The 57,231-nt window shown below is 58.5% G+C and carries 48 protein-coding genes and 6 pseudogenes (2 of these 54 running past the window's edge); 26 read left to right on the top strand and 28 right to left on the bottom strand.

All coding sequences use genetic code 11. The annotated features are described in order from the left end of the window. From NF78_RS14880 to NF78_RS14845, 8 genes are all read right to left on the bottom strand, one after another. On the bottom strand, positions 1 to 277 hold the 5' portion of the coding sequence (locus tag NF78_RS14880; RefSeq protein WP_081972636.1) for a YidH family protein. The gene continues 113 nt to the left of window position 1, outside the view; the window shows 277 of its 390 coding nt (coding positions 1-277); it begins with the start codon at positions 275 to 277; its stop codon lies beyond the left edge, outside the window. Next, the gene (locus NF78_RS14875; RefSeq protein WP_072016089.1) at positions 274 to 735 is read right to left on the bottom strand and encodes a DUF1622 domain-containing protein; all 462 of its coding nucleotides are present in this window, start codon (positions 733 to 735) and stop codon (positions 274 to 276) included. Before NF78_RS14875 ends, NF78_RS14880 begins: the two co-directional genes overlap by 4 nt. A gap of 3 nt (positions 736 to 738) precedes the next feature. Then, the gene (locus tag NF78_RS14870; RefSeq protein ID WP_156119844.1) at positions 739 to 2,196 is read right to left on the bottom strand and encodes an MFS transporter; all 1,458 of its coding nucleotides are present in this window, start codon (positions 2,194 to 2,196) and stop codon (positions 739 to 741) included. Then, entirely contained in the window at positions 2,196 to 2,732 is a 537-nt protein-coding gene (locus NF78_RS14865; RefSeq protein WP_072016088.1) for a YqhA family protein, read from the bottom strand. Before NF78_RS14865 ends, NF78_RS14870 begins: the two co-directional genes overlap by 1 nt. Positions 2,733 to 2,860: 128 nt before the next feature. Further along, on the bottom strand, positions 2,861 to 3,544 hold the full coding sequence (locus NF78_RS14860; protein WP_035989862.1) for a hypothetical protein: 684 nt from the start codon (positions 3,542 to 3,544) through the stop codon (positions 2,861 to 2,863). A 215-nt stretch (positions 3,545 to 3,759) separates the two neighbouring features. Further along, on the bottom strand, positions 3,760 to 5,445 hold the full coding sequence (locus NF78_RS14855; RefSeq protein ID WP_052050510.1) for an arylsulfatase: 1,686 nt from the start codon (positions 5,443 to 5,445) through the stop codon (positions 3,760 to 3,762). Between the two features lie 224 nt (positions 5,446 to 5,669). Next, positions 5,670 to 7,583 carry a bifunctional metallophosphatase/5'-nucleotidase gene (locus NF78_RS14850; RefSeq protein ID WP_052050507.1) on the bottom strand — a complete coding sequence of 638 codons (1,914 nt, stop codon included), beginning with the start codon at positions 7,581 to 7,583 and terminating at the stop codon, positions 5,670 to 5,672. Between the two features lie 146 nt (positions 7,584 to 7,729). Further along, positions 7,730 to 10,093, bottom strand: a complete 2,364-nt coding sequence (locus tag NF78_RS14845) for an arylsulfatase (protein WP_035987533.1) — start codon at positions 10,091 to 10,093, stop codon at positions 7,730 to 7,732. A 146-nt stretch (positions 10,094 to 10,239) separates the two neighbouring features. Between NF78_RS14845 and NF78_RS29535 the strand changes: the two genes are divergently transcribed. Further along, positions 10,240 to 10,797 carry a Uma2 family endonuclease gene (locus NF78_RS29535; protein ID WP_072016158.1) on the top strand — a complete coding sequence of 186 codons (558 nt, stop codon included), beginning with the start codon at positions 10,240 to 10,242 and terminating at the stop codon, positions 10,795 to 10,797. Positions 10,798 to 10,922: 125 nt separating this feature from the next. Next, positions 10,923 to 11,564, top strand: coding sequence for a Uma2 family endonuclease (locus NF78_RS14830; RefSeq protein WP_035987527.1), 642 nt, complete (start codon positions 10,923 to 10,925; stop codon positions 11,562 to 11,564). 49 nt (positions 11,565 to 11,613) lie between these two features. Here the strand turns inward: NF78_RS14830 and NF78_RS14825 are convergent, their stop codons facing one another. After that, positions 11,614 to 13,899, bottom strand: a complete 2,286-nt coding sequence (locus NF78_RS14825; protein WP_197064844.1) for an arylsulfatase — start codon at positions 13,897 to 13,899, stop codon at positions 11,614 to 11,616. Between the two features lie 799 nt (positions 13,900 to 14,698). Here NF78_RS14825 and NF78_RS28315 point away from each other — a divergent pair. From NF78_RS28315 to NF78_RS14810, 3 genes are all read left to right on the top strand, one after another. After that, a complete protein-coding gene (locus NF78_RS28315; protein ID WP_156119774.1) occupies positions 14,699 to 15,712 on the top strand; it encodes a helix-turn-helix domain-containing protein in 1,014 nt (337 codons plus the stop codon). A 113-nt stretch (positions 15,713 to 15,825) separates the two neighbouring features. Next, positions 15,826 to 16,377 carry a hypothetical protein gene (locus NF78_RS14815; RefSeq protein WP_156119773.1) on the top strand — a complete coding sequence of 184 codons (552 nt, stop codon included), beginning with the start codon at positions 15,826 to 15,828 and terminating at the stop codon, positions 16,375 to 16,377. Positions 16,378 to 16,444: 67 nt separating this feature from the next. Beyond that, the gene (locus NF78_RS14810) at positions 16,445 to 16,777 is read left to right on the top strand and encodes a hypothetical protein (RefSeq protein WP_156119772.1); all 333 of its coding nucleotides are present in this window, start codon (positions 16,445 to 16,447) and stop codon (positions 16,775 to 16,777) included. Positions 16,778 to 16,846: 69 nt separating this feature from the next. Here NF78_RS14810 and NF78_RS14805 read toward each other — a convergent pair whose 3' ends face one another. From NF78_RS14805 to NF78_RS14795, 3 genes are all read right to left on the bottom strand, one after another. Further along, positions 16,847 to 20,059 (bottom strand): DEAD/DEAH box helicase, encoded by a 3,213-nt coding sequence (locus NF78_RS14805; RefSeq protein ID WP_035987519.1) that lies wholly within the window; start codon positions 20,057 to 20,059, stop codon positions 16,847 to 16,849. Between the two features lie 81 nt (positions 20,060 to 20,140). Beyond that, complete coding sequence (locus NF78_RS14800; protein WP_035987517.1) at positions 20,141 to 21,535, bottom strand: efflux RND transporter periplasmic adaptor subunit; 1,395 nt, start codon at positions 21,533 to 21,535, stop codon at positions 20,141 to 20,143. A gap of 133 nt (positions 21,536 to 21,668) precedes the next feature. Further along, entirely contained in the window at positions 21,669 to 24,050 is a 2,382-nt protein-coding gene (locus NF78_RS14795) for an ABC transporter permease (RefSeq protein ID WP_263970607.1), read from the bottom strand. Between the two features lie 310 nt (positions 24,051 to 24,360). Here NF78_RS14795 and NF78_RS14790 point away from each other — a divergent pair, with 310 nt between their 5' ends. Then, complete coding sequence (locus NF78_RS14790) at positions 24,361 to 24,831, top strand: DUF29 domain-containing protein (protein WP_035987512.1); 471 nt, start codon at positions 24,361 to 24,363, stop codon at positions 24,829 to 24,831. A 2-nt stretch (positions 24,832 to 24,833) separates the two neighbouring features. After that, positions 24,834 to 25,463, top strand: a complete 630-nt coding sequence (locus NF78_RS14785) for a Uma2 family endonuclease (protein WP_035987509.1) — start codon at positions 24,834 to 24,836, stop codon at positions 25,461 to 25,463. A gap of 9 nt (positions 25,464 to 25,472) precedes the next feature. Here NF78_RS14785 and NF78_RS14780 read toward each other — a convergent pair whose 3' ends face one another. Then, the gene (locus NF78_RS14780) at positions 25,473 to 26,228 is read right to left on the bottom strand and encodes an ABC transporter ATP-binding protein (protein WP_052050502.1); all 756 of its coding nucleotides are present in this window, start codon (positions 26,226 to 26,228) and stop codon (positions 25,473 to 25,475) included. Between the two features lie 135 nt (positions 26,229 to 26,363). Between NF78_RS14780 and NF78_RS14775 the strand changes: the two genes are divergently transcribed. Beyond that, positions 26,364 to 26,903 (top strand): superoxide dismutase family protein, encoded by a 540-nt coding sequence (locus NF78_RS14775; protein WP_052050497.1) that lies wholly within the window; start codon positions 26,364 to 26,366, stop codon positions 26,901 to 26,903. Positions 26,904 to 27,073: 170 nt separating this feature from the next. Here NF78_RS14775 and katG read toward each other — a convergent pair whose 3' ends face one another. Both katG and NF78_RS14765 read right to left on the bottom strand, forming a co-directional pair. Continuing rightward, on the bottom strand, positions 27,074 to 29,269 hold the full coding sequence (gene katG / locus NF78_RS14770; RefSeq protein WP_035987507.1) for a catalase/peroxidase HPI: 2,196 nt from the start codon (positions 29,267 to 29,269) through the stop codon (positions 27,074 to 27,076). A 215-nt stretch (positions 29,270 to 29,484) separates the two neighbouring features. After that, on the bottom strand, positions 29,485 to 30,045 hold the full coding sequence (locus NF78_RS14765) for a peroxiredoxin (protein ID WP_035987505.1): 561 nt from the start codon (positions 30,043 to 30,045) through the stop codon (positions 29,485 to 29,487). A 633-nt stretch (positions 30,046 to 30,678) separates the two neighbouring features. Here NF78_RS14765 and NF78_RS14760 point away from each other — a divergent pair. The 5 genes from NF78_RS14760 to NF78_RS14745 all read left to right on the top strand — a co-directional run bounded on the left by NF78_RS14760 (position 30,679) and on the right by NF78_RS14745 (position 34,465). Beyond that, positions 30,679 to 32,100, top strand: a complete 1,422-nt coding sequence (locus NF78_RS14760) for a mechanosensitive ion channel family protein (RefSeq protein WP_081972633.1) — start codon at positions 30,679 to 30,681, stop codon at positions 32,098 to 32,100. 24 nt (positions 32,101 to 32,124) lie between these two features. Next, positions 32,125 to 32,436 carry a BrnT family toxin gene (locus NF78_RS33505; protein WP_412768531.1) on the top strand — a complete coding sequence of 104 codons (312 nt, stop codon included), beginning with the start codon at positions 32,125 to 32,127 and terminating at the stop codon, positions 32,434 to 32,436. Then, positions 32,384 to 32,677 (top strand): hypothetical protein, encoded by a 294-nt coding sequence (locus NF78_RS14755; protein ID WP_035987504.1) that lies wholly within the window; start codon positions 32,384 to 32,386, stop codon positions 32,675 to 32,677. Before NF78_RS33505 ends, NF78_RS14755 begins: the two co-directional genes overlap by 53 nt. Positions 32,678 to 32,800: 123 nt before the next feature. Further along, positions 32,801 to 34,147 carry a pentapeptide repeat-containing protein gene (locus NF78_RS29525; RefSeq protein WP_072016086.1) on the top strand — a complete coding sequence of 449 codons (1,347 nt, stop codon included), beginning with the start codon at positions 32,801 to 32,803 and terminating at the stop codon, positions 34,145 to 34,147. A gap of 36 nt (positions 34,148 to 34,183) precedes the next feature. Further along, positions 34,184 to 34,465 (top strand): hypothetical protein, encoded by a 282-nt coding sequence (locus NF78_RS14745; RefSeq protein WP_035987500.1) that lies wholly within the window; start codon positions 34,184 to 34,186, stop codon positions 34,463 to 34,465. Between the two features lie 173 nt (positions 34,466 to 34,638). Here the strand turns inward: NF78_RS14745 and NF78_RS14740 are convergent, their stop codons facing one another. Both NF78_RS14740 and NF78_RS14735 read right to left on the bottom strand, forming a co-directional pair. After that, a complete protein-coding gene (locus tag NF78_RS14740) occupies positions 34,639 to 35,283 on the bottom strand; it encodes a Uma2 family endonuclease (RefSeq protein ID WP_035987498.1) in 645 nt (214 codons plus the stop codon). A gap of 94 nt (positions 35,284 to 35,377) precedes the next feature. Continuing rightward, positions 35,378 to 36,073, bottom strand: a complete 696-nt coding sequence (locus tag NF78_RS14735) for a TspO/MBR family protein (RefSeq protein ID WP_225885300.1) — start codon at positions 36,071 to 36,073, stop codon at positions 35,378 to 35,380. A gap of 155 nt (positions 36,074 to 36,228) precedes the next feature. Here NF78_RS14735 and NF78_RS14730 point away from each other — a divergent pair, with 155 nt between their 5' ends. The 3 genes from NF78_RS14730 to NF78_RS14720 all read left to right on the top strand — a co-directional run bounded on the left by NF78_RS14730 (position 36,229) and on the right by NF78_RS14720 (position 39,174). Then, the gene (locus tag NF78_RS14730) at positions 36,229 to 37,731 is read left to right on the top strand and encodes an FAD-dependent oxidoreductase (RefSeq protein ID WP_035987493.1); all 1,503 of its coding nucleotides are present in this window, start codon (positions 36,229 to 36,231) and stop codon (positions 37,729 to 37,731) included. A 57-nt stretch (positions 37,732 to 37,788) separates the two neighbouring features. Next, positions 37,789 to 38,085 (top strand): hypothetical protein, encoded by a 297-nt coding sequence (locus tag NF78_RS14725; RefSeq protein WP_035987491.1) that lies wholly within the window; start codon positions 37,789 to 37,791, stop codon positions 38,083 to 38,085. A 99-nt stretch (positions 38,086 to 38,184) separates the two neighbouring features. Next, positions 38,185 to 39,174 (top strand): glutathione S-transferase family protein, encoded by a 990-nt coding sequence (locus NF78_RS14720; RefSeq protein WP_035987489.1) that lies wholly within the window; start codon positions 38,185 to 38,187, stop codon positions 39,172 to 39,174. 22 nt (positions 39,175 to 39,196) lie between these two features. On the opposite strand, the gene NF78_RS14715 is transcribed toward NF78_RS14720, so the two are convergent. The 5 genes from NF78_RS14715 to NF78_RS14695 form a co-directional block, all read right to left on the bottom strand. After that, positions 39,197 to 40,762, bottom strand: coding sequence for an endo-1,4-beta-xylanase (locus NF78_RS14715; protein WP_035987487.1), 1,566 nt, complete (start codon positions 40,760 to 40,762; stop codon positions 39,197 to 39,199). A 176-nt stretch (positions 40,763 to 40,938) separates the two neighbouring features. Next, entirely contained in the window at positions 40,939 to 41,358 is a 420-nt protein-coding gene (locus tag NF78_RS14710; RefSeq protein WP_035987485.1) for a putative toxin-antitoxin system toxin component, PIN family, read from the bottom strand. Continuing rightward, positions 41,355 to 41,606: a hypothetical protein gene (locus tag NF78_RS14705; protein ID WP_156119771.1), complete on the bottom strand. Its 252-nt coding sequence runs from the start codon at positions 41,604 to 41,606 to the stop codon at positions 41,355 to 41,357. Before NF78_RS14705 ends, NF78_RS14710 begins: the two co-directional genes overlap by 4 nt. Before the next feature lie 25 nt (positions 41,607 to 41,631). Then, complete coding sequence (locus NF78_RS14700) at positions 41,632 to 42,996, bottom strand: GH1 family beta-glucosidase (protein WP_035987480.1); 1,365 nt, start codon at positions 42,994 to 42,996, stop codon at positions 41,632 to 41,634. Positions 42,997 to 43,188: 192 nt separating this feature from the next. Beyond that, positions 43,189 to 43,425 carry a hypothetical protein gene (locus tag NF78_RS14695; protein WP_035987478.1) on the bottom strand — a complete coding sequence of 79 codons (237 nt, stop codon included), beginning with the start codon at positions 43,423 to 43,425 and terminating at the stop codon, positions 43,189 to 43,191. Between the two features lie 828 nt (positions 43,426 to 44,253). On the opposite strand from NF78_RS14695, the gene NF78_RS29520 reads away from it, so the two are divergent. From NF78_RS29520 to tnpC, 3 genes and pseudogenes are all read left to right on the top strand, one after another. Continuing rightward, positions 44,254 to 45,513, top strand: coding sequence for a DNA cytosine methyltransferase (locus tag NF78_RS29520; RefSeq protein WP_225885299.1), 1,260 nt, complete (start codon positions 44,254 to 44,256; stop codon positions 45,511 to 45,513). Further along, positions 45,506 to 46,078 (top strand): hypothetical protein, encoded by a 573-nt coding sequence (locus NF78_RS31185; RefSeq protein WP_156119770.1) that lies wholly within the window; start codon positions 45,506 to 45,508, stop codon positions 46,076 to 46,078. The genes NF78_RS29520 and NF78_RS31185 overlap by 8 nt, the downstream gene beginning before the upstream one ends. Before the next feature lie 35 nt (positions 46,079 to 46,113). Further along, positions 46,114 to 47,160, top strand: a pseudogene (gene tnpC / locus NF78_RS33500) (IS66 family transposase); the annotation flags it as partial. Here tnpC and NF78_RS28310 read toward each other — a convergent pair. Continuing rightward, positions 47,118 to 47,564 (bottom strand): annotated as a pseudogene (locus NF78_RS28310) (adenylyltransferase/cytidyltransferase family protein); the annotation flags it as partial. The pseudogenes tnpC and NF78_RS28310 sit on opposite strands and share 43 nt — an antisense overlap. A 153-nt stretch (positions 47,565 to 47,717) precedes the next feature. On the opposite strand from NF78_RS28310, the gene NF78_RS14680 reads away from it, so the two are divergent. Beyond that, entirely contained in the window at positions 47,718 to 48,134 is a 417-nt protein-coding gene (locus NF78_RS14680; protein ID WP_035987476.1) for a protein adenylyltransferase SelO family protein, read from the top strand. A gap of 94 nt (positions 48,135 to 48,228) precedes the next feature. Continuing rightward, a complete protein-coding gene (locus NF78_RS31180) occupies positions 48,229 to 48,837 on the top strand; it encodes a hypothetical protein (protein ID WP_156119769.1) in 609 nt (202 codons plus the stop codon). Between the two features lie 77 nt (positions 48,838 to 48,914). On the opposite strand, the gene NF78_RS14675 is transcribed toward NF78_RS31180, so the two are convergent. After that, positions 48,915 to 49,448 carry a group II intron maturase-specific domain-containing protein gene (locus tag NF78_RS14675; protein WP_052050490.1) on the bottom strand — a complete coding sequence of 178 codons (534 nt, stop codon included), beginning with the start codon at positions 49,446 to 49,448 and terminating at the stop codon, positions 48,915 to 48,917. Positions 49,449 to 49,451: 3 nt separating this feature from the next. Between NF78_RS14675 and folE the strand changes: the two are divergent. From folE to NF78_RS14660, 4 genes and pseudogenes are all read left to right on the top strand, one after another. Beyond that, positions 49,452 to 49,958 (top strand): annotated as a pseudogene (gene folE, locus NF78_RS14670) (GTP cyclohydrolase I FolE); the annotation flags it as partial. Beyond that, positions 49,954 to 50,064 (top strand): annotated as a pseudogene (locus tag NF78_RS29505) (triose-phosphate isomerase); the annotation flags it as partial. The pseudogenes folE and NF78_RS29505, both read left to right, overlap by 5 nt. Before the next feature lie 37 nt (positions 50,065 to 50,101). After that, positions 50,102 to 50,914 (top strand): annotated as a pseudogene (locus NF78_RS33260) (translation initiation factor IF-2); the annotation flags it as partial. Next, complete coding sequence (locus tag NF78_RS14660; protein ID WP_052049551.1) at positions 50,907 to 51,623, top strand: ArnT family glycosyltransferase; 717 nt, start codon at positions 50,907 to 50,909, stop codon at positions 51,621 to 51,623. The pseudogene NF78_RS33260 and the gene NF78_RS14660, both read left to right, overlap by 8 nt. Before the next feature lie 25 nt (positions 51,624 to 51,648). Here NF78_RS14660 and NF78_RS29495 read toward each other — a convergent pair. Next, positions 51,649 to 52,293: pseudogene (locus NF78_RS29495) on the bottom strand (reverse transcriptase domain-containing protein); the annotation flags it as partial. A 758-nt stretch (positions 52,294 to 53,051) separates the two neighbouring features. On the opposite strand from NF78_RS29495, the gene NF78_RS14655 reads away from it, so the two are divergent. Continuing rightward, a complete protein-coding gene (locus tag NF78_RS14655; RefSeq protein ID WP_035987472.1) occupies positions 53,052 to 54,962 on the top strand; it encodes a fumarate reductase/succinate dehydrogenase flavoprotein subunit in 1,911 nt (636 codons plus the stop codon). A 6-nt stretch (positions 54,963 to 54,968) separates the two neighbouring features. On the opposite strand, the gene NF78_RS14650 is transcribed toward NF78_RS14655, so the two are convergent. The 3 genes from NF78_RS14650 to NF78_RS14640 form a co-directional block, all read right to left on the bottom strand. Next, complete coding sequence (locus NF78_RS14650) at positions 54,969 to 55,553, bottom strand: Uma2 family endonuclease (protein ID WP_035987471.1); 585 nt, start codon at positions 55,551 to 55,553, stop codon at positions 54,969 to 54,971. Between the two features lie 96 nt (positions 55,554 to 55,649). Next, complete coding sequence (locus tag NF78_RS14645; protein WP_052050487.1) at positions 55,650 to 56,561, bottom strand: metal ABC transporter permease; 912 nt, start codon at positions 56,559 to 56,561, stop codon at positions 55,650 to 55,652. After that, positions 56,551 to 57,231: the 3' portion of a metal ABC transporter ATP-binding protein gene (locus NF78_RS14640; protein ID WP_035987469.1), read on the bottom strand. 60 nt of this gene lie beyond the right edge of the window; 681 of the gene's 741 nt are visible here — the last part of the coding sequence; the start codon falls outside the window, past its right edge; it ends in the stop codon at positions 56,551 to 56,553. The genes NF78_RS14645 and NF78_RS14640 overlap by 11 nt, the downstream gene beginning before the upstream one ends.

The following is a 57,231-nucleotide window of genomic DNA, read 5'->3' as shown; positions in this document are numbered from 1 at the left end:
CTTTTAGCCGTTGCATTTCGCCCTGGTGGTCACGGATGGCGAGGGCCAGGGTAACGACGCCCAAACCCAGCAGCAGCAGACTAAGGATGTAGGCCCAGATATCAATAAAACGTCCGCTGGGGGCGATGGCACTGACCACTTGATCCACCGCCACCCCAATACCGATCAAGGTGAGGCTGCTGCGCACAAAGGACAGCAGCGATCGATCGGCGGCTAGGTGGTTGCGCTCGCGGGCCAGTTCGTCTTGGGGGTTGAAATCGGTCATTGTAACAGTCATGGTTGGGGAGAGTGGGGCTTACTGTCATCCCGAGGAATTTCCATAAACTCCGTCGGGCTATCGATCAAAAATAGGGGTGGATGGTTGTGGGCGATCGCCCGTTCACGAAATTCCAGTTGAGCCTCAATTTCTTTATTCAAAAAGTAGTTTAGGAAGGTTCGGATGACCGCAATCACCGAGAGGCGAATCAGGGCGTCGTTGCTGGGGGCGATCGCAGTACTCAAGATATCGGCCCCCAGCTGAAATTCCAGCGCCAGGGCCAGCCACAGGCCAAACTTCAGTCGAATTTGCACAAAGGGCAGCACCACCCGTTTGCGGTGTCGCAGGATTTTGATCGCCAGCCGAGCGGTGGCAAAAATGCCCACAAAAATGCAGAGTATACCCAAGAATTCCAGCAGGCTTCCCCCTAGGGTGGCCAAGGTAACGGAAAGGGTTTCAAGGGGCTCTAACCAGGGCATGGTTTAACCTCCTGGGGGGGTAAAGGATAGCGATCGCTCCCAGTCCTGCACCGCCTCTAAGGATTGACCGGTGGTTTCAATGCGGAAGCGGTAGGTGAGCACCGCCGCCAGCCCACAAACCACCGCCAGTCCCGCCAGCAGGGGCGGCAGCCCCCAAGATTTACCTAAAACGGGCAGCACAAAGGTGCCCAGCACCGCCCCCGCCTTGGCAAAGGCCGCCGCAAACCCCGCCCCGGTAGCTCGCAGACGGGTGGGAAACACCTCCCCCGACAGCAGAAAGGTGGTGGCGTTGGGGCCAGCGTTCATCAACAGGTTGAACACCAGAAACCCGGCCAACACCAGCCCGATTTCCGCCCCGCTACCCGAAGTCACCAGCCCCGAGGCCGCCAGCAGCAACAGCCCCACGGCCATGCCCCCAAAGCCGATGATTTGCAAGCGGATCCGCCCCAGCCGTTCCACCAGAGCCACGGCGCAGAGAAAACCGACAATCAAAAACACATCCACCACAGCCGCCCCCTGGGCCGAGGCCATTTCCCTGGCCATGAAGTCGGTTTCCGTGGCCAGGGCCAGCAGGGCAATGATGGTGGGGGTAAAGATGCCGATGCCGTAGGTGGCGATGTCCTGCAAAAACCAGGGCAGCGAGGCCAATAGGGTGCTGCGCCGATGGAGGGGGGTAAACAGCGTGGCCAGGCTCGCCGGTTCGGTCTCGGGGGGTGGTTCATGCTCGGCGGTGATCACAACGGGTTCCCCCAAAAGCTGGCTGGCCGCGGCCGAAGCCTCGGCATACTCACCTCGGCTGATGTAGTAGCGGGGGCTTTCGAGCTGTACCGCCAGCCGCACCGCCGCGACGACAACCGCCAGGGCCACCCCCACCCCCAGCATCCAGCGCCAGGCATACTGCACCGCCAGCGGTTCTGGGTCGGCGTACAGCACCTGAAACAGGTGAATCACCACCACCCCCGTCAGCGCCCCCACCATGGCCCCCACCGCCTGAAAGGTAAAGGCCCCAATCACCAGGCGCCCCCGCCACCGGGCGGGCACGTTCTCGGTGATGTAGGCAACGCTGATCGGGTAATCGGCCCCGATCGCCACCCCCACCAAAAACCGAAAGGCGATCAGCGAAGCGGCATTCCAGGCCAGGGCCGTGCCCGCCGTGGCCACCACAAACAGCACCACATCGACGATCAGCATCGGCTTGCGCCCCACGCGATCGGTGATTGGCCCCAGGGTGAGCGACCCCACCAGCGACCCCACCACCGCTGCCGTGGCCACCGCCCCCACGGTCACCGCATCCAGGCCAAAATCCCGCTTGAGAAAGGGCAGGGCAACGCCGATGACGAAAAAGTCAAAGCCATCCAATGCAATCAGCCCCGCCGACAGCAGCCACAGCAGCCCCATGGCCCGGGTCAGGGGGGCATTGTCCAACCGCTGTTCAAAGGAACTGGGGGCAACGGTTGCCATCATTCGTCAGCCTCCTTTGTCTTCGCCGCCTCAGCGCCTTCAAATTGCAGCAGGCGGGTACTGGCAGCCAGGGCCAAAATCGAGAGGGGAATTACCATATACGTCCACTCCAGCCCCCGAAACGATAGCCGTTCTAGCAGGCCCTTCACAAAAACCACCGTTAGCAGCACAATCAGCACCTCCATCAAGGTCTTTTTTAGGGTGCTGATTCCCCCCAGCTTGGTCCAAGTACCCGAATCCGTATCAGATTTGCCAAGCTGAATAAACAGCGAGTAAATGCCATAGGCGAAGTATAAAAATGCAAGCCCTACCAGAAAGCTGTCCAGGCATTCCAATAGCTCCAGGGTGGCGAGTTCGGTGGTGGAAATGCGGCTCCCCTCTACCATCGATTCCTCGGCATTAATGACTAACAGAACGGCTTTTAGGGTGTTGACCGTGCCAATCCAAAACATCAGCAAGGCTCCAATCAAGGATGAGATCACCGCCAGCACGCTCATAAAACGAGTCCAGCGGATCGCCATGACCAAGCGGGGCATGGTGGTTATCGGGTGGGGAGATGGGGAAGGGTCGAGCATAGATGGATTGAGGTTAGTGATCTGTCGATCTGTAGGTTAGGTGAGCAAAGCGGAACCTAACAAAATCTACGGCCACCGATGGACTTGCTCTAACCCTGGGAAAAATTGTCGGAGCGATGGGTGTAGCTTTCCGTCAGAATGTGGAGGCTGACCAGCAGCACCCACAGGGGGAACAGCAGCATTACCCAGCCCAAGCTGTTGATGTAGCCAATTCTAAGCAGCATGATGGCGGCGAACCCAAAGCCCAACCAGGCCGTCCAGCGGGGAATAACCCCCGTGCGCAGAAACAGGGTGCAGCTAGAAATCATAAACACCCCGGCCATGCGAATACTGTAGGTGCTGAGGGTTTCGCGGGCGATGAGGCGGCCTAGGTCGTAGACCGTAAGCAGTTCTCCTTCGGAGAGTCGGCTGGTGAGCAAAAGCAGACTGCCGGTCACCGCTGAGCTGACAAACAGCATGGCCACAAATAGCAGGCCGCTGCCCAGAAACACCGTGGCAAAGAATTGGTCTTCCCGCTCCCCCAGCACGTCGCGCACCACCCCCATAAACCACAGGAAGGCAATGCCAGCAAAGGGCACCAGGTTTAGCGCCAGCAGCACGGCGGGCGTTTGGCTCAGCAGTCCGGTCTCAGTGCCCAGGGGTGTGGGTGGGGTCGCCAGCAAGATCAGAGCCGAACTGACGATCAGCAAAACCGAAAACAAAATCCCGGCAATGGCCGCAGCTTTGGGGGCTCTGAGGCGAGGGCGGGGGGGAAGCGGGGTATCGGATGTCATGGGGGGAGCGTCGGGGTGAAAGGCCATCATGGAGGTGGCTCAGATCCCAGGGTTCTTGGCCAAGCCATAAACCATGGCGTCATTATGCAGGAAGAACCCTGGGATCTCTCCTGGGGTGCCCAGATCCCAGGGTTCTTTGCCTAACCACAAACCATGGCGTCATTATGCAGGAAGAACCCTGGGATCTTTCCTGGGCCTGGGCTCTCTCTGGGCCATTAGCTGCTGCCGGGGGGAATGGATTGCAGTTGCTCTAGCACCTGATCCACCGTGAAGCTGGCGGCTTTTTGGCGGGGCGGATACTGCTTAAAGGTGGAGAGAAATTCTGCCACCTTGCCCTGGGCGGGCACCAGCAGGAAGATGTGATCCAAAATCCAGTCCCAGTAGGTGTTTGAGGTCAAGGTCGCCCGTTCGTAGGGATCTGTCCTCAGGTTAAAGATGTAGGGAAAGCGCAGGGGCCGAAAGTCCCGCTGCCAGACATCCAGGGTACCGGGGGCATCCTGCACTTTGAAATGCAGCTTCCAGTTGTCGTAGCGCATGGCCAGCAGATCGCCGTCGTCCGAGAAATAAAAGAACTCCTGGCGGGGGTTTTCGCGGGTTTGGCCGGTCAGGTAAGGCAACTGGTTATAGCCGTCTAAATGCACCTTGAAGTTGCGACCAGCGGCCTTGTACCCGTTGAGCAGCTTGTCCTTCACGTCTGGGGCTCCGGCGGCGGCCAGGAAGGTGGGCATCCAGTCCAGGTGAGACATGATGTCGTTCGACACGGTGCCCGGTTCGATGTGCCCCGGCCAGCGCACCATGGCAGGAATCCGAAACGCCCCTTCCCAGCCGGAGTTTTTCTCATTGCGGAAGGGGGTCATGGCGGCATCGGGCCAGGAGTTCATGTGGGGGCCGTTGTCGGTGCTGTAAAAGACAATGGTGTTTTCGGCCAGTCCCAGTTCATCTAACGCATCTAGGATCTGTCCAACGTTCTGATCGTGGTCCACCATCACATCGTGGTAGGGCGATTGCCAGCGTCCGGCCTGCCCCACGCTTTCGGCCTTGGGGTGGGTGCGGAAGTGCATGTGGGTGAAGTTCGTCCACATAAAGAAGGGTTGCCCCGCTGCCGCCTGCTTTTTCAGGTACTCCACAGAGCGATCGGCGATGTCGTCGTCGATGGTTTCCATCCGCTTTTTGGTCAGGGGGCCGGTGTCTTCTATGCGGCCATCGGCGAAGGTGTGCAGCACCCCCCGGGGGCCAAAGCGCTTGGCAAAGTTGGGAAAATCCTTGGAGCTGGGGTAGTCAGGCAGTTCCGGCTCTTCTTCGGCATTGAGGTGGTAGAGGTTGCCGTAGAATTCATCGAAGCCGTGGGCTGTGGGCAAAAATTCGTCCTTGTCGCCCAGGTGATTTTTGCCAAACTGGGCCGTGGCGTAGCCCTGGGCCTTCAGCAGTTCGGCAATGGTGGGGTCTTCGGAACGCAGCCCCAGATCGGCACCGGGTAGACCGACTTTGCTCAGCCCGGTGCGAAACACGCTCTGCCCGGTGATGAAGGCGGCGCGTCCGGCGGTGCAGCTTTGTTCACCGTAGTAGTCGGTAAAGAGCACCCCTTCCTCGGCGATGCGATCGATGTTGGGGGTATGGAAGCCCATTAGCCCTTTGGTGTAGGCGCTGAGGTCGCTCTGGCCGATGTCATCGCCCCAGATCACCACGATGTTGGGCTTGGTGGGGGCCGCTGTCGCCGCCGAGGCGGGGGCAGCACTGGTCGAAGAGAAGGGGGCTGCGATCGCCTCACCAGTCCCTAGTCCCAGCCAAGCGGAAGGGGCCAGTGCGATCGCGCCAACCAACGCTCCGGCAATCAATCGAGTCAAGAGGCGAGGGAGGCCAAATATCCCGCTGCGCCAGTCCTGAGAAGGGGGTTTTCTCATAGGGCTAGTAGCTCCATTTCAAGGTTCTTAAATCAACAAACATGCTCAAATCAAAGGTATTGGGAGGATTGTACGCTGACCGTTTCGGCCTCACTGTTCAAAAAACGCAAGTTTTTGCATCCCTCCAGAGACAGGGAGCCATCGCTTGCGGGGCGAGATTTAGCCTATAAAGGGCTGCGCCAACGAGCGTCACGATGGCTCCGGCAGCAGGTTGGGGGCATTTTTTAATAGAACTTAATGCCGCGTACCTCACGGGCACGGGCATCTTTGAGCAAGACGGAAATGCCATCTGGGTTTTTGTGGGGCAAGCTCATGAGGTAGTCCATAATCGCCTGCCACTCTTTAATTTCTCGGCTCGCTGCATTGATCGCAGCCAGGTCGGCATTGAGATGGGTTGTCGCCGGTAAGACATAGGGACTGGTCGATTCCCTGGGGTCAACGATCGCTTCAGCCTTGGTGGTCAGGGGGCTGCCATCGGCCTTTTTAGGCTGGAGGGGCAACGCACCTTTGCTGAGTTGGGGAATGTAAACCAGAATCGAGCCCACGTACAAACTGGTGGCAAAGCTATAGAGGGTAGGGGCGTCTAGATCGAGGGGTTGATAACCGTTGTCCAGATTGCCCAGCTCTAGGTTGGTAACCTGATCAAACCGGGGGCGGCTGGGGTCGTAGTAAAACCGCAGACCCGATGTCCTGGGGTAGTATTCGCCGGGATGGTTGGGGTCGTCCATCAGCAAAAATTCCAGGATGTTTTTGATTTCCGCCGCCGTGAAATAGCCTTTGACCAGAGCACTCCCGGCAGTGGGGTCCACAATGCCGTTGCCGAGGGGGGCCAGGGCAAAGATGTCGTACACCGTTTGCACCCCGGTTTTGCCCTGGGTCAGCCCGGCCCGGATGGCCCCATTGGCTGTAAAGGCAATCTGGCTGTTGGTGGCAAGGCGCAGGGCGTCCGTCACCACATTGGCCAGGGGTGTGCCCGACTCTATGTCGGCGTAGTCCATGGGCCAGTCTTCGGTGATCATTACCAGGGGTTGGGTGGTGGCGTAGCCGCGGGGGGCAAAGGTAACCTCTCCCGCCCGGCGCAAAAAGTGGTCTACCCGGTTCTGAAGGGCGCGATCGCCCTGAATTTGGTCATCTACAGGAATGAGCCGGTAAGACTCTACCTGCACCCGGCCATCCTCCAGACTGAGCACCAGTTCACCCAGGTGTTCGCCGTACTTGCCGGTCTGCACCACCGGGCGATGATCGACCAAGAGCGGCTCCCGCAATTCGCTGTGGGTATGGCCACCAATCACCACATCTAATTCTGGGATGGCATCGAGCAGGGCCAGGTCTTCCCCCTGGAACGACCCATCGGGCTGCTTGACCACGCCACCGTGGCTAAGGGCGATCGCCACATCGACCTGTTCTTCCCGCTTCAGCCGTTGCACCGCTGCCTTGGCCGTTGCGATCGGGTCGCCAAAGACAACCTCTCCGGGATCGGTTGAATACTTAAACGCATCGTAGCCAATGATGCCCACCAGGCCAAACCGTAGGCCACCCCGTTCAATCACCCGGTAGGGCTGAAGCACCCCCCGCTGGGCCAGCGCTTGCAGATCGGCGAGGCGATCGGAGTCGGCGCTGACATCGCTATTCGTCACCACAATGGCCGGGACAGGGCCGGCATTGGCCGCCTGCTTGATCGCCTGACCCAGGCCATCCGGCCCCAGGTCAAACTCGTGGTTGCCAAAGGTAGTGGCGTCGTAGCCCATGGCTGCCATCAGTTGCAGCTCGGCCCCCAGTTCGCGACAGGCGGCGGCCACGGCGGTGCCCATGCTAAAGTCCCCCGCATCCAGCACCAGGACGGGGCCGAGTTGTTCTAGTGCGGCTTTACGCTGAGCAATCAACGCTCCCAGGCGGGCATAGCCGCCCCTGGTCTGGTCATCCCCCAACCGCAAGGGCGTGTAGTCTCGCAACGGCCCCACCCCCACCACGTTAGAGTGCATGTCGTTGGTATGGAGGATGGTAAAAACTTGTTTATCAGAGGTAGATACCAGGGTGTCTTTTGGGGCATCTTTTGGGGCATTGAACGAAAGCATGGCAGGCGCTACAGCCAGAGACGTTTGCAAAAAGGTGCGGCGATCGAGTTCAAGACTTTCCATCGGGATCAACCCCCAATCACTCCAGTCCATGGGGCTAACAGCCAGCCAAATTATCTGCTGAGCGCTTCAGCTCCACTGTGTAAAACATGTGAGTTAACTGCGCCCCCAGACCAGGTTCCAGGACCAAACTGGGGACACAGTAAGAATTAATTCAGGTCAATGGCCACCTCATCGAGCTTGCCGGTAAAGGCAAAAGGTAGCTCGTAGGATTCCGTTACTGGCGTCCCCGTATCGAAGCCGATATCCAGAGTTTCATCCAGGGTGACGCGGTTGGGAATGCTTTTTTCAACCCGGCCCTGACCGATTTTTTTGTTGTTGGCATAGAGCGTTACCGTTGCTCCGGCATAGGGTTGGTTAGCATCGCTTTTGTACTCGGCCTTCAGCGCTACTTTCCCAGTAGGAATTCGCGTATCTGACTCGATGTTGTACCGCTCGACCCCGGCCAGGTTGTAGTGGTAAACAAGTTTGCCGTCCTTCACAAATAGGCCATACCCGGCGAATCGTCCGCCCAGGGTCATCAACATGCCTTCTGCACCCTGGGAAGGGATTTCCACATTGGCAGTAATGGTGTGGTTGATGTGCTTCAGGTCAGGAGACGAGCCTTCCGGGATGCGGATGCCCTGTGGATAGGCAAAGTGGGTGCGACCTGCCGTCAGACTGGGACGGTTGGCAACGTTGAGCCGAGCGGTTTTGCGACCATCCAGGGGCAGCACGTTGTATTTGGCAGCTTCGGCGTAGAACAGGTCTTTCATTTCCTGGAGCTTGGCGGGCATCTGATCCGCCAGATCCACCGCCTGGGTGAAGTCTTCGTCGATGTGGTACAGCTCCCAATCCAGGTTCAGAATGTCCTTACCCGGCGGCGGTTCCGGCACCCAGGGTTCGCTCCATAAAGCGCTGGCCATCCAGCCGTCGCTGTAAATGCCCTGGTTGCCCGCCATCTCGAAGTATTGGGTGGTGTGGCGGTTAGGGGCTTTGGCGTCATCAAAGGTATAGACCAGGCTGGTGCCTTCGATAGGTTTCTGAGTGATGCCGTTCACCTGCACGGGTTGGGCGATGCCTGCCGCCTCCAAAATCGTGGGGGCAATGTCGATCACATGGCTGAACTGAAAGCGCTTGCCGCCCTTGTCTTTGATGCCCGCCGGCCAGGCCATGGCCATGCCGTTGCGGGTACCGCCAAAGTGGGAGGCAATCTGCTTGGTCCACTGGAAGGGGGAATCCATCGCCCAGGCCCAGGCCGAGGGGAAGTGGTTGTAGTACATGGGGCCGCCCAGGTCATTGACCGCTGCCACCTTGTCTTCCAGGTTTTCGGGTAGACCGTTGAAGAAGGTCATTTCGTTCAGCAGACCGTTGAAGCCCCCCTCGGCGCTGGAGCCGTTGTCACCAGCGATATAGATAACCAGGGTGTTGTCCAGCTCGCCAATCTGGGCGATCGCATCCACCACGCGACCCACCTCATGATCCACATGGGCGGTGAATCCGGCGAACACCTCCATCATCCGGGCATAGACCCGCTGTTCTTCAGGGGAGAGGGAATCCCAGGCGGCCAGCGCTGTGGGTCGGGGGGTGAGCTTGGCGTCAGCGGGAATTACCCCCAGCTTCTTTTGTCGCTCGAAGGTGTCAATGCGGTACTGGTCCCAGCCCATGTCGAACTGGCCCTTGAATTTGTTGGTCCACTCCTGGGGAGCCTGGTGAGGGGCATGGGTTGCACCCGGCGATAAATACACAAAGAAGGGCTTTTCGGGAGAGACGGCATTCACCTGACGAATGTAGTTGATGGCGTGGTCGGCCAGGTCGGTGCTGAGGTGGTAGGGTGTGCCATCGGCATTGGTTTCTGGCGGCTCAATGCGGGTGGTGTTTTCCACCAGGGCGGGGTGGAACTGGTCGGTGTCGCCGCCGACAAACCCGTAGAAGTAGTCAAAGCCCAGACCGCGCGGCCAGCGATCGAAGGGACCAGCCATGCTGCTCTCCCAGTCGGGCACATTGTGGTTTTTGCCAAACCAGGCGGTGGCGTAGCCGTAGGCCTGCAAGATTTGGGCAAAGGTGGCGGTGTTGTCTGGAATTACCCCGGTGTATCCCGGAAAACCCGTCCCGGCTTCGGTAATCACGCCGTTACCGACGGAATGGTGGTTGCGCCCAGTGAGCAGGGCCGCGCGGGTGGGAGAACAGAGGGCGGTGGTGTGGAACTGGGTAAACTGCAACCCGTTTTTCACCACCCGATCCATGGTGGGGGTGGGAATGCTGCCGCCAAAGCTGCTGAACTGGCCAAAGCCCACATCGTCAATCAGCACCAGCAGCACGTTAGGGGCGTTTTCAATGCCGTAGGTGCTGGGCAGTTTGAGCTGGCTTTTGACCGGTTCGGATGTTTTATAGGTCAGCCCAATTTTGCCAGCAAAAGGCTTGTCGGGATGGGGCAAAATTTCCTGGGCCAGGGCCGGGGGTACGGCGGATTGAAGCACAAGGGCGGCGGTTAGCAACCCTACAAAAGCGCCCCGCAGCAGTCGTTTGAGCATAGTTACCTCTTAAAAGTTAGAAAATGTTGTGGGATACCCAATCCAAACCCTGTACTCCCGATGCCGTCCCCCCAACCCCGAGAAACCTGTTTGGGGAATTGCCCCCTTAGAATGGAGTCAACCCATTGCAGTGGCAGGCGAAGTCGATGATTGCCGTTCCCAACTACATCAGCGCCGAAGAGTACCTCAGCATTGAGCGACAGAGCCAGGTTCGCCATGAGTATCGTTATGGCCTGGTTTACGCCATGGCCGGGGGCACTGATAATCACGATCGCATTTCCTTTAACCTACTCAAACTTATTGACAATCACCTTGGTGACACGTCAGACTGTCGCTTCTACTCAGGCAATGTCAAAGTCAACCATCAAGAAGAGTTTTATTATTACCCTGATGCATTTGTGACTTGTGACTCGCGGGATAGACAGGATCGCTATGTAAAGCGTTATCCCAAACTTGTTGCTGAAGTACTGTCTGAAAGCACCCAGGTTTTTGATCTGGGAAAGAAATTTGAAGATTATTGCAAACTCTCCTCCCTGGAGGAATATGTTCTTGTCTTTCAAGACACTCAACAGGTCGAATGTCGTCGTCGCACCGCTGAAAATACCTGGGAAACCACTGTTTATAACGATGGAGAGACTGTGGTCCTGCAAAGCCTGGGGCTTGAATTCGATATGGCTGAGCTTTATCGAGGTCTAGATAGTTAATTAGTCGTCTAGAGCCATTTATGGAGGGTATGAGAGGATTCATCGGCACAACAGTTTTCTCTAAACAGGATGAATTTGATTAAGGCAATTTCAGGGCAATCAGAACATTGACGAGGTAGCGATTGATGATTCTCCTTAACGATTTGACGAACCGCATCACCCTGGATGACCCGGAAGAACGACGGGTGCTAAGTCGGGTGTCGTGGCCGCAGTACGAGGCGCTGCTGGCGGACATGGGGGATGGTTCTGCTTATCGGGTGCATTTTTTAGATGGGGTGTTAGAGATCTTGGCTCCTAGTCGTAATCACGAAAGCAGCAAGACGCGAATCGGCGATTTGCTCCTGATCTACTTTTTGGAAACCGGAACAGAATATTTCCCGATGGGTTCCACGACGCTGAAAAAGCCAGAAAACCAGGCGGGGGGCGAACCGGATGAAAGCTACTGCATCGGCACCGATAAAGAATTTCCCGATCTGGCGATTGAGGTGATTGTGACCAGCGGCAGCATCAATCGCCTGGAGCTGTACCGTCGTTTGGGGGTGCGGGAAGTGTGGTTCTGGCAAAAGAATCATCTTTACCTGTATCACCAGCGGGAAGAAACCCCTGGCCAGTTTGGCGAAACCGCTGGGTATGAACCCATTCAAAACAGCGAAGTCTTGCCCGATTTGGATCTGGCGTTGCTGACCCGCTGCTTGCAAAAACCGAACCCGTTAGCGGCGGCAAAAGCCTTTCGGCAAGAGCTGAAAGACCAGGGGAAGGAGGTCTGACGGCCAGATCCCAGGGTTCTTGAAGAACCCTGGGATCTTTGAGCTAGAGCTACTTGATATCAAGCACCACCTTTTCCACCACCCCGGTAAAGGCGAAGGGGGGCTGGTAGGACTGGCTTACCGGCGACTGCAAGTCTTTGCCAAAGTCCATCGCCTCGACCCCAAACCGGCCTGCCACGGTCTTAGGAATTTTGCCCTGGCCCACCTTGCGGTTGTTGATGTACAGGGTGCCGGTGCCACCCTTCCCAGGTCCGCCGCCGTCGTAGGCAAAGTCAAACCGCACATGCACCTTACCCGTGGGCAAGGGGGTGGCGGCGGCAATGGAGGTGCGTTCCAGGTCGAACCAGTTGTAGTCGTAGATGAGTTTGTTGTCTTTGACATAGAGGCTAAACCCGCTGGTTAAGCCCCCCTCCGAGACAATCACCCCCTCCGCGCCCTGGGGCGGCACCATCAGATCCACATCAATAGTGTGGGAGGCATTTTTGGTGCTGGGGGCGCTGCCTTCGGGAATCGATGGCATATTACCCGCAAACTCGATGTGCTTGCGCCCGGTGAAGAAGCCGGGACGGAGGTTTACATCGGCCCGTTCGGCAAAGCGATCGTCGAGGGGGAACACGTTGTACTTCTCGGCTTCGGCCAGGAACAAGTCCTGAAGCTCCTGGAGGGTTTCCGGTTGTGCCGCCGAGAGATCTTTGGCCTGGGTGAAGTCCTGGCTGAGGTCGAACAGTTCCCACTGATCGGTGTCAAAGGGTACGGTGCCTGCGGTAATCCAGGGTAGACGGTTGTGGAAGGCGGAGGCCATCATACCGTCTTTGTAGAGGGCGCGGTGGCCCAGCATCTCAAAGTATTGGATGGTGTGACGTTCCGGTGTTGTGGCCGCACCCCGCTCAAAGGTATAGACCAGGCTGGTGCCCTCCATGGGCTTTTGGGCAATGCCGTTGTAGATGTCCGGCTCAGGAATGCCAGCGGCTTCGAGGATGGTAGGGGCGATGTCGATGACATGGCTAAACTGCGATCGCAGTCCACCCTTCTCCTTAATTTTTTCAGGCCAAGAGATCACCATGCCGTTGCGAATACCCCCCAGGTAGGAGGCCACCTGCTTGGTCCATTGGAAGGGGCTATCCATCGCCCAGGCCCAGCTCACGGCGTAGTGGGGGGAGGTTTCGGGACTGCCCCAGATGTCGTAGCAGCGGCGATTGTCCGCCATCGTCAGGTTCAGCCCGTTCAGGTTCATTATTTCGTTGCAACTGCCGATCAAGCTGCCCTCGGCGCTGGCCCCGTTGTCGCCGTTGATGTAGATCACCAGGGTGTTGTCCAGTTCTCCCCGGTCGGCAATGGCGTCTACCACCCGGCCAATTTCGTAGTCGGTGTAGTCGAGGAACCCGGCGTAGGTTTCCATCTGGCGGGCCAGAATTTTTTGATCTTCGGGGCTGAAGCTGTCCCAGGCGGGCATTTGTTCGGGCCGGGGGGTGAGTTCGGCGTTGGCGGGAATCACGCCCAGCTTTTTCTGCCGCGCAAAGGTTTCCTCCCGCAGTTTGTCCCAGCCCTGATCAAACTGGCCTTGGTACTTGGCCACATACTCCGCCGGGGGCTGGTGGGGAGCATGGACAGCACCGGGGGCGAAGTAGGCGAAGAAGGGGCGATCGGGGGCTGTGGTTTGGGCCTGGTTGATCCAGGCGATCGCCCTGTCGGCCAGATCATGGGTGAGGTTGTAGCCCTCCTCAGGCAGGGGCAGGGTTTCGACCAATTTTTGGTTTTCGTACAGGGTGGGATACCACTGGTCGGTTTCGCCACCGATGAACCCATAGAAATAGTCAAAGCCCAGACCGTTGGGCCAGCGATCGAAGGGGCCGACGCTGGTGGTCTGGTTGTCGGGGACATTGTGGTTTTTGCCAAACCAGGCGGTGCTATAGCCGTTGCGCTGGAGGATTTGGCCGATGGTTGCCGTACTTTGGGGAATCAACCCCGTATAGCCCGGATAGGCCGTGGCCAGTTCTTGAATGGTGCCCGACCCCACCGAGTGGTGGTTACGCCCGGTGAGGATGGCGGCGCGGGTGGGCGAACACAGGGCCGTGGTGTGGAAGGTGTTGTAGCGCAGCCCGCTGGCCGCCAGGCGATCGAAGGTGGGGGTGGCAATGGGGCCGCCAAAGGTGCTGGCTGAACCAAAGCCCGCATCATCAATCAGCACCAGCAACACGTTGGGCGCACCCTCGGGGGCTTGGGTAGCCTGCAATAGGGCCGTATCCGGCTGAGACTCTTGGTAGGTGACGCCAATGCGGCCCTGGAAGGTGGGCTCGGGGCGAGGTAGGGTTGCTTGCGCCAGGGCCGGGGGCACGGCAACTTGAAAGACAAGGGCGACGATTATGGCCCAAGTTAGGATAAGCAGTCTAATCCGAGAACCCATGACTTACTTAACGAGTACAGCTAAAGTACAGAGAAAATGGCTGGAGCAAAGATATTTTTTCCTGAGAGGGGCAAAAAATGCTTCAGTACAAAGTTGTGTAGATCCTAGGTCTAACGTTCCGCTCTCACTATTCAAAAAACGCAAGTCTGGGCGAGTTGTAGGTTAAGTTTTCAGCGCCACTATTCAAAAAACGCAAGTTTCCCGGGTTCCGGCTTTACTTTTCCTCGGCAGCGTTTTATATGTTGAGTGAGTATATTCAACACACCACGTTGCGGCCATTCCTTACTGCGCAGTGCTTTGAGTGCGATCGCAGACTAAGCGGATGGCTGTTCTCTAATGTCTTGTCTGGGCCTAGATAGGTTGCACGGCTGGGGCTCAGCCTCCATACCCAGCATGCAAAAGGACCCCTATCTGACGCGATCGCGGCCTGAGCAAGTATTTGACCGCATAGTCAGAATCTCAACCGTCCAGTTACAGGCCACCCTTTTGTCAGAGATTTTGACTGAGGTGCCCAGCTTTTCGTGCTGCCTCTAGCTATACAGGCAGTACAGGCAATAGGCATTGAATAAACTCAATATATAAGTAAGTAGATTTGTTTTTCCATACGAGTTCCTTATATTTTTTGTGATACATGAAACGTATGACTCCAGGTAGCTAAACCATGGTTTTCGCATATTTCAGGGATGTTATCGCTAAGGAATCTATGGTCAGCATTGCTATGAGGTGAAGCGTGAATGTACTTGACCGAAATCGCGATGGCTCTGCTCAATTGGCCCCTGGCTTACCAGTGGGCGATCGCCTGCAATACCGGGAGGCTACCTTTAACGATGTGGATCACTTTGGCGAGGCGATCGCCCATGGCGGACTCCAGTTAACCCAGCTCAGCCGGGGCAGCTTTCAGGGGCGTTTGGCCTCCTGGGTGGTCAGCCCTGGCCTGACGGTGACCCGGCAGCAGGCCAGCCAGTCACTCCAGGTGATGGGCGACAAACGCCCCGACCACCTTATTTTTGTGGTGCAGCTCCAAGTGCAGTCCCACCCCGCCTTTGCCCACGATAAACGCCTGACGGCAAACGCCATCGCTGGCTTTGACAACCAGCGCCCCATCCATCTGATCACCTCCCCTGAAGGTCAGGATCAGTGCCAGATTGTGGTCGCCCAGCCGTTGTTTCAGCACTATGCCGCCCTGGCCCAGCGCTACGACCTGGACGAAGTCTTCCTCCAGCGCAACCTGGTCACGCCCCCAGCAGATCGCGTCTCTCCTCTCTGTGCCTACCTCCGCCAACTCTTTGACACTGAAGGCGATCGCACCTGGAGCCACGCCCCCCTGGCCGCTACCCTGCTGGAAGAGGACCTGATGCCGCTGCTGATCGACGCCCTGCCGCCGGTCCACCAGGCCGATGCTCCGCGATCCTACCGTCGGGCCGAGTTGGTAACCGCAGCCAAAGCCTACATCATGGACCACCTGGATCAACCCCTGACCCTGGCCCAGATCTGTCAGGCGGTCTGCACCAGCCAGCGATCGCTGCAATACGGGTTCCAGGAAATGCTGGGCATGGGGCCGATGGCCTTTGTCAAAGTGCAGCGGCTCCACGGCATCCGCCGGGCTTTGCTCAGCGCCGACCCCAAACCCGAAACCGTTGGCCAGCTAGCCCACCAGTGGGGATTTGTCAGCCTGGGTCATTTTGCCAGGGACTACAAACAGCTGTTTGGCGAGTCCCCCTCCCAGACGCTGCAGCGACGGTAGGGCCAGGCGGTCATACCATGCTCCCCACGGTCCCCGGCCCGGATAACCCCAGGCCCGGGCCATCAAGGCCCCAGGGGGCTTTGTGTCTTATGTCATCGATGGAGACTATGCGGATGAAGTCTAAGTTTTTTGTCTACGCTGCTTTAGCTTTTTGTCTGACGACCACAGCCATTCCTCTGTCGGCCAAAGCGATGCCAGCGGCTTCCCCCGGGAACCTGGCCCAGGCGGTGGCCCCGCTGACCGAAGCCAACGTTCAGACCGTCCTCGATCGGCTGCAAGCGGCCCGGGACAGCAGAGATGTGGAGGGAACCCTGTCGCTGATAGCCCCTTTTGCGGTAACGGTGGTCACCGTTGAGTCTGGGAACGGTCTTTCAACGGTGACCACCCGTCTGGAAGGGGTGGAGGCCCACAGGCAAATGCTGGAGCAGACGTTTGGTCAGGTTCAGAGGCGAGAAAGCCTGAGGAACTACGTCGCCATTGACATCATTGATGATAATTTTGGCATCGCTAAAATCTATCAGATGGAAAACTTTGAAACCTCAGCGGGGGAGATGTTGATAGCCGCCAGTCAGACCGTGCTGCGCTTGGGGCGAGTCAATGGTCAGGTACTGGTCACCTCCGCCACGGTAGACGGCTGGATTTCGCCAAGGCCTACCGGAAATTGATCCCCAGCCAGGTTTCAAAAATGCCGTTAGTTGGAACTGCAAAGTGTGCAATGACAAGGATGACATGATGAAAAGAACGACAGCTGTAGGGTTATCTATCTTTGCCGCGATCGCATCGCTGGCAACGATGACTAGCGTTGCCCAGGCTAGCTTTGGCAACTTTATGCTGGGGGTTGGGGCCGCTGCGGGCACCAGTGCGGTGATTAATTCCAATCGCCGAGCCAATGAAGCCGAGCAACGGGCCACCGAAGCTGAGCGCCAGCAAGCCGTAACCCCTGAAGAAGAATTCTTTCGCGGACTCCAGGATGCTCTAAACGGGTTACCCTACGACAACTTTCGCGCCACCATCGATTATGACCAGGGCTTCCAAGAAGGAGTACGACGGGTGCAGTCGCGGTAAAAGCCCTGGAAGCGGGTGCCCCAAATAGCGATGGCCTTTGCGCTGTGGTTATTGTGTATCTTTTCTTTACTACTCCATAATGGCGCTTTTGTTGAGGGCGATCAGTTGTTTAAAGGCGTCGTTGTCTAGCTGCGTCAGCCACGATTCATCGGCCCCGACGATCGCGCCCGCCAGCTTTTTCTTATCCTCAATCATCTGGTCGATGCGTTCTTCCAGCGTGCCCATGGCGACGAACTTGTGGACGAAGACATTTTTCTTTTGGCCAATGCGGAAGGCGCGATCGGTAGCCTGGTCTTCGACGGCGGGGTTCCACCAGCGATCGAAGTGAAAAACGTGGTTGGCCTGGGTGAGGGTGATGCCGACTCCAGCGGCTTTTAGCGACAGCACAAAGATGGCGGGCTCGGTGTCGGGGTCTTGAAACTCGGCGATCATCTGCTCGCGCTTTTGACGGTTAGTGCCGCCGTGGATGTAGTAGGTGTTGTAGCGGCAGGTGTGGCGCAGGTGGTGCTCTAGGGCATCGCCGATCTCGCGAAACTGGCTGAAGACCAGGGCGCTTTCGCCTTCGGCCACCACTTCGTCGAGCATGTCGAGCAGGCGGCTGAGTTTGTGCGATCGCTCCGGCGAGAACTCGCTTTCATCCTGCAAAAACTGGCGGGGGTGGTTGCAGATTTGCTTCAGCTTGGTCAGGGTGGCAAGAATTAGCCCCTGGCGCTGAATGCCCTCGCTGGTGTCGATCTGTTCGGTGACATCCTTGAGCACGGCTTCGTACAGCGATGCCTGCTCGGGGGTGAGGTTGCAGAACAGCTTTTGCTCCACCTTGTCGGGCAGGTCTTTGATGATGGCCTGGTCGGTTTTGAGCCGCCGCAGAATGAAGGGTTCCACCAGTTTTTTCAGGGTGGCGGAGCGGGTGGGGCTGTTTTCTTTTTGGATGGGCAGCTCGAACTGCTTGCGAAACTGGGTCTGGGTGCCCAGGTAGCCGGGGTTGAGAAAGTTGAAAATCGACCACAGATCCATCAGGCGGTTTTCGACTGGGGTGCCGGTGAGGGCGAGGCGGTGGTTGGCGTTGAGCTTGAGAATGGCCTTGGTCTGGGCGGTTTTGGGGTTTTTGATGTTTTGGGCTTCGTCGAGCACGATGCGGTGCCAGGTGACGCCCTCTAGCAGCTTGGCGTCTTTGCGGGCCAGGGTGAAGGAGGTGATGATTACATCGTGGTCGCGGCAGATTGCTTTGAAGGCTTTGCTGTCGGAGTTGCGTTCTGCGCCGTGGTGCACCACCGCCCGCAGGTGCGGCGCGAACTTCTGAACTTCGTGGTACCAGTTGCCGACGACGGATGTGGGGGCGATCAGCAGGGTGGGCAGCAGTTTGTGACCGCCATTCTGAGCCGCTTCTTCTCGCTCTTGAATCAGGCGAGCGATTACCTGCACCGTTTTACCCAGGCCCATGTCGTCGGCCAGGCACCCGTTCAGGCCGAGGTTCTCCAGGTAGTGCAGCCAGGAGAGGCCGCGCTTTTGGTAGTCGCGCAGGGAGCCCTGGAGCTGGTCGGGGTCGGGGGTGAGTTCGAGGCGGGTTTTGTCGCTGAGTTGGGTGAGCATGGCGGCCAGGGCGTCGTCGCGATCGAACTCCACCTCCAGGCTGTCGTCGGCCTCGCCGCTGGTCAGGCGCATGAAGTCGAGCAGGCTCATCTCGGGGTTGGTGGCCTGCTGCTGCTGCCAAAACTCCAGCATTTGCTGCATTTTGTCCTGGTCTAGCTCCATCCACTGGCCGCGAAACTTGACCAGGGGCGACTTGGCGTTGACCAGCTGCTGCCACTCGGCCTCGGTGACGGGCTGGTCGCCGATCGCCAGGTCGTACTGGTACTGCACCAGAGTGTCGTAGGAAAAGTAGCCCTTCGATTTGTCGCTGCCGCCGAGGGATTTGCCCTTGGCCCGCAGTCGCACCTTGGCCCGCTGGCGGCCCTTGGGCGTCCACCAGGCGGGGACGATCACTTTGTACCCGGCATCCTCCAGCACCCAGGCGGATTCTTTGAGGAAGGTGAAGGCGGTGTCGAGGTTGACCGGAATGCCGACAGGCTGGTCGGTTTCCAACCCGTCCCAAAATTTGGGGTAAATGCGGGCAGCGTAACCCAGGTTCATCAACAAGTACTGCTCGAAGTTGTCCCCCAGATGCTGGCGCAGCTGGGTTTGCTGCTTACCCCGCAACTGCCAGAACTCCTCCAGCGAAATTTGCAGCGAGGGATCGTCCTTAGGGGCGACGAGAAACTGGATGTGCCAGGGGGCGTCGGGGGTGACAGGTTCTTCCAATCGAAAGCCGATATGGAAGGGAGCGGCGGTTTCGGAACGGGTGATGCGATCGCGCCATCCCTGCCACTGCTGATACCGCTCCAGATCGGCCGCCGATTTGCCTGGAGCACTGTCCTGTAAGCAATCCTGAATTAGCGTATTCTCAACGGTTTTGAGATAGCTTTGGGGCATGGCCGTACCCCGCACCAGCTCATCGACAAAGCATTCTGAAAAGTGGCGGAGTAGGGTGGCGCGATCGTAGAAGGTAGGTGTTTTGGGAACGTCCTCAAACCCGGCGACGCAGAGCAGCGGCATGTAGTCGGTATAGGTTTGAATGTGCTCGTGGTAGCGATCGCCAATAATTTCCCAACCCAGATAGATTTCAAACCCTGACTCCGGCGCGGATTTAGATTTAGTCGTCTGGGACTTGCTCGCTGCCTTGCTTCCCGCTGCTTTGCGCCGGGTGGATGCCTTGGGAGCCGCCATCTGCCGATACTTGAGTGCCGGAATGTACTGATCGCGCAGAATCACCTGCTTGAACGCCTGGGTGTAGTGGTACCAAAACAGCAGATCGGCCCCCAGCTGCACCTCCGCCAGGTTGTAGACGGCCAGAAAGTGCAGGTTGTTCAGCAGGGCGATCGCGTCGGCCAGCTCGGGGATCTGGTAGCAATCCACCTGCCAGTACTGCCAGTCAAAGCGCTCTGGGGTTTCCACCTCCAGGTAGCGGGAAAGCTCCAGGGAGGGCAGCGGCTGACCGTCCACCGTGGGCAGCAGGAAGGTGCGGGGGGCGACGAAGGAGGCCAAGGAGCGGCGATCGGGAGACTTTAGCCCCAGCTCGTCGCTGAGCAGGGGTACCAGGTCAGGCTCGGGCAGGTGAAAGGGATGGGCCTGGGACGGCAGCTTGCGACGGCTCTTTTGCTCGGTTTCGCCCCACAGGCAAAACGTCCCCGTCTGCACAAAGTCGGTAGCGGGCTGAGGTATCCAGGTGCCGTGGAGGATCTGCATGGCTGTATCCTGGCTTCACGGATTTGGATGATCTTACCGGGTTGGCTCCTAAAAATCGAGAGCCTGGAGGCAGATGGGCGACTAACGCCCCCGAATTCTGACATCGGCTTCGATCTGGTCGCCGGGGTAGAGGATCACCTGCTCCCCCTCGGCCAGACCCGCCTCGACCACGGCGGCAAAGTCGCTGCGGGGGCCGATCGCCACCTCCCGCCGCTGGGCGCGACCGTCCTCGGCCACAAAGGCGCACCAAGCGATGTCGCAGCGAAACAGAGCGCTGATCGGCACCGTCAGCACATTGTCGCTCTGCCACACCACAATCTGAGCATCGACGCGAAAGCCATCCCCCAGGGGCACCGCCGGGTCGGTGAAGTCGGCGATCACATTCACCCGCTGCTCATCCACCCCCAGGGCCGACACCTCGGTAAAGGCCGCCGGTTCCACCTGGCGCACGATCGCCTGCAAGTTCTCCTCGCCGCCCCAGCGATCGATCTGCACTGCATCCCCCGGCGACACCCGCACCGCATCGGTGGAGAGAATGTCGATCACCAGCTCCAGGCCGTCGGGGTCGCCCAGGCTGAGCAGGGGGGTGCCCGCCGCCACAAACCGGGCGCTGGGCTCCAGCACTTGCAGCACCCGACCAGCGGCGGGGGCAGTGATGGTGGCGCGGCGGGCATCGTCAGTGAGGCTGGCCAGTTCAGCATCGAGGGCGGCCAGCTCCGCCTGATAGACATCCACCAGGTAGTCGGGATCCTGCTGCTCGGCGGTAAGCACCGCCAGGTTGGCCTGGGCCGATTGCACATCGGCCACCGCCACCGCTACCTGCTGGCGGGCGGTGGCCAGGGCCTGCTGGCGCTGGGTGACGGCCAGTTCCATGGCTTCGAGCTGTTGCCGAGGGATCGCCCCCTGGCTGTAGAGACTAGCCATGCGATCGCGATCCCGCTCGGCCTGCACCAGCCCTGCCTCCGCTTCCGTCACCTGGGCCTGGGCCTGCCCCTGGCCCGCCTGAGCCGCGCGAATCCGGGTTTCGGCCTGGCGCAGCGCCTCGGCCTTGGGCCGCTGGGTATCGACCCCGGCGATCTGGGCCTGCACCGCCCGACGGCGGGCCTGGGTGGCCTCCACCTGGCTGGTCAGGGGCAGCGGGTCAATGCGGGCCACAATCGCCCCATCCGCCACCGGATCCCCCGCGCGCAGGTCAATCCGCTGGAGTTCGCCATCTACTGGGGCGGCGACCACGAAGCGATCGCGCACCCGCGTCTGCCCCTCGGCCCCCACCGTCACCTGCAACGCTCCCCGCTCCACCGTCGCCAGATCGACCGCGATCGGCTGGGGCCGCACGGCGTAGGCGATCAGCGCCACCAGGCCGAGGCCGCCGAGGCCATAGAGCCAGGGCCGCCAGCGGCGACGTTTCGGCGGCGGGGCCGGGGCAGTGCCGTTGCCCAGGGTACGTTGATCGTTAGTGGGTTCTGTGCTGGTCATTGATTTACGTCTCTGATTGCAAAACTAAACCTCAGGGCGCAGTTTCCCTCATGGTGGGCAGTGCCCACCCTACTCATTCACCCATCCACCCATCCACCCGCCCACCCATCCACCCACCTACCCGCCCACACCCCTACTCCCTCGTCTTCAACACCGCAATCAAATCCAAACCCCCCAGCTGCCGGGCGATCAGCAGGCCGGAGGCGATCGCCGCCACACCCGTCACCACCGCCGCAAAGACAAAGCTGGCGGGCTGAATGATGAAGGGCACCCGAAACAGCTCGGTGTTCTGGGCTGGGGACTGGTTCAGGGTCCAGGCCAGGCCGTAGCCCAGGGCCCAGCCCACCGGAATTGCCGCCAGGGTCAGTACCCCCTGTTCGCCCAGGAGAATGAACGCGATCTCGCGCTGGGTGAAGCCGATGATGCGCAGGGTGGCCAGTTCGCGGCTGCGTTCGGAGAGGGCAATGCGGGCGGCGTTGTAGATCACCCCCACGGCGATGATGCAGGCAAACAGCAAAATCATGGCGTTCATCACCCCAGAGGTGGCGGCGATGGTATCTTCAAACTGGGCCAGGGCGGTTTCGCGCTGGGCCATGCTGGCCACCGCTGGAATTTGCTTGATCTGCTCGTACAGGGACGGCATCTGCAAGAGGTCCACGGTTAGGTAGGCACCGGAGTAGGTGGGGCCTTCCTGCATCAGCGTGTTCAGGGCGGTGACATCCATATACATGGCCAGTCCCACCAGCTCATCCACCAGACCCACCAGGGGCACCGAGAGCACTGGGCGCGCTCCCTCCAGCACCTCTACCGTGAGGCGATCGCCCACCTGGGCCTGCAAAATTTCCGCCAGTTTGGTAGTCAGCACCAGGCCATCGGCGGGCAGGGGCACAGATTGCAAGTCGCTGTCGATCAGCCGCCGCAGGGTGCTGGGCGACGAGAGGCCGACAATGCCCCCCAGGCGCGATCGCTGCTCGAACCGCAGCCGCACCGGCACATTTCGAAAGGGCTCCACCCGCAACACCCCCGGCAGCTGGGCCAGGTCGTGCTGCACCCGCCCCGGCAGCGGCTCGGTAAAGGTGAGGGTGACATCTTCGCGCTGCACGGTGCGAAACTGCACATCGATAATCGCGTCGATGCCGTCACTGAAGTAGCGGCCCACCACCAGCATCGCCACCGCCAGACCAATGCCCAGCACCGCCATCGCCGCCTGGGCGGGCCGCCGTTCCACATTGCGCAGAATGATCCGCCCGGCGGGGGAGAGCCACCGCTGCAACCCCAGGTGCTCGATCAGCGTCGGCTTGAAGCTGGCCGGGGGTTCGGGCCGCATGGCCTCGGCGGGGGGCAAGCTGACGGCTCCGGCCACGGCTTTGAAGGCTCCGGTGGCGGCGGCGATCGCGCTCACCCCCACCGCCCCCAGCATCAGCCCCAGCCCGGCCCGGTACTCAATCGAGGGAAACTGGTAAAACTGCGTGTAGAACTCGGTGAAATTGGCCCCCCACCAGCGCCCCACCCCAATGCCGAAGGCCGACCCCAGCCCCACCACCACCGCCACCAGCTTAAAAAAGTGCAGCCCCACCCCCCAGTTGCCGTAGCCAAAGGCCTTGAGCACCGCAATCTGGTCGCGCTGGGTGCTGACCAGCCGGGCCAGCACCAGATTCACCAAAAACGCCGCAATGCCTAAGAAAATCAGCGGCAAAATCAGCGCCATCACCTGCAACCCGGCCAGGTCGTCGGAGAGGAAGCGGTGGGAGAGCTGGTTCTCGCGCCCGTAGGCCCCCAGCCCGCCGTAGCGATCCAAAATTTGGTCGAGGCGAAAGATCACCGCCTGCTCGTTGGCCCCGGTGGTCAGGGTCAGAGCCACATCGTTAAAGGCCCCATCCAGGTCAAAGGCCGTGGCCAGGGCCTCGCGCCCCATCCAAAACACCCCAAAGCGGCGGTTGTCGGGCAGCAGCTCGGTGCCGCTAATCTCGTAGATGTACTCCGGCGACAGCGCCGTGCCCACAATCCGCAGCGGCTGCCAGCGCCCATTGATCACCGCGCTGATGGTGTCCCCCAGAGCCAGCTGGTTCGCCTCCACAAAGGCCACGCTGGCGATCACCTCGTCGGCCCGCCCCGGCTGAATGTAGCGCCCCGATCGCAGCACCAGGTCGTTCAGCATCGGCTGCCGCTGCTCGGGAATCGAGATCAGCCACCCGCTGGCCGGATCCTCCAGCCCCGGCACATCCAGGGTCACCGTGGCCACCACCCGCGCCTGCCCCTGGCCCACCCCCGGAATCTCCAAAATCCGCTCCATCACGCCGTTAGGGGCGCGCTTGAGCTGCCCAAACACATCGGCAAAGCGGTACTGGCTGTAGTAGCGCTCCTGGGACAGCAGCAGCGACTGGTAGGTGCTCACCATCGTCACCAGGCTGGCAATGCCGCAGGCCACAATCACCACGATCGCAATCACCTGGCCCCGCAGGCCCTTGAGATCGCGAAATAGCTTCAGATCGAGGGTTTGCATGATGGAAGGCAACGCCCACTCCAACCATCGGCACAGGTTGCAAGCGTACCGTAGATCGGGTTTGTTCCCAGTCTAGATAGCGGAATGGGCGGGGGAGCGCGATCGCAATAAAAGGATGATTTTCTTAGGGTTACCTGCTCAGAAATCAGGGTTACGGGTTGGGGGATGCTTGTGGAATAGCCGTCTCGGCTGTCCCCGCCCAGATGGTCAGGCAGAATGCCCAACCGACAAGACGCAGATTTCAACGCTCGATTACCCTGGGGTTGTAGGTGCTACGGTAAGAGCAGGCCTATGGAAATCTCGTGGACAAAACACCGACGCCATGACGCCCCCCATCGCCCCTGCCACCCCAACGCTCTACGATCGCGACCTAGCCCTGTGGTATGCCGATACCCTGGCTAAGCTCAAGGCTGGAGAATTGCACGGCCTCGATATTGACCATTTAATTGAGGAGATTGAAAGCTTGGCGGCCCGCGATCGCAGAGAGCTAAAAAATCGGCTCAAAGTTCTCTTAGCCCACCTACTCAAACGAATATATATAGCGAGTCCCGAATACTATCGCAGCTGGGAAAACACCATTGATGAGCAGCGAGAGCAACTGCAAGACATCCTCAGCCAATCCCCTAGTCTGCACGCCTACTTTGGATCTGTCTTTGATGAGGTCTGGCAGCGCGCCCTCAAACAGGTGCGCAACGACTATCCCCAGGTCAGTTTCCCCGACCAATGGCCCTTTAGCCAAGAGCCAGAGGCGCTTCTTACTCAAACATTCTGGCTAACTGACCCAAGAGACTGACCATGACTACTCTAGTGACCTCGCGGCAACCTCAGGTGGTCTTGTATGGCGTCAGCTGGCTGACCTACCAGGGGTTAATTCGCGATTTAGAGGCGGCCCCCGGCAACCGCCTCACCTACGACCAGGGAACCCTCGAAATTAGGGTGCCGCTGCCACCCCACGAAGCCTATAAAAAACTCATGGGCCGCCTGGTGGAAGTGATCACTGAGGAGACAGACACCGAAATCCGCAGTTTGGGGTCTACCACCTGGAATCGGGAGGATTTGCAAAAAGGGCTAGAGGCCGACCAGTGCTACTACATCCAGCATGAGCAAGCGGTGCGGGGCAAAGATGACATTGACCTCACCATCGACCCACCGCCCGATTTGGCCATCGAGGTAGACCACACCAGCAGTTCCCTAAATCGAATGGCGATCTATGCCGCGCTGGGGGTACCTGAAATCTGGCGCTTTGACGGAGAAACCCTGACTATCTACGCCCTAACCAACGGAGAATACCGCCCCCAGGAAACCTCACAGGTTCTACCCATGCTGAGCCAGGCAGATCTGCTGCACTTTTTGCAAACCAGCCAAACCATGGGTGAAACCAGCTGGGTCAAAGCCTTTCGCACCTGGCTGAGGAAAAAGCTATAGATGATTACCTTACCACTCCAGTTCGTCGGGGGAGGCGCGGCGGGGGTTGGTATCGATGGTGTGGATCTGACCGTCGCGCATGGTGATGACGCGATCGCCCATGGCCCCAATCCCCGCATTGTGGGTGATCACCACCACCGTGGTGCCCAGCTCCTGGTTCACCTGGGCCAGCACCTCCAGCACCCGCTTGCCGGTGCTAAAGTCCAGCGCTCCTGTGGGTTCGTCGCAGAACAGCACCTCGGGTCGCTTGGCGATCGCCCGGGCGATCGCTACCCGCTGCTGCTGCCCACCTGAGAGCTGGGAGGGGAAGTGGTCGAGGCGATCGCCCAATCCCACCATCTCCAGGGCCTGCGCTGGGGCCATAGGCCGGGGGGCAATGTCGGTGACCAGGGCCACGTTTTCCTTCGCCGTCAGGCTGGGGATCAGGTTGTAGAACTGAAAGATAAAGCCGATGGACTCGCGGCGGAAGCGGGTGAGAGTGCGATCGCCCCCCGCCGTCAGGTTCTGGCCTTTGAAAAATACCTCGCCGCTGGTGGGCACATCCAGCCCGCCCAGGATATTCAGCAGGGTTGATTTGCCGCTGCCCGATGGCCCCAGCAGCACCACAAACTCGCCCTCGTAGAGGTCCAGATCCACCGATCGCAGCGCCTGCACCTGCACCTCACCCATGGTGTAGGTCTTGGTCAGCTGACGGGCCGAGAAGATCACCGGCGGGGCGGTGGGGCGCGGCTGGGTGGGTAAATTGGGGCTGGGTTGACGGGTCATGGCGATGCTCACGCTCTGTACCAGCCTAATCAATCGCGATCGCCGCTTTGTCAAACCTCAACGTTTCTTTAGGGCCACCCCGACCCCCGGGCGATCGCGACTATGATCTAACCGCAAACCCCAGGAGATTGCCCCATGTCAGCTCTGCTCAACTCAATCCAGCGCCTTGGTCTGGCCCTTTGCCTGATCGGCCTGGCCCTGATGGCCTGCCCTGCCGCCGCGATCGCCCTCACCACCCAGACTGAGCTGATCGACAACAGCGGCAACGCGATCGGCACCGTGGAGGTCGAGCAGGGGCACAAAGGGGTGCTGATCACCCTCAAGGCCCGCGGCCTGCCCCCCGGCTACCACGGCATGCACTTCCACGCCGTGGGCGACTGCTCGGATCTGGCGGCGTTCAAATCGGCGGGGGGCCACGTCAATCCCTTCGATACGCCCCACGGGTTTCGCAACCCCGACGGTCCCCATGAGGGCAACCTGCCCAACCTGGTGGTGGCCGCCGATGGCACGGTGGAGGTGGAGCTATACAGCGACCTGGTGGCACTCGATGCCGGAGCGGCCAAACTGCTCGATGACGATGGCACCGCCCTGATCATCCACACCGACAAAGACGACCACTATTCGCAGCCCATTGGCGGCTCCGGCGGGCGGATTGCCTGTGCGGTAATCCAGTAATTGATGAATAGATTTGGATAGTGCAGCAGTCAGTTGGTAGGGGCATTGTACTGCAATGCCCTTACGCCGAACATGTCCTTTTCCCACAAATGCACGCAGCCTCAGCCCTAATCACGGGCTGAGGCTGCGCTTCTCAGGCACACGTCTTTCTCAGGCACACGTCTAACGTTCTAGAAGCTCCTGGCAGCGCTGGTCGCCTGGACGGCCTTGAGGTCGTAGCGATCGAGGTTCATCACCTTGTCCCAGGCGGCGACAAAGTCCCGCACAAACTTCGGCTGCGAGTCTGAGGCCCCGTAGACTTCCGCCAGGGCGCGGAGCTGGGAGTTGGAGCCAAAGATCAGGTCCACGCGGGTGGCGGTCCATTTTTTGGCGCCGGTTTTGCGATCGCTGCCCTCGAACTCATACTCCTCCTCAGAGGTCGCCTTCCAGGTGGTGCCCAGATCCAGCAGGTTGACGAAGAAGTCGTTGGTCAGCGTTTCGGGGCGATCGGTGAAGACGCCGTGCTGGTAGCCGCCAAAGTTCGCCCCCAGCACTCGCAGGCCGCCCACCAGTGCCGTCATCTGCGGAGCCGACAGCGACAGCAGCTGGGCCCGATCGATCAGCAGCTCTTCGAGCGACTCGGTATGTCTGCCGCTGGTGTAGTTGCGGAACCCATCGGCGGTGGGCTCCAGGGGTGCGAAGGACTCCACATCGGTTTTGTCCTGGGTGGCGTCGGTGCGGCCTGGGGTGAAGGGCACTGTCACATCGTGGCCCGCGTTCTTCGCCGCCTGCTCAATCCCGGCACAGCCGCCCAGCACGATCAGGTCGGCCATGGACACCCGCTTGCCGCCCGACTGGGAATTGTTGAACTCCTGCTGAATGCCCTCCAGGGTTTGCAGCACCGTGGCCAGCTGATCGGGCTGGTTGACCTCCCAGTTTTTCTGCGGTTCCAGGCGAATGCGGGCTCCGTTCGCGCCACCGCGCATGTCGGAGCAGCGGAAGGTGGAGGCCGAGGCCCAGGCGGTCGACACCAGCTGCGAAACCGACAGCCCTGATTCCAGAATCTTGGCCTTCAGAGATGCAATATCCTGCTCGTCAATCAGCTCGTGATCGACAGCGGGAATCGGGTCTTGCCACAGGAACTCTTCCTGGGGAACCTCGGGGCCAAGGTAGCGCGATCGCGGCCCCATGTCGCGGTGGGTGAGCTTAAACCAGGCCTTGGCAAACTGCTCGGCGAACTCGTCGGGGTTGTCGCGGTAGCGCTGGGCGATTTTGTTGTAGACGGGGTCCATCTTCATCGACATATCCGCCGTAGTCATCATCGGGGCGTGCCGCTTCGACGGATCGTGGGCGTCGGGGACGGTGCCAGCCCCGGCGTCGCCCTTGGGCTTCCACTGCCACGCGCCCGCCGGGCTCTTGGTCAGCTCCCAGTCGTACTTAAACAGGGTTTCGAGGTAGCTGTTGTCCCACTGGGTGGGGGTGGGGGTCCAGGCTCCTTCGATGCCGCTGGTGATCGCATCGACGCCAACCCCGGTGTTGAATTTGCTCTTCCAGCCCAGGCCCTGATCGACGATGGTGGCGCCCCCCGGCTCAGGCCCCACGTGGGCCGCATCGCCTGCCCCGTGGCACTTGCCAAAGGTGTGTCCACCCGCCGTTAGCGCGACGGTTTCCTCGTCGTTCATCGCCATTCGAGCAAAGGTCTCGCGAATGTCGCGCCCTGAGCCCAGGGGGTCAGGTTCGCCGTCTGGTCCTTCCGGGTTGACGTAGATCAGGCCCATCTGCACGGCGGCAAGGGGGTTCAGCAGCACGCGATCGCCCTCGTAGCGCTGATTGCCGAGCCATTCTTTTTCGTTGCCCCAGTAGATATCCACCTCGGGCTCCCACACATCCACACGCCCGCCCGCAAACCCGAGGGTCTTAAAGCCCATCGACTCCAGGGCGCAGTTGCCCGCAAAGATCATCAGGTCGGCCCAGGAGATCTTGTTGCCGTATTTTTGTTTGACGGGCCACAGCAACATGCGCGCCTTGTCGAGGTTGGCGTTGTCAGGCCAGCTGTTGAGCGGCTCAAACCGCTGGCTCCCCGAGCCCGCCCCGCCGCGACCGTCGCCAATCCGGTAGGTGCCCGCACTGTGCCACGCCATCCGAATGAATAACGGCCCATAGTGGCCGTAGTCGGCGGGCCACCAGTCCTGGGAGGTGGTCATCAGCTCATAGATGTCTGCCCTCAGGGCGGCCAAATCCAGGCTCTGGAACGCCTCCGCGTAGTTAAATGACTCGTCCATGGGGTTGGCCTTGGCGGAGTGCTGGTGGAGCATGTTGAGATTTAGCGCATCCGGCCACCAGTCGCGGTTGGCTGTCCCCATCCGAGTTTGAGGTCCAGCCAGCACCGGGCATTTGCTGACACTGCTGCCCCCGTTAGAAGTTGCAGCCTGGGGCGCACTGGTGCCAACATTTTCTGCGCTGCTTGACTTCAGAACAGATGATAGGGCCCGCCAGATGTCCATTATCTTGCTACTCATGGGGAACGGGCATCTCATTTGGCTACTCGTCATAATTTGTGGTCCTATTGTGGTTAAATTTTTTCTCTACGCGACGGTTTTTGCTAAGTGGAAAGCATGGCCCGCCACATTTGCATTTGCACGGCAATCCGCTCCGGCTTCCTAGCCTTGGGATTGATATAATTCAACATAGCTTCGGCGTTAGAAACAACGGGCATCGCTTCAAAACCCTCCGGCTCGACAAACATTTTTTCAATCACGCCGTCTTTCACCAGCATGGAATAGCGCCGAGAACGGTACCCCATGCCTCGCTCAGACAGGTTTACCAGCATCCCCATCGCGCGGGTGAAACTGCCCGCTACGTCAGGAATAAAGCTGACCTGGTCGGCACCTTCGTCTCGGGCCCAGGCCGCCAGCGAAAAGGGATCATTGACCGAAATACAAAGAATGTCATCAACGCCATTGTCCCGAAACACCTGGGCGTATTCGTTATAGCCCAACAATTGAATAGGCGAGTGGGGACAGGTAAACGCTCCTGGCACCGAAAACACCACTACAGTTTTGTGATCAAAGAGATCCGCCGTCGAGAGGTCATACTCACCCACCTCTGCAACTATTCTAAACGTCACCTGAGGAACAGAATCGCCCTCACGATTGAGCAACATTGGCCCACCTCCTTACTCGCATTTACTATTAGCTAAAACCGTCTTAACTGCGAGATTGATGAGTAGAAAACCTACCCAAATACAGTGACCCACCCTTATACCTGCTGGAATAGTTGCAGATCACCCTGCTTAAACAACCGTTACGACCGTTGTCCGAGAACGAAAACTCATAGCCCGAACTTGTAGCCCAAACTTGACTGTGGCACTGCCACTGCGGCCAGGCCAATTCGGGTTATGTCGGTAAATTTGCGAATTTACCACATTGAATAATGGGCTCAAGCCGGCTTAAGTCATACTCACTACGAGTTTGCATGTTGTCAGCTTAAAACAATCGAGCCCGGCTTGGGTAACTGCGATAAAAGTGTTTTGCAACATGTAATATCTCTACAAAAATGTATTTTCTCTACCGCTGGATATAGCCCGAAAGCCCTGAGTCAGGGCATGGTACAAAGGGCGACCAAAACGGTATCGCGGTCATTCATGTCAACAAAAGTTCCTTTTTCAACCCATTGGGGGTTGTGGCAGACAAAGGACCTATGCGGTGAATAGGAGAAGTTTAGGGGCGACGATGTCGTGAGGATTGCAGGCCTTAAGGGCTACGGTGGCGAGGGGGGGAAGACAAGGGTTATTGGGATGGTGTGGCGAGACGGGTTAAACCAGGGAAAGGTCAGCGGTTTTCAGCGGATTTGGCGGGCGTGGGCCGCCGTGATTCTGGTTCTGGTTCTATTTGCCCCCGGTACCAGGCTTAGGGCCCAGGAGGAGGCTGAACCTGGCCCCGAAGAACCAGCCCCAGCCCCAGCCCCAGCGCTATCGGCCCCGCCTGGGAACACCGTGCCCAGGCCGACTGAAGATGGGGTGTTCTTTGCCGATGTGCTGGTGCGGGGGCAGCCGGTGTTTCAGGTGGGCAGTCTGACGGGGCTGAGTGCCAGCGATCGCGCCGCCATCATCAACCGCCGTATTGCCGGACTGCTGAGCCAGGTGCAGGAGCTTGGTACCGTCACCGTGCAGCTGGATGACGATCGCCCAATTGCGCTGCTGACGGTGAATAACCGGGTGTTGATGACCGTCACCCAGCAGGATGCCGACGATTTTGGCCTCACCGTGGCAGAACTGGCCCAGCAGTGGGCCGATCGCCTCAACCAGGTGCTGGCCCAGCCCAACCTGGCCATCGATGTCTTGCAGCGGCTAGACAGCACCACGCGCCAGCTCCTGGATGACACTATTGTGCTGCTGCCGTCGCTGCTGGGGGCGATCGTGCTGGTGGGCCTGACCTGGATCGTGGCCAAGGGGGTGCGACGGTTGGGCCTGCTGTGGGCCGAGCAAACCGAGGGCGATCGCAGCACCGAGATTTTGATTGGTCGCCTGTGCTATGGCGGCGTGTGGGTGGTGGGCAGCATTGTGGCTCTGGGGGTGCTGGGCCTCGACTTTGCCGCCCTGCTGGGCACCCTGGGGCTGACCAGTGTGGCGATCGGCTTTAGCCTACGCGACGTGCTCAGCAACTACATTTCGGGGGTAATTTTGCTGGCGGCCCGCCCCTTTCGCATTAGCGACCAGGTGGTGATCGGCAACTACGAGGGCACCGTGGTGCAGATTCAGCTGCGGGCCACCACCATGCGTACCTACGACGGGCGGCTGGTGTACATCCCCAACCAGCAGGTGTTTCAAAAGAGCGTGGTCAACAATACCGACTCCCCCGTACGCCGCAGCGATGTGTTTGTGGGCATTGACTACGATGCCGATATCAACGTCGCTCGCCAGGTGATTATTGAGGCGGTTACGTCGGTTAAAGGGGTTGAATCAGAGCCACCACCGCTTATTTTGGTGCAAGACCTGGCTCCCAGCACCGTCCAGCTGGAGGTGCGGTTTTGGGTGAATTCTCGCCGTCAGTCGTTTTTGCAGGTAACCTCAGAAGCGTCTCAAGCCATTAAAGAGGGGCTACAAGCGGCGGGTATCGAAATGCCTACCGAGATCTACACGCTGAGCTTTCGCCAAGGGGCGATCGACACGATTAGCGCGATCGTCACCGAGGGAGGAGAGCAGCAAGAGCGAGGATGATGTTCATACCAAGCTCCTCTAGGCATACAAGCGGTTTTAACTATACAGTTTGAGTGGGATGAGCGAAAAAATGCAGCCAATATCGCCAAGCATGGCTTTGACTTTGCCGATGCCGATCGCATCTTCAACGCGCCACTGCTGGTTGACCCAGACGAACCGACTGATTACGGTGAAGATCGCTGGATTGGCATTGGGCTGCTAGATGGTCGCGTTATCGTTGTTGTATTCATAGAGCCAGCCGACAATACCATTCGCGTCATTTCTCTAAGAAAGGCACTCTCCCATGAACGAAGGCGCTACGAACATTACCTCCAAAACCGATTGGGCCAGAATTGACGCGATGACGGATGACGATATCGATACGTCAGATATTCCGCCTCTGGGCGAGGATTTTTTTGCCAAAGCAACACTGCGGATGCCTCGGTCTACGGTTTCTGTGGTGGCAGTGCCTGTGGATGCTGAAACCTTAGGCTGGTTTCAGGCCCAAGGAGAAGGTGCAGAACGACACATGACGGCGGCTCTGAAAATCTATGCCGAAGCCCAAAAGCAAGCAGCCACCCTGCATTCAGCATCTTGACGTTGCCCAAGACAACTTCAGATCAAACGAGCAAGGATTTAGCCCTCGGCCACAAAAACGATACGGAACAGATGAGCAATCGTGCGTAGTCTAGGGTGAGGTGACGATGCAGGCCCAACAGCGATGGCAAATGAAGGACAAGTTGCTTTGCTTAAGCAAGGGAGTGAGGTCTGGAACGCATGGAGAAAGAGAAATCCTAAAACTGAGATAGACCTTAGTAAGGCCAATCTTAGCGGAGCAAATCTTAGCTTTGCTAACCTAAGTAACGCGACGCTAAGTTACGGCAAATTGATCGGTACAGACCTTAGCAACGCCGACCTCAGAAATACTGACGTTAACAGCGCTGACCTTAGCGAATCCGACCTCAGCTACTCAAACCTCAGCTATGCTGATCTCACGGGTGCTGACTTCTTCCTCGCCCACCTCAGCTACTCAAACCTCAGCTATGCTGATCTCAGCTATGCTGACCTCTTTGACGCTAACCTCAGCTTTGCTAACCTAAGCAACGCAAACCTATATGGCTCTCAAGTACTCAATGCTAATCTCACGCAGGCAATACTCACAGGAGCCTGCATAGCTGACTGGCAAATCGGTAGCTCAACCATTCTAAAGGACATCAAATGCGATTATGTTTTTCGTACCTATGACTACAGAAAGGAAAAATTCTCAGGCCGCCTTCCTGTGGATTCTGAGAGCACGTTTGCCCCAGGTGAGTTTACTCAGCGATTTCAGATCATCGCCAGCGCCCTAGAAACTATCGACATTACCTTCACCGAAGGGATCGACTGGCAAGCCTTTTTCCAATCCTTTCAAGACCTGCGGGACAGTCGCCCCAACGAAGCCATCTCCATTCAAGGCATGGAGCGCAAGGGCGATGCCTTTATCGTGCGGTTAGAGGTCGAGGCCGAGGCCGATAAAGCTGCCATTGAGACAGAGGTAAAGCAGCGCTACGCCCACCAACTCGCAGCCCTCGAAGCCCAGTATCAAGAGCAGCTACGATTACAATCGGATGAAATAGCTCACTATCGGCAAACGCAATCCTCGCTCCTTCACATCGTGCAAACTATGGCTGAAAAAGACTCCATTTCTCAAACCTTCCATGGCCCGGTGGGCAATGTGGCAGGTACCAACCAGGGGCAAATGACCGCCTACATCAACCAAAACAATGAGGCCATCAGCCAGCTCATCGCCGCGCTGCGGGCCTCGGCTCAAACCTTTCCCCCAGAGCAAAAAGACGACGTGCTCATGGAGCTAGACGATCTGGAAGGCGATCTCAGCAAGCCCGAAAAGCAAGAGCCAAAGCGCATTGGCAAACGCCTTCAACGACTGATCGCGGCAGGGACGGCAGCCGCGACTCTGGCAGGGGGAGCCGCTACCTTTGCAGGCGATGTCAACGACTTCACCGCAAACGTGCTGGAGCTAGGAGAAAAGATCGGTTTGTCCAAAGACGCGATCCAGGGCAATCCGTAGTTTAGATAGGATTAGATTGTCTACACTTCAATTCCCATGACCCTAACCCTCAACCTACCTCCAGAGCTGGAGCAATACCTTATCCAAGAAGCCCAGCAGCAGGGACTTTCGGTTGAGGCCATGACCTTGCGCCTATTAGCAAAATCCATTGCCGTTGAGCAAAAACAATCCGAAGCGGCGGATGTGCTTCAGTCCTGGATTGATGAGGATGTTGAAGACCAGCAAGCAACGGGTCAATACCTGCTCCAGGCGCTTGATGAAGATCGACTCTCCGACCGTCAGCTATTCCCCCCAGAGCTGAAAGGAATCACTTGGTGAGCCGAGTCATCGTCTTGGATACAGGCCACATTAGCCTGATTACAAAACCTAAGTGATGTAGGGTGCATTCGCAGAGCAATGCACCATTGCTACCGATGCCGTAATCGGTGCATTTCGTCCCCCAAAGCGGATTATTTGACGATCTGCTGGGATTTTTAGGCCGCGAATGCACCCTACGATTGGCCTTTTACCCACTCTCTAACCGATCGCCGCAAAGCCAGTCGCCCCGCCGATCGCTGCGATTCAACTAGCTGCGGCAGGGCGCGAATATCCAGCGTGGGAAACACTCGGCTTTGTTCTGATGTCGCGTAGCGATCGCCCTCCAATAGATAAATCGTCAGCACACCGCTGTCATAGCACCAAATTTCTGGCACGCCTAGCCGGGCGTAGATCGGGAAGCGATCGAGGGATTTGCTAGTGAGATCGACTTCAAGAGCCAGATCGGGGGGCGGGTCGCGGTCTAGATCAAACTCCAGCTTGCCCCGCACCAGCGCCTCGTTTTGAAAGTAGAAGCAGTTGTCAGGTTCGATGCCCGCCTGCTGAGCCTCGCGTCGCCAAGTGGTGGAGCCGTAGCACTCATAATCTTGCTCTAGTACCTCGGCCACATCTTCAATAGCGGTGCTAATCGTCTGTTTAAAGTATTCGTGCTCTGGCAGGGGGGCCATGATTTCTAAAAATCCGTCGTCGTAGGCGATGCGGGTGCTGCGGTGGTTGCCTAACTCGGCAAGGATGGCCTCGAACTCAGCCCAGCTCACGTCGCGCAGCACCAGGCTCTTGCCCAGGGGTACCTCAATTTGGCGTAGCTCAAGGGTGACCATGGATGCTTTTACCAATAGAGAAAAACAAGATACTCGGCATCGCTAACATCCATTATGGCGACTGTCAGAGGGTGCGTCGCTGTGCGGATTCGCCCTACGGCTCGGCTTTGGCGATGACCGGATACAACGGCTCTTGACCGTTCAAGCGCCAGAGGCTGATGCAGAGGGCGGTGGCGATCGCAAGCCACACCAGCGACGGCAAAATTACCCACCCCGCCAGCGGCACCACCTGAAAATAGCCGAGCGTAACCACCGCCACCGAAAGCAGCGGCCCCACAATCACCATCGGCACCGCGGCCCCCAGGCGACCTTCCACCGTAAAAATCGTATTCCAGGTGTCGCCCAGGCTGAGGTGCACCACGTAGAGAATCAGCGGCCAGATCAAAAACGTTTGTCCCATTGCCGACCACACCAAGTAGGCCGACACCACCCGCAGCACGGCAATGCTCATCCACACAATGGGAAAGGCCAGCGGCGGCGGTGCCCAGCCCGGACGCTGGAGCGACTTGTAGCGTCCGCTGTTGCGCGTGTTGTCGAGCAGAGAGAAGAGGCGCGATCGCAGCGTTACAGCGGCAAAAAAGGCGCAGGCAATGGCAGTCGTTGCCCACGGAGCCAGGGCACCCAGGTTGAAGTACCCAAATGCCCCATCCATACCCCACAGTAGCGCGGTCATGGCCGCCACCTGGGCGATCGTTGCCCCCAGATAGACCAGCGTGGCTTTCTTGTCCCAGCGGGGATTGGCCAGATCGGTCTGGATGGTGGTGTCGCGGGTGGCTTCGTTGACTCCCATCACTGTATGAACGCCGCTTTTCACAAATTTCTTACTGCTCATTTGCCTAAAAGGAGTGGTTTATAAAATGGCTCGGCTTCCCTCTACCCCTGATCCTAAACCCTACCGGGCGCTGTACCGATAGAGTAAAGAAGGTCTATGGCGGGGCAAACACAATGGAAAACACAGCACAAAAGCGGGTGGTGGTGGTTGGCGCAGGCTGGGCGGGACTGGGTTCGGCCTACCACCTGGCGCGTCAGGGGTACGCCGTCACGCTGCTTGAAGCCGGAGCCTACCCCGGTGGGCTGGTAGCGGGCTGGCAAACGCCCCAGGGCCGCGCCGTCGAGGCGGGGATTCACGGGTTTTGGTACCCCTACCGCAACATTTTTGCCCTCACCGACCATCTCGGCATTCAGCCCTTTACCGAGTGGACGCGATCGGCCCAGTATTCGCCCCAGGGACTGGAGGTGGAGTCGCCGCTGTTTCAGGCCCAGCCCTACCTGCCCACGCCCCTGGGCACCTTTCTCTACACCGACTTCAAGCGGCTGCCGCTGATCGATCGCCTCTCGGCCCTGCCCCTGCTGCAAGCGCTGATCGACTTCGACAACTCCGACGAGGCCTGGCAAAAGTACGATCGCATTACCGCCCGCGAGCTGTTTCGCCAGTACGGCGTGTCTTCGCGGCTCTACCACGAGTCGTTTGAGCCGATGCTGCTGGTGGGGCTGTTTGCCCCTGGCGAACAGTGCTCAGCGGCGGCGGCACTGGGCATGCTCTACTACTTCATCCTCGCCCACCAGCCCGACTTTGACGTGCGCTGGTGCCGGGGCACGGTGGGGGCACAGATCTTTCGGCCCTGGACGGAGGCGATCGAGCGAGTTGGCGGCACAATTCTCGCCAACCACCGGGTGTCGGATGTGCGGGTAGAGAACAACCGGGTGACGGCGGTAGTTTGCGGTGATGGGGTATTTGAGGCCGATGCGGTGGTGTTTGCCGTGGGCATCAGCGGGCTGAAGAAAATTGTGGAGCAGTCGGCGGCGCTGCGCGATCGCCAGGAGTTCCGGGATATTCGCAACCTGGGGGCGATCGATGTGCTGGCGGCCCGCCTCTGGCTCGATCGCAAGGTCAACATTCCCCGCCCCTCCAACGCCTGCTTTGGCTTTCACCCCACCACCGGCTGGACGTTCTTTGACCTCAATGCCCTCCACGACGAGTACCGCGACGAACCGGGCACCGTGGTCGAGGCCGACTACTACCACGCCAACCAGCTATTGCCGCTGGATGACGACCAGGTAGTGGCCCAGGTGCAGCAAGACCTGGCCGGGTGCCTTCCCGCCTTTGGCGAGGCCAAGATTATCGACCACGCCGTAGTACGCATTCCCCAGGGGGTGACGCACTTTGCCCCCGGCAGCTACCGCTACCTGCTGCCCGCCACCACCAGCTTCGCCAATCTGTTCATGGCGGGCGACTGGATTGTGACGCGCCACGGCTCGTGGTCGCAGGAGAAGGCCTACGTGACGGGGCTAGAGGCGGCGAACCGGGTGATTGCGGCGCTGGGCCAGGGGCAGCCTGCGGAGATTTTGCCCGTGATTCCCGATGAGCCGCATATTCAGGCGCTGCGGGCCGCCAACCGCTGGGTACGGCAGGGGCTCAAGGGGTTGCCTCAGTTCTGGCTACCGTAGGGGGGGTGGGGCGATCGCCGTTATGATTGAGGCAGTACTCGCCGGGCGCAGCCTGCCATGACCGCAACGCCAGAACCCAGAGACTTTCAAAGCGAGGTGCTTGAGCGCCTAGAACGGCTTGAGCAACGGCTAGATAGCAGCGTTCAGCGCCTGGAGCAAAAGCTCGACACCGATATTCAGCGTCTGGACGAGCGCACCGACAAATGGGAAGAGCGGTTTTTGCAACTTTCAAAAGATAACCTGGCCATCTCCCGTACCGGGATCATTGCGGCGGCGACAGTGGTTATTTTTGGGAGTCTGCTGGACAAGGCCGAGATTTTAGTTGAAGGCGCAACCCGGCTATTTAGCAAATAGCGATCGCGGCGGCGTGTAAGCTACTGCCGCTGGGGATTCATTCCCCAGCCAGAGGACAGCTTGGGCGGAAAACATGTGAAGAAACATAAAGGAGATCCCATGGGACTGGGTTTACTCGTCAACGGCCAGTGGCAGCAAAAGCGCGACCAGGAAGATGAGCAGGGGCGCTTTGTGCGGCCCGAAACCGACTTTCACCAATGGACGAAGGTCGACGGCAGCAGCGACTTCAAGCCCGAGGCGGGGCGCTACCACCTCTACGTCTCCCTGGCCTGCCCCTGGGCCAACCGCACGCTGATTATGCGCGAGCTAAAGGGCCTCACCGAGGCGATTTCGATCTCGGTTGTGGACCCCTACATGGGCGACGACGGCTGGTTCTTCAGCGACTATCCCGACGCGATTCCTGACCAGGTGAACGGGGCGAAGTACCTGCGAGACCTCTACACCAAGGCCAAGCCCGACATTTCAGGCCGGGTGACGGTGCCGATTCTGTGGGACAAGCAGACCGGCACCATCGTCAACAACGAGTCGCGCGAGATCATTCGCATGCTCGACACCGAGTGGAACGACATTGCCACCACCGACGTCGACCTATATCCCAAATCGCTTCAGGCCAAAATTGACGAGGCCATCGACGCCATCTATCAGCCGATCAACAATGGTGTGTACCGGGCCGGGTTTGCCACCAAACAGGGGGCCTACGAAGAAGCGGTGAGCGAACTGTTCGACGCCCTGGACCACTGGGAGGAGGTGCTGGGCAAGCAGCGCTACCTGTGCGGCGATCGCCTCACCGAAGCCGACATCTGCATGTTCACCACCCTCTATCGTTTCGATGCGGTCTACTACGTGCACTTCAAGTGCAACCTGCGCCGCATTGTGGACTACCCCAACCTGTGGGGCTACCTGCGGGATCTGTACCAGCAGCCCGCTTTCAAAAACACCTGCAACATGGACCACATCAAGCGCCACTACTACATGAGCCACCCCGGCGTGAACCCGCACCAGATTGTGCCAATGGGGCCGGTGATTGACTTTGACGAGCCGAGCAATCGCGCCCAGCGCTTCAGCCTCACCGCTGGCAGCGCCCGCTAGGGTAGGTTCGCCTGGGGTATGCCTAAATACCCCAGGCTTTTTTCAGTCCCTGGAGGCGGTAGTAGGCGGCCTTGGGCTGGTTCTGGCGATTCAGCAGGCCGCCAAAGGGCCAGAATACGGCCTGGTCTGACAAATCCCACCAGCCGACGGTCTCGATTTCGGGCTTGCTGTAGGCCAGGGTGTAGATCTGCTCCACCCAGTCGGCCTGCACCGCCTCACTCCAGGGGGCATGCCAGAGGCCCAGGGCATCGCCCAAAATCGAATTTTCGTCGATGCCGGTGTCCGATGAGCAGCCCATTTCGGTAATGTGGACGGGCTTGCCCAGGCCGGTAAAGCGATCGAGCAGGCGATCGCACTCAAACATATCCTGGTCGGGGTAGTAGAGCTGCAATCCAATCACCTCAAACTCAATCCCCGCCGCCAGGCAAGCCTTGAGGTATTGCAGCGGGCTGCGCTGGGGCGGGCCGTGGATCGCCACATTGCGGGCCCACAGACAGCAGCTATTCACCACCCGCTGCACCGTGGGGTGGCCCTGGCGGGCGGCCTCGCAGGCCATCCGGGTGAGGTCGAGGAACTGGTCCTGGTCGTAGCCCAGTTCGTTGGCCCAGGGCACATCGTGGGCTTCGTTAATGACGTCGTAGGCGGGGAGGCGATCGCCATAGCGCCCGGTAATTTCTACAATTCGCTGGCGCAGGGCCGCCTTCACCTGGGCGTAGGGCAGGGGCCGCACCCAGTCGGGCACGCTGGCCTCGTGGAACCACACCAGGGGGTGCCCCTTGGGGCGAATACCCGATCGCTGCAACCAGTCCACCTGGGTATCGACCTCGGCGTAGTTGGGCTGGCCCCGCTCGGGCTCGAAGTAGCGCCAGTAGAAGGGCACGGTGGCAGTGGTGAAGAGGGCCTCAAAGTGGCGATCGTAGTCGGGCCCCAGGCTGGGGTGGCCAAAGGCATTGCAACCGAGCTGAAAGCCCTGGCGAGGTGGAGTGCGGGCAATGCGCTGGCCAGCCCGGCTGAGGGCAGCCTCTTCCCCGGCCCACAGGCTTTCCACCAGAGATTGGTTCCACAGGGGAATCTGGGCTTGCAGCTCGGGGGCAGCTTCGGCCTGGGTCAGGTAGACCCGGGCCCGCTCAAGGCGATCGCGCACCCGCTGGGGTATGCCGTAGCCCTGGCGCTGCCAGCGATCGCAGGCGGTGGTAACCCGGTGAATGCGATCGCGGGCAAAGGCCCCATTCAGCACCAGGGGAAAATCCCTCGGCGTGAACCCCCGCCCCCGGTTGTCGGCGTACAGCGTAATATCGCCAAAGCCCTCCACCAGCAGTTGCAGACCAATGGAGAATGGGCCCGGGGGCGGTGCGCTGGTGAGAACGCCAGCCTCTACGGTGCGATCGGGGTGGGGGATGGGTTCGTCGTTGAGGTCGAGGAAGTAGAGGCGGTTGAGCTCAAACCGGGGCAGGGGGTCACCGTTGGGCAGGTAGGCCTGCAGTACCAGGGGTGGCGGACTGGCCAAAAGCGGGCCAGAGGTACTACCCAGGCTAGCGGCGGTCAGGGCTGCGATCGGGGCGTAGCGCAGCAGGGAGCGACGGTTCATGGAGTGCTTTTTCAATCAGCCAAATACTTTGGATACGGTTGTTTTTGTCATTATGACTTGATGAGTTGGGTAGCAATGGCCGGTGTGATCAATATGAGCAGCACCGCATCTATTTTGGCTGGTCAGAACAAGGAGCTATTGGGGTTAAATTTTTGACTACCACTAGCGTGAGGGCGTTATGAGAGTGCCACCCCATCAACAAATTGACTGGGTGTCACGATGAAAATGTTTTGGATTGCCCTAAGTACAAGTAGATCTTGATCGCCCGTGATGAGGTGAGTTGCCCGAGCAGCAATCGCCGTCGCCGCAATTTTCAGATCTGCTGGATCGCGTAATTCAGGAACACTGATTGCCGTAAGTTCAGCGGTTTCGGAGACTGCTTGGACGATTGCTACAGCTTTGGCTGATGTGAGATTGCGGAGTCGCAAGCGATCGCTAAATTTTTCGCGTTCCAGAGTAATTTTCAACTCCAACAACAGCTCCTCAGACACACAGCTAGTAATTTGCTGAGTATAGGCCATGGTCAAGACTCGTCCCGGTACGCCACCCCACAGTAGACCAGACACCCAAACATTGACATCAATAACGACCCTCATTCCGCTGGCCAGAGATCGCGGCGTACATCTTTGACGATGTCACTAATAGCCTCAAGGGAGGGCTGTTCCGGGTCAAGGGGCAGTGTACCCAGGGTTTGAAAAAACTGCTCTAGCTCAAACTGACTGGGCTGCTGAGTCTCGCCACCTAGATGCCTGAGCTTACGCCCTAGCAAACGCTGCTCTTCGGCACTTAAAGCCAAAATGACTTGGGCTAGAGAATCAATCAGCTTGGTATTGATCGTGGCCATGGGTTTGTTGATCACTCTCTATAGGCTACACCACCCGATTTTCGGCTATGCAGCGGGCGTACCAGTGGTAGCTGGCCTTGGGGATGCGCTGCTGGGTGGCGTAGTCGATGTAGGTGAGGCCGAAGCGGCGATCGCGCCCGTAGGCCCACTCAAAGTTGTCCAGAAAGCTCCACAGAAAGTAGCCCCCCAGGGGGTAACCCTCCTGCGCCGCCCGGTGGGCCGATCGCAGGTACTGTTGCAGGTACTGAATCCGGTCCAGGTCCAGCACCTCGCCCGTGGGGGTCAGTGCGTCCTGGGCAGCGCAGCCGTTTTCGGTGATAAAGACCCGCAGTTCGGGGCGCTGGAGGGTATCGCTGATGTGGCGCACGCCCCAGTAGAGGCTGTCGGGCAACAGGTGCAGCCAGGGCATGTGCAGGCGCGGGTAGCCCTGGGGAAAGGGCAGCATTTCAAAGCCCCGGTTAGTCTCAGCGGCCCGTACGTAGACACCCGTGTAGACATTAAAGCCCAGGGAGTCCAGCGGCTGATGGATCAGCTCCAGGTCACCGGGCTGAATCTCCGGGGCCTGATCGCCCAGGTCCTCTAACAGTTGGGGGCTGTACTCCCCCGTCAGCGCCGGGTAGAGGATGCCGCCGTTGGTGCCCGCCAGCGGGAAAGCAGCCTGGGCAGCGGCAATGTCTGCCGGAGTATCGGTGAGGGGGACGGTGGCCAGGTAGTTGTCCACCAGGGCCACCTGGCAGGGCTGAGGCGAGTGGGCGCGAATCGCCTGGCAGCCCAGGCCGTGGGCCAGCAGGGCGTGGTGGGAGGTCTGCCAGACCTCTTTGGCGGTTTGAACGACCGTGCCGGGGGCCATTTCGGGCACCTGGCCAACGCCGTAGCCCAGGTGGGTAAAGCAAAAAATCTCGTTCAGGGTCATCCAGTGGGTGACGCGATCGCCCAGTGCCCTCACCACCACCGCCCCATAGTCGGCAAAGTCCTGCGCTATCTGCCGACTGCGCCAGGAGCCGTACTCGTCTTCTAGCGCCTGGGGGCTATCCCAGTGGAACAGGGTGGCGTGGGGGGTGATGCCAAACTCCAGCAGGGTATCCACCAGTTCACTGTAGAAGGCCAGTCCGGCCTCATTCACCGCGCCGCGCCCCTGGGGCAAAATGCGGGGCCAGGAAATGCTAAAGCGGTAGTGGCGCACCCCCAGGTCCGCCATCAGGGCAATGTCGTCGCGGTAGCGGTGCAGGTGGTCGCAGGCAACGGCCCCCGTATCCCCATGCAGCACCCGCCCCGGCGTCTGGCTAAAGGTGTCCCACACACTGGGGCCGCGCGAGTCGGCGGCCCCCTCAATTTGATAGGCGGAGGTGGCCACCCCCCACTGAAACCCCGATGGAAATGCGTAGACCATAGCCTCGTCCTACAATGTCGTCTGCCCGTGTCGTCTGCTGCACGCACCTCCACGCCAGCGGAAGATGCGTACTGGACAGCCTACACCAGGCATCTCATCGTTTGATGAAGCCCTGTCGCCGGACCACTCAACTCAAGCCGTTAGCACTGCCCTACCCCAGTAGGTTGGGTCGGGGTAGGGCATCCGGGGCTGCTACAATCGCACCCCTCGGCGGCGGGTCATCACGGCGATGTACTCGCCGCTGCGCCCGGTGGGAATGGGGGCCGACCAGGCCGCTTTGTCGCTGTAGCCCAGCGCCACCAGTTGGCCAATGGCGTCGGTGACTGCGCCGTAGTCGCCCAGCAGAATGTGCCGCAGGGTCTCCTGACGGTAGGCGGGTAGGTTGAATGGTACAGGGGAGTCATCCCCTGGGGTGGGTTCTAAAAACATACGGGTCTCCGTTTTCGCTAAAGAAAACGGGGAACTCATCCAGATCCCTCTTTTTTCTCTGGCCGTGGGGCTCAGAAATGTGGTGAAGCAAGAGACGGAACTACAATGATTCCAGTCATCTCAGCTTACTCCGGTTAAGGTGGGATGATCAGGGGATTTGAGGAGGTGCGAACTCCTCTTTTCCCCGCCCAGAATCATTCCCCGCAGTCTTAATCTGCCAGAAGTAGGCTACAAGTTCAACCGTATTGCCTGACCAATATCTAACGGACTCCTGACACCCCGCCCTCCACGGTTGAGCACATGGGTATAGATCATCGTCGTCTTCCCATCCTTGTAGCCATAAAGATTTGCTGAAGCTGTCGGCATAACACCCTACAGAAGGTCTACTATGCGGAGCAAGATCGGCATAACACCCCCAACGAGGTATTTATCAAGACAAAGATCTGTATAACACCCGATTTGGGGGAGATAGCTGGACAAAAATCTGCATAACATCCCATTTTGGGGAGATATGACGACTTTTTTCAGCATAACGCCCCCTCCTGGAGGTGATACTCAACTTAGGGTCCGCCTAATCGCCCTAAGCAGGGGTGTTATACAGAGTGCAGAGACAAAATGCAGGCTAAACACAAGTTAGCGTTCTTATTGCTTACGACTCACTGTCTATCCGCCGCCTCTCATGGCATGTTGATGAAAAAATGAAGACTCTAGAAGAGGATCCTATGATTTCATCTCTTTCTCAGACTTCTCGTACCCTTCAATAGACGATATGGGTCTTACACAACACTGTATAATTCTCATGCGGTCCTATAAAAAATTTCAATTTCTGTGAAAGCGTTATCTCTATTTTCCGGAGCAATGGGCCTTGATATTGGTTTGGAGGCTTGCGGCATTGAAATTGCCGCATGTTGTGAAGTAGATAAATGGTGTTGCGAAACCATAAGGGCCAACCGACCAAATATCAGAATCTATCAAGATTCTATTTCCAAACTCGATCCTCAGGCGGTAGCTGAGGACCTGAATCTAACTTCTTCCTTTATCGTCGTTGGTGGACCACCTTGCCAAAGCTTTTCTAGTGGTGGCAATAGAGGCGGTTTAAGCGATCCTAGAGGAAATCTTATTTTCGAGTATTTTAAGTTTGTCAAACAACTAAAACCTCAAGCTTTTATTTTTGAAAATGTAGGCAACCTGTTGACTTCTGCATTAAAGCATCGGCCAATCAACTTAAGACCTGGAAAACAGTGGAATTTAGCAAGTTATAGTAGTAATTTTAACAAGCATAGTGATGACGGAAATGCTCAGCTAGAGGAAGCTGAATTGTCAGGAAGTGCTTTTAGATATCTTTTGGATGAGCTACATTCCCTACGGTATTCACTGACTTTTGGTATTCTTAACGCAGCTGATTATGGAACACCACAAAAAAGAATTCGATTTTGCATGCTTGGTTTTAGAGATGTAGGAGCATGCGGTCTACCAAAACCTACACATGGCGAATTTGCTCCCTTACCTCACATTACTCTACGAGAAGCCATTGGTGATTTAGTCGATAATCCAGGATCACACTCTATTTATACCGATAGCGTTGCTAACTTATTCCGTAAAGTGCCACCTGGTGGAAATTGGAGAGATCTCACACTTGAAGAGCAGAAAAAGGCTCTTGGTCAATCTTTCCACTCTGGAGGTGGAAAAACGGGGTTCATGAGACGTCTATCGTGGGATTTTCCCGCACCAACTCTAACGACAAAAGCCAACCGTAAAGGAACAGCTCTATGTCATCCTGAAAAGATTCGTCCCCTGTCAGTCAAGGAATATATGAGGATTCAGGGATTTCCTGATGATTGGTTCATATCAGGCTCAATGAATCAACAGTATCAGCAAATAGGTAATGCTGTACCTGTCCTTCTTGGAAAAGCTTTAGGGGAAAAGGTATTAGATACAGTTTCGAAAGGAGAACCAAAGTATGAACCTACCAAGAACGATTTAACTGTAATGACTGAGACGTCATTACAGAAGCTCAGATCCTACGCTAAGAACAACAGAAAAAAAACAGAGTATCAACAACTGCCGTTGAACTTGACACATGGTTAAATTTTTTCCAGACACTAGCCCTGTTCATAATCTTACGCCTGTTTTTAAGAATGCAATTTTAGAAGCTCAAGATGAGTCTTTTGGGTCTGTGTTTACTAGCGCAGGAAATTACATAAGAACAGTCTTAGAACAATTAAGGATTCAAATTGAAGTTCCAGCTTTATTAGATTCGGAAGATCCCACTGAATTCTCTGATAAATCCTTTGGAGAATTTGTGGATTTTTTTACCTATTTACTTAACTCGGAGGATTATCCAACACAGGCAGTTCAGAGAACAGCAGCATCTCTCGCCGCAAGAGCAATGCTGCTGAGGGCATTTGCTGATCCGGATTCGGCAGTCAACTTTGTCCGAGATAAAATTATCACAGTTGTTGAAAGTTTTCCTCAAGAAGCGTCTGATATTGAAGTGGGTCGAAATAGGGGGGATGTATTAGATCCTTTTATTTTAGCCGCTACACAGTATTTACTTTATAAAGGTGAATTTGATGGTGCTATCTCAGCAACAGTTTCTCATAAAGCTTTAATGATTATTGGTAACCGTCCCAGGAATTTAACGAAGGCTTAGGGATTTTGGGCTAGGAGTCCCGGTAAGGTGAAGCGATGAGCGACGAGATCGAGATAGCTGGAATCCGAGTTCCGAGGGCCGACTGGGAAGCGACCCCCGCTAGCATCCAAATGTTAGTGCGGGTTCTGAGTGAGCGGCTGATGGCGTTGGAAGAGAAAGTCAATCAGAATTCACAGAATTCATCAAAACCACCGTCAACGGATGGCTTTGGCAAAGGTGTTAAAGCCAAAGGGAAAGGCAAGAAAGCCCCGCGAGAGCAGAGCGGGAAAACTGCTCCTCGCGAAGCTCGAAAACTATATCCCGCCGAAGATTGTCGAGCCGTCCATGAGGTGATTCCCCCGGCCTGCGACGCCTGTGGAGCTAGCTTATCAGGCCACGATTCTCATCCTCACCGCCATCAAGTGATAGAAGTGCCACCGGTTAAACCCGAGGTGGTGGAGTATCGATTGCATGGCCTGAGGTGCCCGTGCTGCGACACGGTAACCCGCGCCGAGCTGCCGTCGGGGGTCTCTGCCCTGGGCTATGGTGAACGACTGACGGCGATGGTGGCCTTGCTGAGTGGGGGGTACCGGCTGAGCTATCGGCAGGTGTGTGCGGTGATGGACGACCTCTTCGGGGTGCGCCTCTCTCGTGGTGGCATCGGGCGTTTGCGGCAAGAAATCAGTGACGCGGTGAGTCCGGCGGTGGAGGAGGCCAAGGCCTACGTGCAGAGCCAACCCGTGATGCATAGTGATGAAACCAGTTACCCCCAAGGCAATCGAGACGGGGGAAATCCCCAGCGCACTAAAGGCTGGCTATGGGTGCTGGTGACGCCGCTGGTGAGTTTTTTCGAGGTGGTGCTCAGTCGGTCACAGGCGACTGCTAAAGCCCTGATTGGTGAAGAGTTTTCAGGAATTGTCACCTCTGACCGCTACAGCGCCTACCGGTGGATTGAGGTGACCCGATGGCAGGTGTGCTGGGCGCATCTGAAGCGAGACTTCACCGCCATGGCAGACCGTAGCGGCGTCTCGCGTGAGATTGGCGAGGCGCTGCTGAGGCGGCAGCGGCGATTATTTCGCTGGTGGCACCGGGTGCGTGATGGCACCTTGGTACGCTCCGACTTTATCGAGTTCGTCAAACCCTTGCGGGCTGGCTTTAACAGGTCGGCCCCGACCACCAGCGCAAACCTGGCCCCCGGCCAAATTTGCCGCGCCCGCTCCAGGGTGACGACGGTGCGCCGGTGGCTGAGTTCGGGGTGCACCTGCACCCGCTGGGGCGGGGCGTCTAGCTCGTCAATCAGCAGCTCCAGCATGCGAAAGCGATCGCCCAGGTCGGTCTGGTGGGCTTTAAACGGGTTGTTGGCCGTCCACACCGCCACGTGGTCAAACTGGGTGGCCAGCCAGGCCAAAATGGCTGCGTGTCCCCGATGGGGCGGGTCGGCGCTGGTGCCAAACAGGGCAACGTGGAGCCCGGTGGCGCGATCGGTGGAACGTTCCGGTGAGGTCATGGCGGCCATCCTCAGGACTGGGACTGGGGCTGCGGGCCGCGACGGGTGCGCGCCGTCAGCTCGGCTAGGGCATCGGAGAGGGCGACGGGGTAGGCGGCGGGCTGCTCCAGAGAACCCTTCAAGGATCGCTACGAGACCTACTACCGGCAGCGCATGCTGCAGAAGTTGGGATTTGAGCAGCTAGACGCCGATCTGGCCACCGCCCTGGTCAATCAGACGATCGACCTGCTCAGTGCCGTCCAGGTGGGCTACCACGACTTCTTTTTTGCCCTCACTGAGCAGTTTTCCCCCCGCTGGCGTGAGCAGGCCGGTGACATATTTAGCACCACCCTGCAAGCCTCGGACTCGGCGGCAGCGGCCCAACTCGAACCGTGGCGGCAAATCTACCACCGCTGCTTGCAAAGCCTCAAGGCCGAGCAAATGGAGCAAGTGGCCGCATTGCTCAAGGGCACCAACCCGCAAACGGTGCTGCTGCGTCCCGAAATTGAGGCAGTCTGGGAGCCCATCACCACCGAGGACAACTGGCAGCCCTTCTACGATTTACTCGCCATCTTTACTTCCTCAATTTGAGCCCGAGCAGGAGGACTCTCTGGAGGCTCATGGTCAGCCTCTCTCTCTAGCTTAGAAAGTTCGATGAGGGACGCTTACGATTATTGAAGGGTTGATGGGACACTTACATGAAGATGTTCTAGGGCTTATGCGAGGTAATGTTAGAGTACCTGAACCAAGAGGGAAAGACCAAGAAGCATTTGATTATTCTGTTAATCCGTTCCCAGGTGCAGATCTAATTCAGCCTCCTACACAACAAGGCGAACGTCTTAGAATTCATCAAATAAAAAGTAAAACGGGCTCTGCGAAAGGTGGAGATGGAAAACGTCTAGGAGATCAACTACAGTTTTTATCAGATCACTACTCCGCTGACATTTTCTATGACGCCCTAGTAGGAAACACCCTCATTGGGCATCGTTCAAAGAGAGGTGTTGAAAAAGCAGCTCCATCTGTGCGAGTTTTAGTAGGACAAGCTGCGTTTTATCAATTGACTGGTTCAAATCATGGTGCCAGCTTGTTGTTGAGGCTTTATCAGGAAGCATTTTTATCTGCTGCACAGGTCACTGGATACTCAATTGATGTTGTAACAGAGACTATTGTCGAGCATTTCAAGCAAAAATCCCTAGAAATGGGAGAAGGTTTCTTAGAATCTATTCTTGAGACATCTACAGGGGGTTCCGTTGAAGATCAAGATAGCTATCTCTTCAATGGAAGAAAACGCTAATCGGGATAGGGAGAATCCTCACGAATCCCCCCTCCCACACCACCCATCGTGCGGCTCCGCAATGGGCGGTTCTCAACCTACCTGCTAGACGAAGTAATAGACTTCTCACCGTAACCCTGGGCGTTCATCCAAAGGTCGCGAATCGAGAGCAATCCCTCTTGTGCTAACCACTCATTGGTCATCCCCGTCTGCGTCGCTAAGGACCGCGACAACCGCCAATATCCTTTCCGGCTTAAGCCCGTCGAGAAGGCGTGTCGTCTCGGTGTCCCCAGTTTGAGCAGGTTGCCAATGCGCGTTCTCGGCCTACGCCACTGTTTCCAGTAGCACATCCGGATTCGACGCCTCAGCCACCCATCTAACTCGGGAATTGGCCCGTACAATTGGGAAATTCCAAAGTAGCCCATCCAACCCCGCAGATAGAGGCTAATCCGCTTCAGCCGATACTCCATCGACACTCGCCACCGCCGCGAGGTTAACCCCCGCAAGCGGTACTTGAGGTCCTGGAAGGCTCGCTCAGACCAAACAATGCGGATTCCCTGGAACGTAAAGAAACCTGAAACCCCGTTTACCGCTGACCGTTTACCGTTTTTCCACGCAATTAGGAGTCTCATTCCATGACCGCTCAACTTCCTTCCAAGAACATCTCCGCCGACCAGGCGATCGCTGCTCTTTCTACCCAGCCCCAGGCCCGCGTTTCCGATGCCGAAATGCAGCAGGCAGTGCGCACTCTGCTGATTGGCCTGGGGGAAGACCCCGATCGCGAAGGGCTGATCGACACCCCCAAACGGGTGGTTAAGGCCCTCAAATTCCTCACCTCCGGCTACAACCAATCCCTGGATGAATTACTCAACGGCGCTGTTTTCCACGAAAACACCAATGAAATGGTGCTGGTACGCGACATCGACCTGTTTAGCTCCTGCGAACACCACATTTTGCCCATCCTGGGTCGTGCCCACGTGGCCTACATCCCCAACGGCAAGGTGATCGGCCTCTCCAAGGTGGCTCGCATCTGCGAAATGTACGCCCGCCGCCTGCAAGTGCAAGAACGCCTCACCGCCCAGATCGCCGATGCCCTCCAGGGTTTACTGCAACCCCAGGGCGTCGCCGTCGTAGTCGAAGCCCAGCAACGTCGATGAACTGATGGCCCAGCCCGAAATCGACGGGGCCCTGGTGGGGGGAGCCAGCCTGGAAGCCGACAGTTTTGCTCGCATTGTCAACTTTCAGTAATTTGGGGTTGACGGTCTACCCCCGTTTCTAAAGGCATCAGATCGTCTTCCTGGATACCCCTGGTCACGAGGCCTTTACCGCCATGCGGGCGCGGGGTACGCGGGTTACCGACATCGCCATTCTGGTGGTGGCGGCAGACGACGGCGTGCGACCCCAAACCATTGAGGCGATCAGCCACGCCAAGGCTGCCGAGGTGCCGCTGATTGTCGCCATCAACAAGGTCGACAAGGAGACCGCCAACCCCGATCGCGTCAAGCAGGAGCTAATGGAACACGGGCTGGTGCCCGAGGAATGGGGTGGCGACACCATCATGGTGCCGGTCAGCGCTCTAGCGGGTGACAACCTCGACAGCCTGCTGGAGATGATCGTTCTCGTGGCCGAGGTCGAAGACCTTCAGGCCAACCCCGATCGCCCCGCCCGCGGTACCGTAATCGAGGCCAACCTCGACAAAGCCCGCGGTCCTGTGGCCACCCTGCTGATCCAGAACGGCACCCTGGGGGTCGAGATCTTTGTCTACATCCACCGGCCCCAGGAAGATTTTTCGGATTTGCTGATGCGCTGGCGGCACACGCAGATTTTGATCGATCGCGGCTACGAGTGGCTGCTGCCCCAAAAGTACCAGCACCTGCTCAGCGACGGCACCGACAAAAGCCACCCGCTGTTTGTGGTGTTTCCCGAAACGCCAGGGCACATTCTTCAGGGGTTGCAGGGGGCGGGGCTGCCCACGGTCATTCTGCCCTTCGATGCCGAGGTAATGGAACCGGCTGAGACCCCCAGTTCCCTTGACCTGGGCGACATTCCCGAGCTAGACGACATCGACCCCAGCGCCCTAGAGTCCCCCGATGAGTAAGCGCTGGCCTCTCTTTCAGTCCCCGGTCTGGCACTGGGGACGCTGGTTTTTGCTGGGCTTTTTGGCCCTGAGAATCGGCTTTTGGCTGACGGCTTTCCCCAACCCCGACGAAGCCTACTACTGGCTGTGGGGGCAGCGTCCGGGCTTTTCCTACTACGACCATCCGCCGTTTCACGCCTGGGTGCAGGGGCTGTTTTCGGTCCTGGGCCGATCGCCTCTGGTACTGCGGCTGCCCAACGCCATCAGCAGCGGCATACTGGGGCTTACTTTCTACCGCATCTGCCGCTATCTCTACGGCGACCAGGCCCGCGATCGCCTCTGGCTGGTGGTGCTGCTGGGCCTGTCATCGCCGCTGTTTTTCTGGTACCTGGGCCTGGCCTGGCACGACCACTGGCTGGTCACCTTTGCGGTGATCAGCAGCTTTTTGTTTGTGCGCTACGTGGATGAAGCAGTAACCAATCCGGCTGGGAGCGGCAGAGACCTATACGGTGCCGCTCTATTTCTGGGCCTGGCCGGCCTGTGCAAGTACAATGCGCTCTTCGTGGGGCTGGGCTTTTTTGCCCTGGTGGTGAGCGACAAAACGCGGCGGTCGCTGCTGCGCGATCGCCGCCTCTACCTGGCCCTGGGGCTGCTCCTGCTGGTGCTCTCGCCGATCTTGATCTGGAATATCCAGCACGACTTTTTTTCCTTTCGCTTTTACCCAAAATGACCACATCGTCCACATAGCGGGTAAAGCGGTGGCCCCGGCGTTCCAACTCTTGGTCGAGGTCATCCAACAGGATGTTGGCGAGCAGCGGCGACAGGGGCGACCCTTGCGGTGTCCCCCACTCTGGGGCCTGTACTACCCCCTCGACCATGACCCCGGCTCGCAGGTATCGGCCTATCAAGGCTAGCAGGGTCTTATCCCGCACTTTGCGGGCGACTCTTGCCATTAGGACATCGTGGTTTACGGTGTCAAAGAACTTTTCCAAGTCCAAATCCACCACCACCCGATAGCCTTCCTTGACGTATGCCTTCACCTGTTTAATCGCGCCGTGGGCACTGCGGTTGGGACGACACCCAAAGCTGAACTCGGAAAACTCCGGCTCAAACAGTGGCGTCAGCACCTGTGAGATGGCTTGCTGGATCACCCGGTCTAGGACTGTTGGAACTCCCAACAGCCGCTCTCCCTTGCCCCCTGGCTTGGGGATGACGACCCGTCGCACCGGAGCAGGGCGGTAGCGTCCATCTCGTAAGGTTTGGCGAATCTCTCCCCAGTGAAGTCGGGCGTAGGCCGCAAAGTCGTCCAGCACCATCCCGTCTATGCCGGGGGCACCTTGATTGGACTTCACTTGCTTCCACGCTCGGTGCAGGTTCTCTGAGTCGAGGACTCGCTCCATCAAATTCGTCTCTAAGGCTGGCTGCATGGGTCTACGCCAGTCCGCTTCTCCCCCATTCGGGTTCATCAAAACGGCTGAGTTTGTCATGGCTCCTCCTTTCTTGGTTAAGTTCGGCCCTTCGCCCTATCTGGCCCATTACAGGCCAGCGTTTGACTACTATGACCTCGGCTGACTTCTGCCCCCTTCAACGTTTGTTGCCAATCGTTGGGCCGTCCTCAATGCCTTAGGGTTCTGTGGCTACCCGGCCGTTTCCGGCCAGACCTCAATCAGACTCCCCTAGCCTCAAGGACTGCCAAAAGGGCAGACCTCCCCAGATAAGACCGTGAACTGTCGATGCGCAACCGCGTCATTTACCGTATCCCCTGAACCAAAAGGCTTCGTTGTGTTGTGCCAACTCGCCCCAGAAACTCGGCCTTCTATGACGTTTCTGTTCGTCGGCTCGCACCTTTGCCGCTGGCTTCCTCCAGACCCTCCCTCGCGGAAACGCCCTTGCCTTTAGCTAGTGGTTGTCCATCTCTCGGCTCCTATGACTTGCGAGCATTTGGATGGCTGGTTCTCCCACAGGGGACTTTCACCCCATTAGTTCACGCCCATGCTGGGCGTACACACTACGTTGGTGCGGGCGGAGCAGAGCCTAGCGGTGAGAGTTCAAGGTTGTCTGCCTCCGCACAACTTCACCGTTAAGCATCTACCCAGCGCGAACCAGGCGACAGGTCTAGAATAGGGGCACACGCCGCACCGCCTTTACCTTACCCGCCATGCTCGATTCCCGCACACCCGCCGGTCCCCTCCATCAGAAGTGGAGCCATTTCAAAGAGCACTGCCGCCTGGTCAGCCCCAAAAACAAGACCCGGCACACCGTTCTGGTAGTCGGCACCGGCTTGGCGGGGGCCTCGGCGGCGGCCACCCTGGCGGAGTTGGGCTACACCGTCAAAAGCTTCTGCATCCAGGACTCCCCCCGTCGTGCCCACAGCATTGCCGCCCAGGGGGGCATCAACGCCACCAAAAACTACCCCAACGACGGCGACAGCGTGTGGCGACTGTTCTACGACACCATCAAGGGCGGCGACTACCGGGCTCGGGAGGCCAACGTGCACCGTCTGGCGGAGATCAGCAGCGGCATTATTGACCAGTGCGTGGCCCAGGGGGTGCCCTTTGCGCGGGAGTACGGCGGCCTGCTCGACAACCGCTCCTTTGGCGGGGCGCAGGTGTCGCGCACCTTCTATGCCAAAGGGCAGACCGGGCAGCAGTTGCTCCTCGGGGCCTACAGCGCCATGATGCGGATGGTGCAGGCCGGGAAGATTGAGGTCTACGTTCGCCGCGAAATGCTGGAGCTGGTGGTGGTGGACGGCAAAGCGCGGGGCATTATGGTGCGTAACCTGGTGACGGGGGAGCTGGAGCGCTACGCCGGGGATGCGGTGCTGCTGTGCACCGGAGGCTACAGCAATGTCTACTATCTCTCCACCAATGCCAAGAACTCCAACGTGACGGCGGCCTGGCGCTGCCATCGGCGGGGGGCGCTCTTTGCCAACCCCTGCTACACGCAGATTCACCCCACCTGCATTCCGGTGTCGGGGGATTACCAGTCAAAACTCACGCTGATGAGCGAGGGCCTGCGCAACGACGGGCGGGTGTGGGTGCCGCTGCAGCCGGGGGATACCCGAGACCCCAGGGATATTCCAGAGAGCGATCGCGACTACTACCTGGAGACTCGCTACCCCGCCTTTGGCAACCTGGTCCCCAGGGATGTGGCCTCGCGCAATGCCAAGGCCATGACCGATGAGGGGCGCGGCGTAGGCGAAACGGGGCTGGCGGTGTACCTGGATTTTCGCGATGCGATCGCCGCCCAGGGCCGCAACACCATCGCCGCCCGCTACGGCAACCTGTTCGACATGTACCAGCGGATTTCAGGAGAAAACCCCTACGAAACCCCCATGCGCATCTACCCCGCCGTCCACTACACCATGGGCGGCCTGTGGGTGGACTACCACCTGATGAGCACGATTCCGGGCTTGTTTGTGCTGGGGGAGGCCAACTTCTCCGACCACGGGGCCAACCGGCTGGGGGCCAGCGCCCTGATGCAGGGCCTGGCGGATGGCTACTTCGTGATTCCCTACACCCTGGGGGACTATATTGCGGGGCAGTCGTTGCCAGCGGTATCGACCACCGACGACGCCTTTGGGGAGGCCGAGGCCAGCGCCCAGGCCCGCATTGCCAAGCTGCTGAGCATTAACGGCGACAAGACAGTGATGGCGTTCCACCGGGAGCTAGGCCGCATTGTGTGGGATCAGGTGGGTATGGCGCGCAATCGGGAGGGGCTGGAGAGCGCGATCGCCCAAATTCAAGACCTGCGGGCCGAATTCTGGCAAAACCTGAAGCTGCCTGGCGAGGCCAACACCCTGAACAAAAACCTGGAGTTTGCCGGGCGCGTCGCCGACTTTATGGAGCTGGCAGAACTGATGGCGCGGGACGCTCTGCAACGGGAAGAGTCCTGCGGCGGGCACTTTCGCGAAGAGTACCAGACCCCCGACGGCGAGGCCAAGCGCGACGACGAGCACTTTGCCTTTGTGGCGGCCTGGGAGTATCGGGGCGAGGGACGCACCCCCCAGCTACACCGCGAAAATCTCGAATTTGAGAATGTGCAGCTCACCCAGCGCAGCTACAAGTAACGGCGTCTATTGTTCTGGAGCAGCGATATCAAACAGGTCTTGAGCCGTCACGTTGAGGGGGCCAAGCTGGAGCGATCGCAGTTCATCCTCTCCGCAACACGTCGCCGCTTCCCCATACACCCCATCCCTCAGCTCCAGCACCAGAACCGTGGCCTCTTGGGGATCCACGATCCAGTATTCAGGCACGCCCAGGTCTTGGTACTGATGGCGCTTGGCGATGTAGTCTCGGTTGCGCTGCACTTCTCCTGGGCTGACAATCTCAACCACCAGCATCGGCGGCCCCATCAAAATTCGTATTGTGTTGCGTCGCCTCAGCGAATCAACTTGCTCTTCATGAATGATAGTTAGGTCTGGATAGCGATTGCGGGGTTCACCACGCACTTCCAGCTCCAAGCCGTGCCCTCTTATTCTACGGTAGTCAACGAGGCGAGCTAACTGAATTAGCAGTAAAGTTGCAATTTCAACGTTAAAACCAGATTCTGGCGGCACCTCAATCAGTTCTCCATTGAATAGCTCATAGAGATTTTCTGTCCCGTCGTCGTAGGCCAGGTAGTCCTCAAAGCTCTGAAAGCGTTGTTTGAGCTGAACCATAACGTTGCGGGCTGATGAGTGAGAGCACAGCGAGCTATGCAGAAATGAGTCTATTCTAAGTCGTTGAGGCTGAGTGTTGCCGATGGGCGAGAGCCGCTACGGGCGGGAGCCTTTGAAACGCAGTAGAGCCTGTAGCTGCTGCCACGATCGCCCTCGCCCCGGCCCCACCAGCACCCCGTGGCGGGGGCTGAACAAGAAGGCGAGGGCAAACAGGGCCGACACCACCAGCACAATGGCCGGGCCCGAGGACAGGTTGACGTAGTAGCTCAGGTACATGCCGCTGACGCTGGAAAACACGCCAATCCCCGCTCCCAGCACCATCACCTGGTGCAGGCGCGGCACCAGCAGGTAGGCCGTCGCCCCCGGTGCAATCAGCAGCGACAGCACCAGAATCACCCCCACCACCTTCATGCTGGCCACCACCGTCAGGGCAATCAGCACCATCAGCCCGGCGTTGAGCATTCCGGTAGGCAGGCCGCCCGCCTGGGCCCCAAGGGGGTCAAAACTGTAGAACAGCAGCTCTTTGTAGAGCAGGAAAACCGTCACCAGCACCAGGGCGGCAATGATGGCCGTATCGCGCACATCGCCAGGGGTTACACCCAAAATGTTGCCAAACAGAAAGTGGTTGAGGTCAATTTTGTTGTCGCGCTGGATGGTGGTGATTAGCGTGATGCCCAGGGCAAAGAAGGCCGAGAAGACAATGCCCATGGCGGCGTCTTCCTTGATCGGCGATCGCGTGTGGATCCAGCCGATGATCACCGTGCTGATCACCCCGGCGATAAAGGCCCCCACAAAGATATTGATCCCCAGCCAAAAGGCGATCGCCAGCCCCGGCAGCACCGAGTGGCTGATTGCATCCCCCAGCAGGGCCAGCCGCTGCACCATCAGGTAGCTGCCCACCACCGAGCAGATGATGCCCACCATCACGGCGACCGCCAGCGATCGCTGCATAAAGGCAAACTGCAGGGGTTCAAAGAACCAGTTCAACACCGCCAGATTAAGCAGCATGGCCAAAGAAACCCACGTGGCCGCCGTAGGCGCGGGTCATGTTGTCGCGGGTGAGCACCCAGTCGCGGGGGCCAGCGGCGATCACTTCTTTGTTGAGCAAAATGAGCTGATCAAAGTTGGTGATGGACTCGCCCAGGTCGTGGTTGATCACCAGGACAATGTTGCCCGCCTGGGCCAGCTCTCGAAAAATGCGGAACAGCACCGCCTCGGTTTTTTGATCGACCCCGACAAAGGGTTCGTCAAAGCAAAAGATGTCGGCCTCCTGGGCCAGGGCGCGGGCCAGAAACACCCGCTGCTGCTGCCCGCCCGAAAGGGCACCAATGGGGCGATCGCGAAACGCCAGCATGTCCACCCGCTCCAGGGCCGCCGTCGCCACCTGGCGGCTGGTGGCCGAAAAGCGGTTGAACCAGCCGGTTTTCTTCACCCGGCCCATCATCACCACGTCCCACACGGTGGCGGGAAAAGTCCAGTCGATCTGCGATCGCTGGGGCACGTAAGCCACGCGATCGCGCTGGTGGGCCAGGGGGGCATTGCCATAGCTCACCTGGCCGGTCACCACCGGCATCAGCCCCAGCATGGCCTTAATCAAAGTGCTCTTGCCCGCGCCGTTGGGGCCAAAAATACCCACCAGTTTGCCGGGGCGCAGGGTGAGGTTCACGTTCCGCAACGC

This window comes from Leptolyngbya sp. KIOST-1 (genome assembly GCF_000763385.1).
Classification (GTDB): domain Bacteria; phylum Cyanobacteriota; class Cyanobacteriia; order Phormidesmidales; family Phormidesmidaceae; genus Nodosilinea.
This window is presented reverse-complemented; position numbering and strand designations above follow the sequence as displayed.

Bases quoted from the DNA above. Each gene is read 5' to 3' on its own strand.
- NF78_RS14875 (WP_072016089.1), bottom strand. From the start codon at position 735: ATGCCCTGGTTAGAGCCCCTTGAAACCCTTTCCGTTACCTTGGCCACC.
- NF78_RS14870 (WP_156119844.1), bottom strand. From the start codon at position 2,196: ATGGCAACCGTTGCCCCCAGTTCCTTTGAACAGCGGTTGGACAATGCC.
- NF78_RS14865 (WP_072016088.1), bottom strand. From the start codon at position 2,732: ATGCCCCGCTTGGTCATGGCGATCCGCTGGACTCGTTTTATGAGCGTG.
- NF78_RS14860 (WP_035989862.1), bottom strand. From the start codon at position 3,544: ATGACATCCGATACCCCGCTTCCCCCCCGCCCTCGCCTCAGAGCCCCC.
- NF78_RS14855 (WP_052050510.1), bottom strand. From the start codon at position 5,445: ATGAGAAAACCCCCTTCTCAGGACTGGCGCAGCGGGATATTTGGCCTC.
- NF78_RS14850 (WP_052050507.1), bottom strand. From the start codon at position 7,583: ATGGAAAGTCTTGAACTCGATCGCCGCACCTTTTTGCAAACGTCTCTG.
- NF78_RS14845 (WP_035987533.1), bottom strand. From the start codon at position 10,093: ATGCTCAAACGACTGCTGCGGGGCGCTTTTGTAGGGTTGCTAACCGCC.
- NF78_RS29535 (WP_072016158.1), top strand. From the start codon at position 10,240: ATGATTGCCGTTCCCAACTACATCAGCGCCGAAGAGTACCTCAGCATT.
- NF78_RS14830 (WP_035987527.1), top strand. From the start codon at position 10,923: ATGATTCTCCTTAACGATTTGACGAACCGCATCACCCTGGATGACCCG.
- NF78_RS14815 (WP_156119773.1), top strand. From the start codon at position 15,826: ATGAAGTCTAAGTTTTTTGTCTACGCTGCTTTAGCTTTTTGTCTGACG.
- NF78_RS14810 (WP_156119772.1), top strand. From the start codon at position 16,445: ATGAAAAGAACGACAGCTGTAGGGTTATCTATCTTTGCCGCGATCGCA.
- NF78_RS14805 (WP_035987519.1), bottom strand. From the start codon at position 20,059: ATGCAGATCCTCCACGGCACCTGGATACCTCAGCCCGCTACCGACTTT.
- NF78_RS14800 (WP_035987517.1), bottom strand. From the start codon at position 21,535: ATGACCAGCACAGAACCCACTAACGATCAACGTACCCTGGGCAACGGC.
- NF78_RS14790 (WP_035987512.1), top strand. From the start codon at position 24,361: ATGACGCCCCCCATCGCCCCTGCCACCCCAACGCTCTACGATCGCGAC.
- NF78_RS14785 (WP_035987509.1), top strand. From the start codon at position 24,834: ATGACTACTCTAGTGACCTCGCGGCAACCTCAGGTGGTCTTGTATGGC.
- NF78_RS14780 (WP_052050502.1), bottom strand. From the start codon at position 26,228: ATGACCCGTCAACCCAGCCCCAATTTACCCACCCAGCCGCGCCCCACC.
- NF78_RS14775 (WP_052050497.1), top strand. From the start codon at position 26,364: ATGTCAGCTCTGCTCAACTCAATCCAGCGCCTTGGTCTGGCCCTTTGC.
- NF78_RS14765 (WP_035987505.1), bottom strand. From the start codon at position 30,045: ATGTTGCTCAATCGTGAGGGCGATTCTGTTCCTCAGGTGACGTTTAGA.
- NF78_RS14760 (WP_081972633.1), top strand. From the start codon at position 30,679: ATGGTGTGGCGAGACGGGTTAAACCAGGGAAAGGTCAGCGGTTTTCAG.
- NF78_RS14755 (WP_035987504.1), top strand. From the start codon at position 32,384: ATGAACGAAGGCGCTACGAACATTACCTCCAAAACCGATTGGGCCAGA.
- NF78_RS29525 (WP_072016086.1), top strand. From the start codon at position 32,801: ATGGCAAATGAAGGACAAGTTGCTTTGCTTAAGCAAGGGAGTGAGGTC.
- NF78_RS14745 (WP_035987500.1), top strand. From the start codon at position 34,184: ATGACCCTAACCCTCAACCTACCTCCAGAGCTGGAGCAATACCTTATC.
- NF78_RS14740 (WP_035987498.1), bottom strand. From the start codon at position 35,283: ATGGTCACCCTTGAGCTACGCCAAATTGAGGTACCCCTGGGCAAGAGC.
- NF78_RS14735 (WP_225885300.1), bottom strand. From the start codon at position 36,073: ATGGGAGTCAACGAAGCCACCCGCGACACCACCATCCAGACCGATCTG.
- NF78_RS14730 (WP_035987493.1), top strand. From the start codon at position 36,229: ATGGAAAACACAGCACAAAAGCGGGTGGTGGTGGTTGGCGCAGGCTGG.
- NF78_RS14725 (WP_035987491.1), top strand. From the start codon at position 37,789: ATGACCGCAACGCCAGAACCCAGAGACTTTCAAAGCGAGGTGCTTGAG.
- NF78_RS14720 (WP_035987489.1), top strand. From the start codon at position 38,185: ATGGGACTGGGTTTACTCGTCAACGGCCAGTGGCAGCAAAAGCGCGAC.
- NF78_RS14715 (WP_035987487.1), bottom strand. From the start codon at position 40,762: ATGAACCGTCGCTCCCTGCTGCGCTACGCCCCGATCGCAGCCCTGACC.
- NF78_RS14710 (WP_035987485.1), bottom strand. From the start codon at position 41,358: ATGAGGGTCGTTATTGATGTCAATGTTTGGGTGTCTGGTCTACTGTGG.
- NF78_RS14705 (WP_156119771.1), bottom strand. From the start codon at position 41,606: ATGGCCACGATCAATACCAAGCTGATTGATTCTCTAGCCCAAGTCATT.
- NF78_RS14700 (WP_035987480.1), bottom strand. From the start codon at position 42,996: ATGGTCTACGCATTTCCATCGGGGTTTCAGTGGGGGGTGGCCACCTCC.
- NF78_RS14695 (WP_035987478.1), bottom strand. From the start codon at position 43,425: ATGTTTTTAGAACCCACCCCAGGGGATGACTCCCCTGTACCATTCAAC.
- NF78_RS31185 (WP_156119770.1), top strand. From the start codon at position 45,506: ATGGTTAAATTTTTTCCAGACACTAGCCCTGTTCATAATCTTACGCCT.
- NF78_RS14680 (WP_035987476.1), top strand. From the start codon at position 47,718: ATGCTGCAGAAGTTGGGATTTGAGCAGCTAGACGCCGATCTGGCCACC.
- NF78_RS31180 (WP_156119769.1), top strand. From the start codon at position 48,229: ATGGGACACTTACATGAAGATGTTCTAGGGCTTATGCGAGGTAATGTT.
- NF78_RS14675 (WP_052050490.1), bottom strand. From the start codon at position 49,448: ATGAGACTCCTAATTGCGTGGAAAAACGGTAAACGGTCAGCGGTAAAC.
- NF78_RS14660 (WP_052049551.1), top strand. From the start codon at position 50,907: ATGAGTAAGCGCTGGCCTCTCTTTCAGTCCCCGGTCTGGCACTGGGGA.
- NF78_RS14655 (WP_035987472.1), top strand. From the start codon at position 53,052: ATGCTCGATTCCCGCACACCCGCCGGTCCCCTCCATCAGAAGTGGAGC.
- NF78_RS14650 (WP_035987471.1), bottom strand. From the start codon at position 55,553: ATGGTTCAGCTCAAACAACGCTTTCAGAGCTTTGAGGACTACCTGGCC.
- NF78_RS14645 (WP_052050487.1), bottom strand. From the start codon at position 56,561: ATGCTGCTTAATCTGGCGGTGTTGAACTGGTTCTTTGAACCCCTGCAG.